Here is a 57,671-nt window from a genome sequence, read left to right on the forward strand (position 1 = left end):
TTCCACGCCCCCAATACATACGACATGCCGAAGCTATACGCGCGATTGTTCGCGAATCCGCCCGCCTGATTGGAGAAACCGTACAGCCCGCCGACCCTGAAACCCGCAATGTTCGGACTCAGATATTCGCGCGCTCAATTCGAGTAGGTGATGAACCAGACGGGGCTTTTGTGTCGAAGCCCAGCTTGCGTTGTAGTAGCGCGGCACCCCTGCGGCAGACGGAATCAGGCCGCACGATCTCCGTAAAGCGGTTGTGGCGGCATTTGCGTCACGTGGGCTTCGGGCGCCGCTCGCCGCACGACGGGCGTTTCCGGCGTCGGATATCCCGCTTCCTTGAACGTTTCGATGATGATGCGATTCGTGTCGAAGTAGACCTGCCAGTAGTTAGCCGTATTTGTGTACGGCCGTACGCATAGGAGCGGTCCTTCCGGAGTAAAGGACAGCACTTCGACGTCCGGCGCGGGCGTCTCCGCCACGTTTGGGATTCTGGGGACCGCGGCCTTCAACCGCGCGATGGCATCGAGCACATCGACGCCATTCGCGACTTTCGCAGTAAGTTCCACGCGCCGATGCGGCAACATGCTGAAGTTCCAGATCGTGTCGGAAAAGATCTTGTTGTTCCCGACGATTGCCGCAACGTTGTCGGGCGTCGTAATTGTCGTGCCGAAGAGACCCGTTTCCGTGACCGTACCGGTCACGCCGCCTGCGGTCACGAAGTCGCCCACTTTGAACGGCCGCAGCACTTGCATGAATACGCCCGCGGCGAAGTGTGCGAGCAGCCCGCCCCATGCCGTGCCGATGGCCAAACCTAAGCCCGCAAGCAACGCGGCAAACGACGTCGTCTGAACACCGAAGATCTGCAAAATCGCGAGAACCAGCAGCAGATTAAGAATGACGCCGAGGATCGATCCGAGGTAATGCGCGAGCGTCGGATCGACGCGGCCATTGCGCGCAAGGAGCTTGCGCATCGTGCTGGTGACGAGGTTGATGAGCCAGCGCCCCACGATCCACACTGCGATCGCGCCGAGAACCATAATCGCGAAGTCGACGCCCCGCGTCATGATGAAAACTCGTACGGTTTCGAGGTTCATGATCTTCTCGCTCCCGCTCAGATTCATTCAGCGAAATGGGTCCTTTGGAGTTATAGGCGTCACCCGGCAGACCCGCAAGCGTCTCATAGTCGAACGTCCGCAATCGCCACCGCTCCATTCCGCTTCCTGCCCATCCGCCATCGCCATCTACCCAAGAACCCCCGCCACCGGAACAACAAGAAGCTTTGATTCGCCAAACGACACACACCGCCGACGCTCCCGCAACCAGCACGCGAAATCGCGCGGCGCGAGCGGCCGCGAGAACAAAAACCCCTGATACAAATGACAGCCGTGCGTGTCCAGAAAGTCGCGCTGCGCACGCGTCTCCACGCCTTCTGCAGTCACGGTCAGTTTCAAAATCTTGCCGATGTGAATCAGCGATTGCGCCAGCGATTCCGCCTTCTCGTCGCTGCCGATGCTTTGCACGAAGCTCTTGTCGATTTTCAGTTCCTTCACCGCGAACCGGTGCAGATAACTCAGCGACGAGTAGCCCGTGCCGAAATCGTCGATAGACAGTGCGATGCCGAGCGCATGGATCGCATCGAGCGACTTGCGGATGTCGTCAGCCGATTCGTCGAACAGAACACGCTCGGTCAATTCGAGCGTGAGGTCGGCCGCGACCAGGCCGTGAGACTGAAGCACATCGGTGAGAAAGCCCGGGTAATCCGGACGCTTGAAATCAGCGGCGCAGACATTCACCGAGATGTTGGGAACATCGAGGCCGTCGGCTCGCCACTCGGCCAGCTGCCTGCACGCCTCGACCATCACCCACGCATCCATCTCCGAGATCAGGCCGCTTTCCTCCGCGATCGCGATGAACCGGTCCGGCGCAACGCTGTTCTCTCCCTCCTTGTTCCACCGCACGAGCGCTTCGACGCCACACAGCGCACCTTCGGCATCGACCTTGGGCTGGTAAGCCACGCTCAGCGCGTTCCCTCGCAATGCCCGCTGCAGCGCTATCTCCAGCTCGAGTTGCTCCCTCGCCTCGCGCTCGTACTCCGGAGCATAGAAGCGCACCTGGTTGCGTCCCGCGCTCTTCGCCTGATACATCGCCAGATCCGCGTTGCGAAGCAGGATGTCGGTCTCTTCGCCGTCGTGCGGAGAGAGCGCAATGCCTATGCTCGCGCTGATCGTGATGCGGGTGTCCTGCTGCGAATCAATGACGATGGGTTGATACACGGCGTGCAGAATGCGGCCCGCGACCTGTTTGGCTTTCAGCACGTCGCAATCGTCGAGGATAACGAGGAACTCATCTCCGCCAAGGCGACCGATCACATCGCCAATCTGAAGCAGGCGCTGCAGGCGCCGTGCGATTTCGGTCAGGACTTCGTCGCCGGCGGCGTGCCCCTGCGTGTCGTTCACACGCTTGAAACGGTCCAGATCGATGAACAGCACCGCGAGCGTCGAGCCGTGCCGGTTAGCGCCGGTGAGAATTCGCAGCGCTTCCTTGTGAAGCTTCGCGCGGTTGGGCACACCCGTGAGCGAATCGAACCACGCGAGTCGCTGCAAGCGGCGCTCCATCGAAAGTCTCTTGCTCAGTTGCTTGCTGAACATGAGTGACAACAGGATGAAGAGCGCATTGAGAATGGCGCTGACGACGCCAATGGCAATGGCCCGCTTGTGCCATCCCGCATAGATATCGTCTGTTGAAAAACCCACGACGACGATGATCGGATAGCCGCCGATACGCCGGAAGGCATAGAGCCGCTCGATGTGATCGAGCACGGCCATGCCGATATAGATGCCGTTGTCGGCTTGCACGAGAGGCGGGAACGCGCGGCCGCCCGCGAGCGACTGACCGATGTCCGCCTCATGAAACGGTTGCCGCATGAGCACGGTTCCGTCAGTTCGGAGCAGGGTGATCGTGTCGTGCCTACCGAGTATCGAGTCCTCGAAAAGCTGCCGGAAGTAGCTGAGCTTTACCGTCCCGGCGACGATGCCCGCGAAATCGCCGTTCTTGTCCTCGAGCCGCCGGCTCAGTGCGATCCGCGGCGTTGTGTGGTCGGAAACGTATGGCAGGAAAGGGGCGCTGATATAGAGATCGGCATCCTTCTGCCGCTGATGGACCTGGAAGTAATCGCGGTCTTTTACACTGACCTTGCGCGGATCGAGCGAACGTGAGTCGAGCACGAGGTTGCCTTCGGCATCCGTCGCGAACAGGACCCCGAGTTCCTTTGCATCGCGCAGCGAACCGAACGCGACGCGCTGCCGGACTTTCGGAGGAAGCTGCGCGATGTTGGCGGTCTGGACGCTCGCCGCGACGTCGCGCATGGCGAGCTGGTAGACGTCGAGGTTGTGCTCGATTTCCTTCTGCAACGAAATGACCAGGTTCTGCGCGGCATCGCGCGCCTGCGCCATTGCATCGAGCCTCATTTCGTAGAGCGAGAAGACCGTGACGCCCGTGGTCGCGAGCGTGATTCCGATGCCGGCGTAAATGAACAGCGCCGGCTTGGCAAGAAGCGAACTGACGATTCGAAACATGGTTTTTCGGAATGCACGCGAATGCCGCGTGTACGGTTCACAGGTGGTTGAGCGCCCCGGCACACTCAACCGACATCGACGTCAAGCTGATTCGCCGGCCGCGCTCCTTCGCGTCGTACATCGCCCGGTCCGCCGTATTCACCAGATCGAACGCGCGGTCGCCGGGCTGAAGCACCGCCACGCCGAGACTTGCGCTCACGCTGTAGTCGGCGCCCTGCACGTCGAAGGGTGCTTTCAGCGCGGACGTGATGCCGGCACCAATCCGCGATGCGGCTTCGCGCGCAGAATCGTCTTCGACGATGACGAGAAACTCGTCGCCGCCCAGCCGTCCGATTCGCGCGACGCCGCGCGTCGCATCGGTCAGACGCCGCGCGATCTCGCCAAGGATGACATCGCCGAGCTGATGCCCGAAGGTATCGTTCAGTTCCTTGAAGCGGTCGAGATCCACGAAGATAACGGCAACGCGCCCGGCGGCATGGGGCTTCGCAATGGCCGCTTCGAGCCGGTCCATGATGTGGCCGCGGTTCGGCAGGCCCGTGAGCCGGTCGGTGTGCGCGAGCCGCCGCAACGCTTCTTTTCCCTTGACCAGCTTGACGATGAGTGCGGTGATCCACGTCGACAACCCGACGAGAATCAGGGAGATGACGGCCGCCATCGTCACGTAGACGTTGCGCATCCGGATGTAGTCGTCGAGCGCTTCCGACACTGACAGGCCGGCTACCACCGTCAATCCGTACTGTCCGACCACGCGCGTCGCGACGATGCGCTCGACGTGGTCGATCGGATCGATGGATTCTTCGCTGTCAGTTCGGGCACCGATGTAGGCGTTCGGCAATGTATCGCCGGTGCGGCTGGGCGCATCGCCCGCGCGGCGCGACAGCATGAAGCCACGGTTCGACAGCACCGCGATCATGCCGCGCTGCCCGAGCGCAGTGCGCGTATAGAAGCCGTCGGTGAGCCACGCCGGGTCCTCCGACACGACCACGACGCCGCCGAAGCTGCCGTCCGGGCGGGTGATGCGCCGTGTCGCCTGTATCGACACCTGACGCGAGATCCGGCCGAGGACCGGTGGACTCAGATAAAGCCCGACATCCGCGCGCTCGCGATGCACGCGGAAGTGGCCGCGGTCGCTCAAGTCGACGTCACCGGAAAACGGCAGGGTCGATACGATCACGCGTCCGTCCGCGCCCGCGATCGTCACCTGCAACGCGGTGTCGGCCGTGACGAGTCCGTAGGCCTGATACTTTTTAAGGTCGAACGTGGCGGGCGATGTCTCGTACCCGTACTTCACGAACAAGGCGATTTCGTCGACGTCGTGGATCGTCTTCAGCGTATGCGTTTCCAGCGCCCTTGCTTCTATTCGCGCGGCGACGTGCGCATCGTGGATCGCGGCGGCTTTTTCTGCACGCAGTCTGTCCAGGATCGTCACCCACAGCATGGCAAGGATCAGCACGGTCAGCATGGGCAGCAGGATGAGCGCGCGATACGGCGCGCCGCTTCGGGCGGAGACGAATCGCCCGAGGCACCTTGAAATAGTCTGCAATCTACTCACGTCCGTTCCAATTCCTGTGCAAGCCTCATCAACTGCTGGCTGACGCTTGTAGCACCTCAATACGTCCTTGATGTGAAACAGGGTCGTCCCACGCTTTACTGCTCCGTTATAACGGCAGCCGCGTGTCAAAGTTGATGGTCTTCTGCTGGACAGCAGTGCCGCGCCGGGCGCAGGGCTGTAAGGAATTCTGATGTCTTGTTTCTGCGTGTGCGGACTACACGAGGCAACACAAGACGGACGGGCGCGATTGATTGTCGTTTAGACAAATCGCATCGAGCGATCAACAGTCGTTACGTCGTGGGGTCGGCACGCATCGATGACGACGCGTGCCTCAGACGTTTGAATCGCGGGATCGTGGCCGCGTCGGCTGGGGACGGTAGCCGAGCGGCGAGTGAAATACAACGGGCCAAGTGTCAGCCAAAAGACATGCGGGCAGTCGCCGCGTTGTCGCCGGAGGCGCTAATCGGCGTGCCCAATGCGGGCGTTCGTCGAAATAAACCGCTGCTCAACCAGTCACCGGACGCGAAGCATTGAGCGCCTGCCGCTTGCCCAGCAGCGCAAGCACGGCGCCGAAAATCAGCGCACCGGAGACGCAGTAGATGCCGGCGTTCGTGCTGTGCGTGACGTCCTTCAGCCAGCCGATGATCGATGCGCTCGCGAATCCCGCAAGATTGCCGATCGAGTTGATCATGCCGATCGCGGCGGCAGCGGAGCCTCCGGCGAGGATCGAGCTGGGATAAGTCCAGAAGACCGGCATGGTGGCAAGCATGCCGGCGGTGCCGACGGTGAGCGCGAGCATCGCAACGGCAACGTTGGTGTTCGCCTGCGTGCTGACGAAGAGCCCGATGCCCGCAAGCGCGGCAGGAATGGCGAAGTGCCAACGGCGCTCGCCTGTGCGGTCCGAACTGCGCGCAACGAACAACATGCTGGCGACAGCGCATGCGTAGGGAATAGCCGTGAGCAGGCCGACTTCGAGCGCACTCTGCACACCGGTCGCCTTGACGAGCGTCGGCAGATAGAAGCTGATGCCATAGAGGCCCATCATGCAGCAGAAGTAAATAACCGCCATCTTCCAGATGCGCAGATCCGAAAACACGGTGCTCACGGAATGTTGGTTCTTCCCTGCATCGTCGCGCTGGATGTTCGCTTCCAGCAAGCGCTTCTCTTCTTCACTGAGCCATTTGGCCGCCCCGATGCTGTCCGGCAGACAGATCAGCGTGACGACGCCGAGCAGAGCCGACGGAATCGCTTCGAGCACGAACAGCCATTGCCAGTTCGACCAGCCGCCCACGCCCTGAAACGCGGACATGATCCAGCCCGACAGCGGCCCGCCGACAACGCCGGCCACCGGAATGCCGATCATGAAAAGCGCGTTCATGCGCGAGCGCCGCACGGCGGGGAACCAGTAGGTCAGATACAGCACGATGCCCGGAAAGAAGCCGGCCTCGGCCACGCCCAGCAGAAAACGCATGATGTAGAACATCGTGGGCGTCTTCACGAAAAGCGACGCCGCCGAAATGACGGCCCACGTGATCATGATTCGCGCGATCCACAACCGTGCGCCGACGCGATGCATGATGATATTGCTCGGCACTTCGAACAAAAAATAGCCGATGAAAAAGATGCCCGCACCGAGTCCGTATACGGTGTCGCTGAATCCGAGGTCGCTGAGCATTTGCAGCTTCGCGAAGCCGACGTTCACGCGGTCGAGATACGCCGCGACGTAGCACAGGAACAGGAAGGGCAGAAGCCGCCAGGCGGCTTTCGAGTAAGCGCGGTCTTCGAGCGCCGCCCGGTCGCTCGCGGTTTTCTCAGGACGTCCGGTGTTTGTCATTGTCTCCAGTCTCTCGCTATGGTGGTCAATAAGGTGATTCGGCGTTCACGCGATGGCCTCGTCGACGATCTCGATCCAGTGACGTACCGCCGTGCGGCCCGCGCCGCCGAGATGCGTTTGACATCCGATGTTCGCGGTCGCGATGACATCGGGCTTGCCGCTTTCGAGCGCATCGAGCTTGTTGTCGCGAAGCTTGCGGGAAAGCTCGGGCTGCGTGAATGCATACGTCCCCGCCGATCCGCAGCACAAATGCGCGTCGGGCACGCCCGTGAGCGTGAATCCGAGCCGGGTGAGCAAGCCTTCGATGGAGCCGCCGAGTTTCTGAGCATGCTGCAGCGTGCATGGGCAGTGGAACGCGACGCGCTTGTCCGGTTTGACCGACAGACTTTCGATAGGCAAGCGCGCGAGTGCTTCGCCGATGTCGCACGCCAGCTCGCTCACGCGACGCGCCTTCTCCGCATAGGCAGGATCGTCGCGCAGCAAATGGCCATACTCCTTGACGAACGCGCCACAGCCGCTCGCGGTTTGAATGATGCCTTCCGCGCCGGCCGCGATCTTCGGCCACCACGCGTCGATGTTGCGCCGCGCGCGATCGAGGCCCGCGTTTTGCGCATCGAGGTGATAGTCGACGGCCCCGCAGCAACCCGCCTCCGACACGGCCTCGATGCTGACGCCCAGACGATCGAGCACGCGCGCGGTCGCCGCATTGGTGTTCGGCGAAAGCGAGCGCTGTGCGCAGCCTTCGAGTATCAGCATGCGGCGCTCGTGCCGCACGGGCGGGCGCGTCCCCGCGCTGATCACGTTATGCGGAATCTTGTCGGCGATGGTCGACGGCAATGCGCCGCGCAGAAGCTGACCCGCCTTGAGCATGGCGCCGAACGCGCGCGGGCGCGGAATGACCTTGCGCAGCCCGCTACGCATCACGCGTTGCGCCAGCGGCCGCTCGACGCTTCGGTCCAGCATGTCGCGGCCGATATCGAGCAGCGAGTGATACTTCACCCCGGACGGACACGTCGTTTCGCAGTTGCGGCACGTGAGGCAGCGATCGAGGTGCAGTTGCGTCTTGTCGCTGACGGGCTCGCCTTCGAGCATCTGCTTGATGAGATAGATGCGTCCGCGCGGACCATCCAGTTCGTTGCCGAGCAGTTGATACGTCGGACACGTCGCGTTGCAGAAGCCGCAATGCACACACGTGCGAAGAATGTCCTCCGCTTCTTTCGCGCGCGGGAGTGAGAGAGCCTGATTGCTGAGATTCGTTTGCATGGTGTGAAAGTCTCCGGCGCTCGATGTTCAATAGTCTGCGTACATCCGGCCCGGATTGAAGATGCCGTGCGGATCGAGGCGCGCTTTCAGTTGTCGATGCAGTTGCATCAATGGCGAAGGAATCGGATGGAACGGCTCGACGCCGCCATGCGGAGTGAAGCAGGTGGCATGACCGCCGGCCGCGCTTGCGATCGCGCGAATGTCGGCTGCGCTCGCATCGCTCTTGAGCCAGCGTTGCGCGCCGGCCCAGTCGAGCAGCACGGCGCCCGGCAGTTCCACGAGCGGCGTCGCGTTAGGCAGCGACACACGCCAAAGCGGACGGCGATCATCGAAGAACGCAAGCCGCTGATCGCGCAGGTCGTCCCAGAAGCGTGCATCGAGTTTCTTTCCGCCAATGCGATCGACGGCGGATCGAACCAGTCCCGTGCCGCCTTCGAGACGCACGTGCAGCGCATCGTCGATGAAGCACGCGCCGCTCAACGGCAACGCGGCGCGACGCCACGCCGACAGTTCGCGCATCGCATCGCTCGCTTCCATCGCAATGACGAGACTCGCGGATGCACGCGGCTTCGGCAGCACCTTCAACGAGACTTCAGTGAGGAGTCCGAGGCAACCGAAGCTGCCGCTGATGAGCCGCGAAACATCGAAGCCCGCGACGTTCTTCATGACCTGACCGCCGAAACGCAGATGCTTGCCTTCGCCTGTCACGACCCGGCATCCCAGCACGAAGTCGCGCACGGAGCCGGACCACGGGCGGCGCGGCCCGGAGAGACCTGCGGCGACCGCGCCGCCTACCGTCGCCTGGCCGCCATAGGTCGGCGGCTCGCAGGGCAGCATTTGATTGGCGTCGTCCAGTGCGGCGTTGAGTTCGGCGAGCGGCGTTCCCGCGCGCGCGGTAATCACCAGCTCGCTCGGGTCATAGCTGACGATGCCGCGATGCGAACGCGTGTCGATCTCTCGCGAGCGCGGCGCGGCCGGACGGCCGAGGAACGCCTTGCTCGATGCGCCGCGAATGAAGAGCGGCTCTTTCGAATCAATCGCGGCCTGCACTTCTTCGACGAGACGCGCGCTATCGTCGTGGGTGATGGAATCGCGCCGCATCAGAAACGCTCCAGTTCGGGAAAGGGCAGTGCGCCGTGATGGACATGCATCGAGCCGAATTCGGCGCAGCGATGCAGCGTCGGCACGTTCTTGCCGGGATTGAGCAGGCCGGCGGGATCGAACGCCGCCTTGACCGCGTGGAAGAAGGTCAGTTCGTCGGCGTTGAACTGCGCGCACATTTGATTGATCTTCTCGCGTCCGACGCCATGCTCGCCGGTGATGCTGCCGCCCACTTCGACGCAAAGTTCCAGGATGCGTGCGCCGATGGCTTCGGCGCGCTCGGTTTCGCCGGGCGCGTTGGCATCGAACAGAATCAGCGGATGCATGTTGCCGTCGCCCGCATGGAAGACGTTCGCCACGCGCAGACCGTGCTCTTGCGATAGCGCCGCGATGCCGCGCAACACGCGCGACAATTCGCGGCGCGGAATCGTGCCGTCCATGCAGTAGTAGTCCGGCGAAATGCGGCCCACGGCCGGGAACGCGTTCTTGCGGCCCGCCCAGAATCGCTGGCGTTCTGCTTCGTTCGCGGCGAGGCGGATATCGGTCGCGCCCGCGGCCCGCAGAAGCGCTTCGACGCGCTCGCAGTCTTCCTGCACGTCCGACTCCGCGCCGTCTACTTCGCACAGCAGGAGCGCTTCGGCATCGACCGGATAGCCTGCGTGAATGAAGTCCTCGGCCGCGCGGATGGCGAGGTTGTCCATCATTTCGAGGCCGCCCGGAATCACGCCCGCGCCGATGATCTGCGCCACGGCATCGCCGGCGCGCTCGACGTCGTCGAAACTCGCGAGCAGCACCTTGGCGCTCTGCGGCTTCGCGAGCAGCTTGACCGTGACCTCGACGACCACGCCGAGCATGCCTTCCGATCCGGTGATGAGCGCCAGCAGGTCGAATCCCGGTGAATCGAGCGCTTCGGAGCCGAGCGTCACGCGTTCACCGTCGATCGTCACGATGTCCACTTTCAGGATGTTGTGGACCGTGAGCCCGTATTTGAGGCAGTGGACGCCGCCCGCGTTCTCCGCGACATTGCCGCCGATCGAGCAGGCGATTTGCGACGACGGATCGGGCGCGTAATAAAGACCGTGCGGCGCCGCTGCCTGCGAGATCGCGAGATTGCGCACGCCGGGCTGTACCCGCGCGACGGACGCTTCGGGGTCGAGTTCGAGAATGCGGTTGAAGCGCGCCATCACGAGCAGAATGCCTTTTTCGAGCGGCAGCGCGCCGCCCGAAAGCCCGGTGCCCGCGCCGCGCGCCACGACCGGAATGCGATTCGCCGACGCATAGGCAAGCAGCGTCTGCACTTCATCGACCGTGCCGGGCAAGGCAACGAGCATCGGCGTGATGCGGTACGCGGACAGTCCGTCGCATTCGAACGGACGGAGGTCTTCTTTTTCGTGCAAGAGCTGAAGACCGGGCGCCAGCGATTGCAGCTCGCGGACGATCTTGGCTTTATCCTGATCGACGAGCGGGCCGTCGATACGTTCATCGTAAGCGTAGGTCATGCGGTGTCTCCTTGCGGACAGCGTAGCGATCCCTGTCCAAGCGCATATTGGCGAAGATTCTTACGGGTCCGTGACGGTTTGTCGACGCTTTTCCAGCTGGTAATACCAGTTTATCGGCGGTTCGCCCGAGGCAGATTCCTCGTCCGCGCGCTCTTTTGCGGTTCGGATGGCCGTTTCCGGCCGCGAGGCGTGATACGATCATGGCTGGTAATACCAGTCATGGAGCCAAGGCGATATGGAAGAGACGAAGCGGAATCTTGCCGATGTCGTGGTCGAACGCATCGAGCGATTGATTGTCGACGGCGTGCTGAAAGAGGGCCAGGCGCTTCCCTCCGAACGTCGCCTCACGGAAAAGCTCGGTGTCTCGCGCACGGCATTGCGCGAAGGCCTGAAGGTCCTGCGTGCGCGCGGACTGATCGAAACATCGCAGGGAAAGGGATCGATCGTGGCGAATCTGACCGTCGAGCCGGCCCAGACACCGATGATGCATCTGCTGAGTTCGCAGCCGCGCACGCTGTATGACCTGCTGGAGGTGCGCGAGATGATCGAAGCCGAGTCGGCCCGGCTGGCCGCATTGCGCGGCACGGCAGCCGATCACCTTCTGATCAAGCGCCGCTACGAAGCCATGCTCGCAGCGGATTCCGAAGACACCGACGCCTCAACCCATGCGCGGCTCGATCACGCCTTTCATCTGGCGATTTGCGAGGCATCGCATAATCCGGTGCTCGTTCATACGCTGTCCTTTCTCAACGACCTGATGTTGAGTTCCGTTTTCGCGTCCGTGAACAATCTCTATCACCGCGAGCCGCATAAACGGGTGATCGACAGGCAACACGCGCGGCTCTACAACGCGGTCACGGGTCAGTTGCCGGAGCAGGCGCGGCGCGCAGCCAGCCAGCATATTCGCAGCGTGCGCGACGGCTTTTCGGAGATCGAGCAGGAAGAGCAGCGGCTGGTGCGTTCGACACTGCGGCTCGAAGGATGGTCCTGATCGAAGGCTGGTTCACCCAGCCTTCGAGGTCAGACTTGCCCCGAAGGGCTTCGCTTCAGTGCTTTTGCTGCGTTCTGAACGCGTGCAGCAGAGGCTCGGTATAGCCGCTCGGCTGAGCGCGCCCGTCAACCACGAGGGCCCATGCAGCCTTGAACGCCAGTGACTTGTCGTAAGCGGGCGCCATCGGCTGATAGTGGGGGTCGCCTGCGTTCTGCTTGTCCACGACCTCGGCCATGCGCTCGAAGGTTTCGCGCACGAATTCCGGCGTCACGACTCCATGATGCAGCCAGTTCGCAATGTGCTGGCTGGAAATGCGCAGCGTGGCGCGGTCTTCCATGAGGCCGACGTTGTGGATATCGGGCACCTTCGAGCAGCCCACGCCCTGGTCGATCCAGCGCACCACGTAGCCGAGAATGCCCTGAGCGTTGTTCTCGACTTCGCTGCGAATCTCGTCTTGCGTCCACTCCGCACGCTCGACGACGGGAATCGTCAGCAGACCATCGAGCAGTTCGTCGCGCACGCCGGCGAGATCGGTGCTCTCCAGCGCCTTCTGCACGTCCTGCACGTCGACCTGATGATAGTGAAGCGCATGCAGCGTCGCAGCGGTCGGCGACGGAACCCACGCGGTATTCGCGCCCGCCTTCGGGTGAGCAATCTTCTGTTCGAGCATCGCGTGCATGAGGTCGGGCATGGCCCACATACCCTTGCCGATCTGCGCGCGACCGCGCAGGCCGGCGGCAAGACCGGTCAGCACATTGCTGCGCTCGTAGGCGGCGATCCACTTGCTCGACTTCATGTCGCCCTTGCGCATCATCGGGCCTGCTTCCATCGACGTATGCATCTCGTCGCCGGTCCGGTCGAGGAAACCCGTGTTGATGAACGCGACGCGCGCAGCGGCTGCGTCGATGCAAGCGGCGAGGTTCACGCTCGTGCGGCGCTCCTCATCCATGATGCCCATCTTGATGGTATTGCGCGGAAGGCCGAGCAAGTCCTCGATCCGCCCGAACAGCTCGCTCGCGAACGCCACTTCCGCGGGGCCGTGCATCTTCGGCTTCACGATATAGATGGAGCCGGTGCGCGAGTTCAGCTTGTGCGTGCGGTCGTGCAGGGCGCACAGCGTGGTGACGACGCCATCAAGCATGCCTTCGGGGATCTCGCGGCCTTCGGCGTCGAGCACCGATGGGTTTGTCATCAAGTGGCCGACGTTACGGATGAACAGCAGCGAGCGGCCATGCAACGTGACGGGCTTGCCGTCGGCGCCGGTATATTCGCGGTCGGCGTTCAGGCGGCGCGTGAACGTCTTGCCGCCCTTCGTCACTTCTTCGGTGAGCTTGCCGGTCATCAGGCCGAGCCAGTTGCGATACAACTGCACCTTGTCGTCGGCATCGACGGCGGCAACCGAATCTTCGCAGTCGATGATCGTGCTCACGGCGGCTTCCATGAGCACATCCTTCACATGCGCGGCGTCCGTTTTACCGATGACATCGTTCGCGTCGAACTGAATCTCGAAGTGCAGGCCGTTGTGTTTGAGCAGCACGGCGGACGGCGCGTTCGCTTCGCCCACGAAGCCGATGAACGCAGCCGGGTCCTTCAGGCCCGTAGTCCGCCCATTGACCGAGACGACCAGCTTACCGTTCTCGACCGTGTAGCTCGTCGCTTCTGCATGCGAGCCGTCAGCGAGCGGTGCCGCCTGATCCAGAAAGCGGCGCGCGAACGCAATGACGCGTGCGCCGCGCTTCGGGTTGTACTCGGCCGAGCGGGCGGCGCCGTCGGCGTCATCGATCGCGTCGGTGCCATACAGCGCGTCGTAGAGGCTGCCCCAGCGTGCGTTCGCGGCGTTGAGCGCATAGCGCTGGTTGGACAGCGGCACGACCAGTTGCGGGCCGGCTTGTTCGGCGATTTCCCGATCCACACCGGTCGTCGTTGCCTGCGACTTCGCCGGTGCCGGCACGATATAGCCGATGCTCTCCAGGAAGCTGCGATACGCGTTCAGATCGCGCACAGGGCCCGGATGCTCGCGGTGCCATGTGTCGAGTTCGGCCTGCAGCCGGTCGCGTTCGACGAGCAGCGCGCGATTCTTCGGTGCGAGGTCGTGAACGATGGCGGCGAATCCGCGCCAGAACTGCTCCACGTCGACACCGGTGCCGGGCAGCGCCTCGGTCTCGATGAAATGGGCGAGCTTCTCAGCGACGCGGAGACGGTCGCGCTGAGTCATTTCCGTCATGTACTGCTCCAAGGTGACTTGCAATTCGAGGCTGGTCGCTGCGAGCGCGCACGCTCGGCAGGACTCGATGCTCGGGGAGAAGGGATGCGCGTTAGGCGAGTGCTGCCGCGCCGGCCTTTGCGATCTGCGAATCTTCAGCGGGCTTCATTCCGGAGACGCCGATAGCGCCGACCACGTGACCGTCCGCAATGAGGGGCACGCCGCCTTCGAGCGCGGTGACGATCGGCGCGGTGGTGAAGGCAGTGCGTCCGCCGTTGACCATGTCTTCGTAAGCCTTCGATTCACGGCGTCCCACGGCTGCCGTGCGGGCCTTGCCGATCGAGATTTCGGCGCCGATCGGTGCGCATCCATCCAGACGCAACATGCCGAGCAAATGGCCTCCGTCGTCGACCACGGCGATCGCGACAGGCCAGTTCTGCTTGTTGGCCTCGGCCTGTGCAGCGGAAAGCACGCGGGTCACGTCGTCGATGGAAATCACAGGTTTCGTTTGCATAAGGAATCTCTCTTTCGATAACTAAAACAGCCGCGCGTCGAAAGCGCTCCGTGTATGAAGCGCCCTCGACGCGCGAAGAACAACCGGACCATGCAACGAAAGGCTTACCTCTCGATGGTCAATGCGGCAGCGCGGGAATCATCCAGCTCAGCACGTGCTGCTGCAGGAAGACCAGCACGCCGAGCAGGAGCGTGAGGAACACGCTATGCCAGAACGTGCGGGCGAATACGAGGCCTTCCTTGCCCTTCAGTTCGGTCGTCGATACACCGGTCGCGATGTTCTGCGGCGAAATCATCTTGCCCATCACGCCGCCCGACGAATTGGTGGCTGCCATCAGCACCGGATCGAGACCGACCTGGCGCGCCGCCACGACCTGCAGATTGCCGAAGAGCGCATTGCCCGATGTATCGCTGCCCGACAGAAACACCGCGATCCATCCGAGCGATGCCGAGACGAGCGGGAACAGTGCCCCCGTCGACGCGACGCCCATGCCGAGCGTGTAGCTCATGCCCGAGTAGTTCAGCAGGTAGGCGAGGCCCACGATCATCATGACCGTGAGAATGGCGATGCGCGTCTGACGCCACGTCTTCACGACGCACTCGAAGAAGGCGCCGACACCGGTACGCGTCCACACGGCCGTGATCAGCGCGGCAACCAGAATGGCCGTGCCCGTTCCCAGCGGCTGGAAGTCCCACACTGCGGCGTAAGGCTTGTTGTACAGCGTCACGAAAACAACGTTATGCAAGCCGGGCCACTGCACCTTGACGTCGCCAATGGACGCAACGTCGGCATGGACCCAGAAGATCACGACGACCGACACCACGATCCACGGTAGCCAGCCGCCAAAACCGACGGGCTTGCCCGGCTTTTCGGCGCTCGCGCTGCGCACGACTGCGAACTCGGGGTCCGGCTCGGGCCGCCACACTTTCAGGAAGCCGATGGTGACCACGAGCGACGTAAGGGACGAAAGCACGTCCGTCAACTGGTAACCAAGGAAGTTCGACGTGACGAACTGAGCGGCCGCGAAGCTCCCGCCCGACGCAAGAAGAGCCGGCCAGAGTTTGCGAATGGAGCGAAAGCCGCCGTAGACACCGACGACATAGAACGGCAGCAGCAACGCGAAGAAGGGGAGTTGTCGGCCGACCATCGCGGCGAGCGTCGGCGCCGGAAGCGACGAGACAGCGCCCAGCACGGTAATCGGCACACCGAGCGCGCCGAACGCGACAGGAGCGGTGTTGAAGATCAGCGTGTAGGTGAGGGCTTCCAGCGCCGGAAAGCCCAGCCCGACGAGCAGCGCGCTCGTGATCGCGATAGGCGTGCCGAAGCCCGAGATCCCTTCCAGCAGGCAGCCGAACGAAAAGGCGACGACGAGCAGCACGAGGCGTCGGTCATTGGGCAAATGATCGAGCATCCACTGTCGAAACTGATCGAAGCGCCCCGATTTCACCGCGATGTTATAGAGCAGAAGCGCGTTCACCACGATCCACATCACGGGAACAAGCGCGAGCGCCATGCCCGCGGCGACCGAATCGACCGCAATGCCGACGGGCATCTTCCAGACGCCTACCGCAATGGCGAGCCCGGCGATCAAGCCGGCCAACGAAGCCTGCCATGCAGGACGGCGCAGCAGGCCGAGCATGATCAGCGCCACCGCGATCGGCACGGCCGCGACGAGAAATGAAAGCAACAGGGAGTGCCCAACTGGCGTGAGCGGCTGCGAAAAAGCCGGAGCTGGAATTGCGGGTACCGCGGGTGTCATTGTGTCTCCTTGTGCGGACCCTGATTTCGCGAACCGGGTCTCGATTTATGTTCGTTAGGGCGGTCGCCGTTTCCAACGCTCGCCATTGAGCGGATGCAAAGCGCGCATCCAACGCCTGAACGCCGCGAATTCTTGCAGCAACCCGCTGCCACTGTCCATCTCACATCAGCTGGTCATACCAGTTTTTTTGGTACGCGAAGACACGCTCGAGGAGAAGAGACCGGGTAGCACGACTCGAAGCGCCATGCCGCGCGATGAAGCACGCGCGCCACGACGTGGTCATACCAGCGGCGCTTATGCGACGCGCGTACCGATCTTGATAGCTGTTTGTCAGAAAAGGGCGGCGTGCGCGACGGTACGCGCCGTTGCCATCGGCGACTGGCATTAAAATGAAATGCTCATACATGTGCCGCCCTACACGAAATCCATGCAAGTCGCTCCGTTGCCGCCGAACGAGACCGAACGTCTGCGCGTATTACACAGGCTCGCCATTCTCGATACTGCTCCAGAAGAAGCATTCGACCGCATCACGCGCGTGCTGGCGCATATGCTCGGTGTGCCGATCGCGCTCGTCTCGCTGATCGATGAACATCGGCAGTGGTTCAAGTCACGCGTGGGGCTGGAGGCCTGCCAGACGCCGCGCGGAATCGCTTTCTGCTCGCACGCGCTGCTTGAAAGCGACATGCTCGTCGTCGAAGACGCTCGCAACGATCCGCGGTTTTGCGATAACCCGCTCGTCACCGGACCGCTGTCGATCGTCTTTTATGCGGGCGTGCCGCTGCGTTCCGCCGAAGGCCACGCAATCGGTACGCTTTGCGCGATCGACACCGTGCCGCGCGTACTATCGACCGACGCCCGCGCCGCCATGCGCGATCTTGCGCGCACGGTCGAGCGCGAACTGGCAACACGCGAAACGGCTCACTCGGCGCGAGCGCTGCATCAAGCGGATGCGAACGCCATCCGTCTTTCTGAAGCGCGCTTTCGCACTATCTTCGAGCAGACGCCGACCGGCACCGCAGTCGTCGGGCTGGACGGGCGCTTTATCGAAGTGAACTCCCACCTGTGTCAGATGCTCGGCTACACCGCCGACGAGCTGTTATCGCTTACGTTCCAGCAGATCACCTTCGTGGAGGATCTGGAGCAGGACCTGCAGCATCTCCGTCAGTTGGTGGCGGGCGTTATCGCTACTTATACGATCGAGAAGCGTTATGTGCGCAGGGACGGTACTCACTTGTGGGTGCAGTTGCACGTCGCGCTCGTGCGAACGCATGACGGTGATCCTCTGCATGTCATCGCGGTGATCGAGGACATCGAGGCGCGCAAGGAGAACGAGCGGTTCCAGCGCGAGTATCGCGCCGCGCTCGAAGATCAAGTGGCGAGGCGCACCGCCGAGCTGCGCACGACGAACGTGCAACTGCGCGGCGAAGTCGCGCGCCGCGAGACATCCGAGGCGATGCTGCGTGCGCAGAACCATCACCTTCAGGCCGTGATCGACAATGCGCAAGATGCGTATGTCGCAATCGACGGCGACGGTTACATCACCGAATGGAACGACGCGGCAGAACACATGTTCGGCTGGGCGCGGCACGAGGCATTGGGCCGGCTCATGGCCGGGACGATCATTCCGCCAATGTGGCGCGACGCGCACGAAGCAGGCATGCGGCGCTTCCTGCACACGGGCGTCGCTGTCATTCTGTCCAAGGCTATCGAAGTCCTGGCGCTGCGCCGTTCAGGCGATACGTTCCCGGCGGAATTGCGTATTTCGACGGCGGCCACGCCGAGTGGCAAGACGCTCTTCGCGTTCATCACGGATGTGAGCGAGCGCAAGCGTGTCGAGGCCGAAATCATCGAGAGCCGCGAAGCGATTCAAAAGGTCACTGACAGCTTGCCGGTTCTGATCGCCTACGTCGATCGCGAACTGCGCTATCAATTCAACAACGAGGGCTACCGGCGGCTGCTGAACCGCGACATCGCCTCGATGCGCGGACAGGCAGTGGGCACGGTCATGCCGCGTGCGGTGTATCGGACGCTCCTGCCTTCGTTTCGCCGCGCGCTCGCGGGAGAGCGCGTTCAACACGACGATGTCGAGGACCGCGAAGTCGAAGGTCGCACGTGGAGCGTTTCGCTCGTGCCGGATACGCGTGGCCGCGAAGTGATCGGGTTCTACATGCTGGCGCAGGACGTCACCGCCCGTCGGCTCGCCGAACGCGAACTCAGGGTGCAAGCATTGCGCGATCCGCTCACTGGACTGCCGAACCGTCGTGCGTTGTTGGCGCATCTCGCGCAGCACATCGGGCTCGACGCGGCGAAACGACAAGCGCTTGCCGTGTTCTTCCTGGACCTCGACGGCTTCAAGCCGGTCAACGATGCATATGGTCACGAAACGGGCGACGAGCTGTTGCGCCTAGTCGGCCATCGCCTCAAGGAAACGGTGCGAAGTAGCGATTTCACGAGCCGCCTCGCGGGCGACGAATTCGTTATCGTCTGCCACGATGTCGCCGATCAGGCCACTGCGAGAAGCATCGCCGAATCGATCTGCATTGCGCTGAACAGCCCGTTCGAACTGTCCGAGCACGACGTCACGATAGCCACGAGCGTAGGCGTCGTACTGTGCGATGCAACGGTGCAAGCGACGCCGGCCGCGTTGTTGGCCGCCGCCGATATGGCCATGTACGAAGCCAAACGAAAGGGCAGAAACAACTATCACTTTGCGCCGCATCCAGCCGAGACACTTCCGGGCTGATGTTCAGCGCGCGTCGGCACGCACAACGCGATATAGTTCGGTGTCCGGATGAATAACTCACGCTCCGCGCGCGTTAGCGATATCGAAGAATGACACCGCCTGGCTCAATTGCCGTCCTTGTTCTTCGAGCGACGTGGCTGCTGCCGCCGCCTCTTCCACAAGTGCGGCGTTCTGCTGCGTGACTTCGTCCATTTGCGTGATCGCCTGATTGACCTGCTCGATGCCCCGGCTTTGTTCGGTCGATGCGGCGGCGATCTCGCCCATGATTTCCGTCACGCGCGCCACGGCCCGGGTGATATCGGTCATCGTTTCACCGGCTTCGCTCGCGAGCCTCGAGCCGTTGTGAATCTTGTCTACCGACGCATTGATCAGTTCCTTGATTTCCTTTGCCGCGCTCGACGAGCGTTGCGCGAGACTTCTCACTTCGCTCGCGACGACAGCGAATCCACGACCCTGTTCACCCGCGCGCGCGGCCTCCACCGCCGCGTTCAAAGCGAGGATGTTGGTCTGGAATGCAATGCCCTCGATGATGGCGGTGATCTCCGCGATCTTCGTCGAGCTTGCGCTGATGTCCGTCATTGTTTCGACCACTTGCCCGACGACAGCGCTGCCTTTTCGTGCAACGTCCGAAGCGTTGCCGGCCAGTACGTTGGCCTGCTGCGCGCTCTCCGCGTTCAGTCTTACGGCTGCGGTCAATTGCTCGATGCTCGACGCGGTCTCTTCCAGCGACGCAGCCTGCTCCTCCGTACGGGAGGACAAGTCCTGATTGCCCGCGGCGATCTGCGTCGTTGCGGTGCCGATGGTGTCCGCGCCGGTGCGCACCTGACCGACAACGGAGACGAGGCTATGGTTCATGTCGTGCAACGCTTGCAGCAGTTGACCGGTCTCGTCAGTCGACGTGACATGGATGCGGCGAGTGAGGTCGCCCCGAGCCACCGCTTGAGCCGCCATCACGGCGTCGCCGATCGGGCGTGTGATCGAGCGCGTCAACCAGAATGCGAAGCCGATTCCCGCGAGCATCGCGGCGAGTGCCGAGGCAATCGTCACGATTCGCGCGGAGTCGATTTCTTTCATGACTTTCGCGGCGCTCTCATCGGCGCGCTTTTGCTGCAACGCGGCGATCTGGCCTACGACCTGCTCGGTGTCCGCCGCGGCAGGCAGCGTTTGCGTGAGCATGAGTCTTATCGCATCGTCCTTGCTGTCTTGATCCAGCAGTTGCAGGACCTTGTTGCGTGATTCGATGTAGGCCGCATGCCGCTGCTTGTAGCTTGCAAGAAGAGTTTTTCCGTCCGGCGATTCGACGAGACCTTCGAGCGTCGCCTCGGCGGCAGCTATCTCTTCGTGATTACGCTTGAGGCGGTCGCGGATGCGCTGTACTGAGGTCGCATCGGTGTCTACGAGCAATTGTAAGGTGTCCTTTGCGTTGGACCGCGTCGCGGTATCGATCTTATGCGCGGCTTCCGCCTTGGTCCAGTCGAGTTCGATCACCTGCCTGGTGTCGTTGCCGATGCTGTTCAGGCGAATGAGTTCGGATCCGGCGACCAGGGCCAGTAGTACCAATACGAAGCCAAAGCCGGCTCCGATGCGAGCGCCGACTTTCATGTTTGCAAACTTCACTTACTTTCCTCTTCTCTTGGCTGGTGAGCCTACGCCCGCGCGCAACGCATTCGGATCGCTCATAGGCGTTAGTGCTAATTGTTCAATAGCTGGCCGCAGTGGTATCGGCGCGCGCAATACAGGCCATTAACGGTCCGCAAGACAATTTATTTACCCTGATCGACGATGAAATTCTCGAATCGGCCGCAGTCGATCAGTAAGAATGACTCTTCTTGAGAGACCTGTACGGAAATACTGTGCGCCCTCGCAATTTTTATAAGCTTCTCTTAAGGCTGGGTATGGCTGCGTTGGCGAACCGAAGCAAGTAGCAAGATCGTCGCGACGCAAAACCCTGCACCGACATAGAACGTCGCTGCGGGATTGACGCGATCCCAGATCGCTCCAGCGAGAATGCTGGACAACAACGTAACGCCCCCGCTGAACAGGTTGAAGAAACCGAACGCCGTTCCGCGGGCATCAGCCGGCGCAGCCTGCGCGACCATGGTTGCGAGCAGGCCTTGCGTCATGCCCATGTGCATGCCCCAAAGCGCGACGCCCACGACGACCAGGCCCCAATGCGTCCCGTGCGCGAGCGCCAAATCGGCGGCGATGAGAACGGCAAGGCCGCCGATTAGCAGCCGCGTATGGCTGACTCTGTCCGCGAGCTTACCGAACGGGTAAGCGCAGAGCGCGTACACGACATTCATCGCGACCATGACGAGTGGAACGAGCGCCGTGGGCACGCCGCTTTGCATCGCGCGGAGAACGAGAAACGCCTCGCTGAAGCGCGCAAGCGAGAACACCGCACCGATGGCGACAATCCACCAGTAGCCGCTGCCGAGTTCGATGAGCCCGCGCCAGCGAATCGGATTCGCGCGCTTCGTGCCTTCGGTATCGTGCGCGTGATTGGGCTCCTCGATGCCGATAGCGAGCAGCGCGACCGCGAGCAAGCCCGGTAACACAGCGATCCAGAATGCGAGGCGATAGTTGTCGGACCCGGCGAGCATGATGCCGACGGCGAGCAGCGGCCCGAGGAATGCGCCGACGGTGTCGAGAGACTGGCGCAATCCGTATGCGGCGCCGCGCAGGTGAGGCGGCGTGACGTCGGCCACGAGCGCATCGCGTGGCGCGCCCCGGATGCCTTTCCCGATGCGATCGATGACGCGCGCGGTCACGACGACGCCGATCGTCGGCGCCATTGCGAACAGCGGCTTGCTCAATGCCCCGAGCGCGTAGCCGGCGACGGCGAGCCATTTGCGATTGCGAAGGTAATCGCTCAGCGCGCCGGAAAACACCTTGACGACGGGCGCGGTGGCCTCCGCGATGCCTTCGATGAAGCCGATTGTCGTGGCGCTTGCGCCGAGGCTCGCGAACATGAACATCGGAAGAAGGCTATGGATGATCTCCGACGATACGTCCATGAGCAGGCTCACGCATCCGAGCACCCAGACGCTTCTTGGTATCTGACGAAGAACGCTTGTTCGCTGTTCGCTTTGCATCGTTGTCATGCGGTTGAGTTCGGCATGTTAGTATACCCCCCTACCTTATATGTCACCTCGTCATGCACACAGCAAAGGACAAAGCGCGTCTCATGGCGCGCATCCGCCGCATCAAAGGACAAGCCGAAGCATTGGAGCGCGCGCTCGAAAACGAAGTCGGTTGCGCGGAAGTGCTCATGCTCGTCGCATCGATGCGCGGGGCGGTGAACGGCCTGACCGCGGAAGTGATGGAAGACCATATTCGCCATCACATCGTCGATCCCGCCAATGACAACTCGAGTCAGGCACGCGGCGCGGCCGAGCTCATCGACGTCTTGCGCACCTACATCAAGTAACAGGCGATTCACCGTGATTTCGATTACCGATATGTTGCAGCAGGGTGCAACGCACTTCTGGCTGTTTATTCCGAGCGCCATCATGCTGGGCGCGCTGCATGGCCTTGAACCGGGTCATTCGAAGACGATGATGGCCGCGTTCATCATCGCCATTCGCGGAACGGTTCTGCAAGCGGTTCTTCTCGGATTGTGCGCAACGGTCTCGCATACGGCCGTCGTGTGGATCATCGCGTTAGGCGGGCAATATTTCGGCCGCAACTGGAGCAGCGAGGCGACGGAGCCGTATCTTCAACTGGCATCGGCTGCGCTGATTCTTGTCATCGCGCTATGGATGCTGTGGCGGACTTGGCGCGAGCGAAGGGCCGAGCATACGCATCATCATCATGATCATGACGATGAAGTGCGCCGGATAAATACGGGACATGGCGTGATCGCGCTGGAAGTTTTCGAAGACAACGTGCCGCCGCGCTTCCGTGTCCGCTTCGAGCATGCGGCGCGTGCGCCTCAAGATCAGTCGATCAGCATTCGCACGATTCGCCCGGACGGCACGCAGCAGCATTTCCTTTTGGCACACAAAGGCGACTATCTGGAGTCGGTCGAAGAGATTCCTGAGCCGCATGAATTCACGGCGCGCGTTTCGATTCGGCATCGAGATCACTCGCACGACTATGACGTCGCATTCAGCGAGCATCATCACGATCACAGCCACATGAATCTTGGCGACGAAGACGACGCGCACGCGCGCGCGCATGCCGACGATATCCGCCGACGCTTTCAAGGCCGGACCGTGACGACCGCGCAAATCATGTTGTTTGGTTTGACGGGCGGCCTCATTCCTTGTCCGGCTGCGATCACGGTTCTGCTTCTGTGCATTCAACTCAAGCAACTCTCGCTCGGCTTCCTGCTTGTGATGTGCTTCAGCATCGGACTTGCCGTGACGATGGTATCGGCGGGCGTGCTCGCGGCGCTCAGCTTGCGGCATGTCGAAAAGCGCTGGTCGGGATTCTCCGATCTGGCTCGTCGCGCGCCCTATGTCTCATCTGCGCTCATTCTTTGCGTCGGGTTTTATATGGCGTGGTCGGGCTGGCACGCGCTGCCGGTTCACGCTTAATTATCGATCGATGCGCCGGGCTGCTTGCCGACGGCGTGTGGATCGCAGATGACCGGTTCTACCGACCTATCGACGCGCATGTTCGCGAAAGAATCGCACCATCTCGGCACTGGCATCGGGGCCGGAAGGATCGGTATAGCTTCCGCTCGATGAGCCTCCTGCCCACGCATGAGGCGCGCCGTGGATGATCCATAGTTCGGCATCGACACCGGCCTGCGACCTCATGTGCCGGACCGTATGTTTTCTCGCGCGGCCATCACTGCTCGACGCGCGAACGGGTGTCGCTTCACTCGCGGAAAACTCGCGCAACAGTTCGTCGGCATTGGCGGGGTGCACGGTCGCATCGGCATCGCCGTGAAAAACGATGAGCGGGCATTGCGACGCCCGCGCGTTGTGCGTGTCCGCTCGGCCAGCCTTCTGCCCTCTGGATTTCACCTTGCCGCCGCGCATGGCCGCCAGCGCGGACGGCAGGTCGTGCGCGCAGCCGACGGGCAGGCCCGAATGAATCCCCGCTGCCGCGTAGAGATCGGGGTAACTCTGGGCCACGATCGCCGCCATCGCACCGCCGGCCGAAAGACCCGCCACGAAGACGCGTTTCGGATCGACGTTGTGATTCGCCATGACCTCCCGCGTGATGCCCGCGATCAACGACGGCTCGCCCTGATCGCGCCGCTGATCGGCGGGTTTGAACCAGTTCCAGCACTTCGATGTGTTCGCGCCTTGCGGCTGGATCGGATAAACGACGATGAAGCCGTGCGTCTCGGCGAGCGCGTTCATTCGCGTGCCGGCTGCGAAATCGTCGGCGTCTTGCGTGCAGCCGTGCAGCATGACGATCAGAGGCAGCGGTTCACTGCGGTATTGAGCGGGAACGTAGACCTTGTAATCGCGCTGACCAGCGGCGTTCGCGTAGCGTCGCGTGCTGAAGTGTCCGCGATCCTGCACGTCCGCTTCCGTTTGCGTCGTATGAACGGGACGCCGGGGTTGCAAGAGATCGGCGAAGCGCGTGGTGGTCGTGTCGTCATGCGGAGTTGCATGCGCTGTGCTCACGTCATTCGGTTCGCCACGCATGGCGCGCTTGACGATTTCCGCGGCCGCAGCGGGATCGTTGTTGCGAAAGAGGGCGAATGCCTCTTTCATCGAGTCGAGAAATCCTTCGTTGAGTTTCATGTGTCTTCCGGTAGCGGGAAAGGAGTCAGGCGCGTTAGCGGATTCGATCCGCCAACGCGGCCTTGACCGCCGGTGATGCATGGAGCGCGCCTCGAACGAGAATCGAGTCGATCGCTGCCAGCGCGAGTTCGGGTGAGACGTCCGTGGCAATGCTCGCCAATCCCAGCACCTGAATCTTCAGGCGCTGATTGGCCGCGCACGCCGCCTCGAGGTCTTGCTTCGAAAAATGCTGAAGGCCCAGGACGAATTCACGCCGCGTCACGGTGTCCTTGACGGCCGGAGCATGAATCGACAACTGATTGCGAATCGCCGTCCGGATCAAATCCGTGCGGTTCGAATAAAAGCCCTCTTCGACGAGCAGGTCGATCTGGCCCAGGTCGATTGGACCGAGATTGATCGTGATTTTCTCGGTTTCGCTGCCTCGTGAGCGATCCGCCACTTCTTTTGCCATCTGTCGATATCCTCCTCGTACCATCCATGTGGATGGTTATAGGATGATTTCAAGAGGGCGTCAACGCGGTTTTTTCAGAAACGGCCGTCGACTGATGCCGATCGCTAGTCAACGCGAAGCCAGCGACCCGATTCCGGGCACACCGATGCTCGTGAGCCGTTCAAACAGACCTGTTCGTCATCGATTTGCAGCGACGTCGACCGGTCGATATCGAAAACGATCTTCAGCGCGTTCGAGATGCCCGTGTCTTCGATGGGCAATTCCCACGTCAGGAAGATTTGAGTGAAGTCCTGGTCCGGGGCGAAGTCGGCCGCAGAAAAATTGTCCCTGCCGCGAAGAACGACTCCGTGGGGCTGAACGGGATCGAAGACCAGGGCTGTTCCCCGCTTGAGAGCAATGCGTTGACCCGTTGAGGGAAAGAGCAAGTCGAGACCCTTGTCTTCGCTGAGGAAGAGATTGCAAAAGGCCGCGCCGCCGTATTGCTCGCCGTCATGGTGATATCTCGCGCCACGACAGGCCATCAGCGCCATGTGGCTATCTTCGAGCGCCGCGGACAGTCCCAAGGCGCGTAGCCAGTCGGACACAGCCTGCATGCAGCGCTTGTAGTCCGGCCAGCGCACTTGCGTGCGCGGCAGGTGCATGGCCTCGACGTCCCCGGGTTCGAGGGCGAGCCGCGTCGCCGTTTCTGTTTGCCAGTCCGCAAGCACGGCCGCAGAAGGCGCGGGCACGTCGAGCGTGCCGGATAGAACGATGTCGCTGATGCGTCGGCTGCGGATGGCGTCGCCGCTTCGGAAGAAGGAAGTCAGCATGTCTCGCATTCGATGCTGTTGATGGGAACTCGTCGAGAGATTGTAGCGGCCACCTTCGGCCATTCGTCACGGCGATCAAACCGCCGCCCAGTCCATTCAACCGGTGCGCATCACGTCGAGAGCGCGTGCTTATTCACGCCGGTCTTCAGCCAGCCGACTTCCGCAAAGATCGAGCCCCGCTCGTGGATGCTCTGGCGCGGCGTTGTGCAACGGCAACCCGCGCAGTCATCGCGATGAATTAATCGCGCAACTCGTTCGCTGATTTCTAGCTGTTTCATCTGCACCGCCGGGTAAACGCGCAGAGAAACTATTGCTCCGAGCATGCCGTGAGGCGGTAGACATGTCTGCTGGCGAATGTTGTCTGAAGAAACGGAGGCGCCTATCCGGTTTGATCGAGTCGTTTGGCATTCCATAGAAATTGCTACGACCGTTCGAGTTTAATCCGGCAATATGTACGGCGTCGGAACCCGATATCCATTAAAACTGATAAAACAGTTACCGACATAGGGTTATATCTCAAAATAATAAGTTCAATCTTTGCGAAAAAGCAAACGATTGCGGGCGCTTTTTCTACTTACGGTATGAGAAAAAGGCCGCCTCTTCTATTTTCATTGTGTTACATCCAGAAACGTTTGCGGTCGTTTTAGGACCCTATACTTCGGCCTCCTTCAGCAAACGTGAATAATTTTCTGTGTCTTCGAATCCTCTTACCAAAACGCAGGACAAAAATTCCCTGTTTAGCGTCACTAACAAAATCAACGCACCTCTGACGCGTAGAAACTTCTTGTCATACATGATGGCTGGCGCGGGAAGCGCCGCCTTGGCCGCCTGCGGCGGCGGCAGCGAAGTGGGCAGCGACGCGGCCAGCACGGCTGCCGTGGCAAAAGCCGCCTCATCGAGCGGAACGGTTATTCCGCCGGCGGCGTCGATCACGGATAGCTCGGGCGCCATCTGGACGCTCGTCGGCGGCCACGCGACGCGCAACGGCTCGGCGGTGGGAACGGGTTCCCCCCTCGCGTACACGACGCTCCTGTATTTCAACGGCGCGGTCTATGGCAAGAACTCGGCCGGCAACTGGTTCAAGAGCGGCACCTCGCCGTGGCAGAGTCTCGGCACTGCGGACCCGCGCGGCACTGCGGCAAGCGGCTCGCAAGGCACCAGCAACACCAGCACGAGCGGCGTGCTGCAAGACAAGTCGTTCGGCGTGAAGGGCGATGGCACGACCAACGATCGCGCGGCGCTTCAGGCTGCCATCGACGGCTCGGTCGGCCAGATTCTTCTCATCACGGGCAAGAGCCGCATCGACGCGACCGGGCTCACGCTGCGCTCGAACACGCATATCCGCTTCGCGCCGGGCGCGTCGATCAAGCTGTTGCCGCACAACACCGGCTCGTATCAGATGCTGCGCGTGTGGGACGTGAGCAACGTGAACATCGAAGCACCGTACCTCGACGGCAGCAAGGAACTGAACTCCGCCGGCTCGGGCGAGTGGGGCATGGGCATCTCGATCAACGGCGCCACCGGCGTCACGATCTCGAACCCGACGACGATCAACTGCTGGGGCGACGGCGTCTACATCGGCAATAGCCAGAGCGGCTCGAACAAGCCGAGCTCGAACGTGTCGATCAGCGGCCACCACGCGAACGGCTGCCGTCGTCAAGGCGCGACGATCACGTCCGGCAGCGGGATCACGTTCACGAATCCGCTCTGGGAAAACATTGCGGGCACTGCGCCGGCGTGCGGTCTCGACATCGAGCCGAACGACAACAACGCCGTGCTCCAGGCCATCAAGATCGTCAGCCCGACGACTCAGGGTTGCGCCGGCGGCGGCATCCTGGTCTACCTCGGCGCGTTCCCCGGACCGGTCCCGAAGAACGTCGACATCCAGATCACGAACCATACCGACAACTGCACCACCGATTCATTCGACGTCCAGGGTCTTCAGCTGAATGGCTGCGTCGTGACGGGCGCGATCACCAGCACGAACCCGGTGTGGAAGAAGAACTGGTATTTCGCTCAGTGGGACAGCAATGGCCCGAAGGTGTCGGTCGTGAATCCGAAGGTGGGCTAAGCTCGCAGATGTGGCGCTCGCGTTCGCCGACCAGCCAGGTAGCGGACCGCTCTGGGAATCAGACGGTTCGTCACCGTTCGTGAAGGCGGGTCGGCGGGTGCGCCGAGATGACACATCGCATCGATTTTCTTTTGCGACCGCGACGGTCGACAAGCTGCTCCGCTCCTGACGCTGAACGCAACCGGCCTCGATGTCCGCCCAGGCCGATCCTTCCTTTCCATCGCACGCCGATACCCGTCCCTGCCAACCCCAAATGCAACGTGATACGCTGCGATGTCCTCGCGGCGTAGGCGCAAGTGCTTTTTCGTGCGTCTTGCGAGGGCCTTCACGCACGCGCGCAGCAGTTCTACGACGCGCTCCACGCCCACGCGTACCGAGCGCACGCACGACAAGGACAATCACGCTTTGATCAAGGCAATTCTGTGGGACATGGACGGCACGCTCATCGAGAGCGAGTCGCTGCATCTGGCCACGCTCGTCGAGGCGCTCGCGCATCACGGCGTGCAAGCCGGCGATGAAATGCATCCGCTCGTCTTCGGCAAGACCGGGCGCGAAGTGCATGCGCTCGTGCGCGATCGATTCGGGCTGGCCGTCGATTTCAGCGAATGGTCGGCGTTTCGTGCGCGCGCGTATCTGAACGGCGCGCCCAGGCTCGTGCCGCGTCCCGGCGCGCTCGAGGTGTATCGCGCGGCGAAGGCGGCGGGCATCACGCAGGCGATCGTATCCAACGCGTCGCGCATGTTGCTCGAAGCGAATCTGCGCGCGCTGGGCATCGAAGAGCCTTCACTCATCTCGGTCAGCGTCAACGACGTGCGTCACGGCAAGCCGAGTCCGGAGCCGTACGAGCGCGCAGCGTGGCTCCTGCGTCTCGCGCCGGACGAGGTCGTTGCGGTCGAAGACAGTCCGACCGGCGCGGGCGGTGCCATCGCCGCGAACATGGGGGTGATCGGCTGGCCCGTCGATGATGAAGCCGCCGCGCTTTTTCCTTCCGAAGCGCAGATCGTGCGGTCGCCCGATGAACTGGCTGCGAAGCTCGGGCTGGAGACTTTCTCGCTGTCCAAGCTAGGCTGACGCGTTCGCCGGTCCGCGCTTCAGTGCGCGTGCCCTTGGCAAAGGTTTTGCATCAGAGGCTGACACCTCCGTTCGCTCATGATCCTCTCAGCGTCTTCCGAACCGAAACTCCTCGCGGGAGCGAGGCCATGCGCGAGGTGCAGAAGCGTATCGGGCGCGACAATATCGGCGCAGGGCTATGGCACGCGCAATCGATACGGCACCGCGCTTCAGGCGACTACATTCTGCTCGCCGGGCAACGTGATGACGCTCTACGAGCGCAACGCGTCGATGCCCTGAACGAGCACCATCGGACAGCCATGAACCCCCGCTACGCACTGGAAGGACTGAACTTCTTCATGGCCGATGTGCAGGCGGGCATCGGGCCGTTCCTCGGCGTCTTCCTTCAGGCGCACGGCTGGCATCCCGACGCGATCGGCACGGTCATGACGCTCGGCGGAATCGCGGGCATGCTCGCGACTTCTCCGGCGGGCGCGCTAGTCGATGCCACGCATCACAAGCGCGGCATCATCGTGATCGCGGGAATCATGACGACGCTCGCGTCGCTCGTGCTATGGGTGTCGCACAGTTACTGGATGGTGGCGGCGTCGCAGATCTTCACTGGCGTGACGGGGGCCGCGCTCGGTCCGGCCGTGGCCGGCGTGACGCTGGGTATCGTGCGTGAAAAGGGCTTCGACCGGCAATTCGGCCGCAATCAGGTGGCGAATCACGCGGGCAACGTGGTGGCCGCGGCGCTCTCGGGCTGGCTCGGATGGCGATACGGTTTCGGCGCGGTGTTCGTGCTGGCCGGACTATTCGGCATCCTGACGGTAATTTCGACGCTGCTCATCCGGCGCGACGCCATCGATCACGACAGCGCGCGCGGTATCGCGACTTCGACATCGGGCGAGCCGGACGCCGGGCATGAGCATGCGAGCGGCTTTCGCGTCTTGTTGACGTGCCGGCCATTGCTGCTGCTGGCCGCGTCGCTCGCAATGTTCCATCTCGGCAATGCGGCGATGCTGCCGCTCTATGGCCTCGCGGTCGTCGCCGCGCATCAGGGCGATCCGAATGCCTTCACCGCGCAGACCATCGTGGTCGCGCAGCTCGTGATGGTCGTCGCGGCATGCTTTGCGAACCGCCTGATTCAGCGAATCGGCTACTGGGGCGTGATCCTGATCACGTTCCTCGCGCTGCCGGTTCGTGGACTGGTTGCCGCGATGTTCATCACCGCGTGGGGCGTGTGGCCGGTTCAGGCGCTCGACGGCATCGGCGCGGGGTTGCAGAGCGTCGCGGTGCCCGCGCTGGTGGTGCGGCTGCTCCAGGGCACGGGACGGGTGAATGTCGGGCAGGGCGTCGTGATGACCGTGCAAGGAATCGGCGCGGCGCTGAGTCCTGCGCTGGGCGGCGTGCTCGCTCAGCATTTCGGTTACGCGAGCGCGTTTCTCGTGCTGGGCGCCGTATCGACGGGATCGCTTGCGCTCTGGCTCTTCTTCGGCACGGCGCTCAAGAAAGCGTGCGGCCTTCATCGCGACGTCACTCGCGACGCCCCGCTCTCAACATGAATCCGCGCGAGGCCTTTCGATAACCCGAAGCGGTCTCAGACTCGCGTCATTCGATACAGCGCGAAGGTCCGCCGCTCTTCGAAGCCGAGCCGGCGATAAAGCCCGATGGCCGTCGCGTTATCGGCGCGAACGTGGAGGAACGGCACATCTCCGCGCTCGCGGATGTCGGCGCGCAGGATGTTCATCAGACGGGCCGCGATGCCCTTGCCGCGAAAGTCATCGTCCACACAGACCGCGCTGATTTCGACGAAGCCTTCCGGCCGCATGCGTTCTCCGGCCATCGCGATGAGCCGTCCTTTGTCGCGTACGCCGATGTACTGGCCCGTCTCGATCGTGCGTCGCGCGAAGGGCCCCGGATTGGTCCTGACGGCCAGCGCGACCATATCTTCCGCGTCCGCCGCGCTCAGACGATGTACATCGCTCGTGTCGCCGGGTTCGATGGCGCGCTCGTCGGTCATCTGCAGAACATCGAAGATTTTTTCCGCGCGCAGTCCCGCCGCAGTTGCCGTGGAAGGCACGTCGGTCAGCGTCTGAAGCAGTACGGATTCGCCCGGCGCGAGCAGCTTGGCGAGCCGTTCCAGCGCCTCTTCAGTCAGGCGTTCCACTCCGGCGAAAGGCGCTATCGACGGATGGAAACGGCGCGCAAGGCCGTCGCCCTCGGCGATGCGCGCTTGCTTCGTGGTGAGTGCTTCCCACGCGGGATTGTCGAGTCTGTCTGCATCGATTCTCTTCATGGCTCTTCTCTCGTGAGGACGCCGTCAGGCGACTGCGCGGGCTCCCCGTGAGTCCGGCGCGATGAAGCGATTCTAGGCATCGCGCGGCATCGGAGCTATAGTCACAAATGACAATATTCGGTTCATTTGTGACATGAAGATCGGCATACTTGTGCTGGATGGCGTGTTCGACACCGGCCTCACGACGCTGCTCGACACCTTTTCGACCGCCAACGAACTCGCGCTGGCGGGCGGCGCGGCTCGCGCGCCGTTCGATGTCGAAGTCGTGGGCTTCACGCGGCAGATTCGCACGGCCATGAGTTTGCGGATCGCGGCTGCGCCCGCGCGCGGCGTCGGCAAGCCGGACTGGATCGTGGTGCCGGCGCTCAATGCGAAGACACGCGACGCGCTGCTCGCCGCGCTCGGGCGGCGCGATGTCGGCGAGGCGAAGAAGCGGCTACGCGCGTGGCGGGAAGAAGGGATCGGTATCGCGGCGGCGTGCATCGGCACGTTCCTGCTCGCCGACAGCGGACTGCTGGACGGCGAAGACGCGACGACCACGTGGTCACTCGCACCGCTGTTTCGCGAGCGTTATCCGACGGTCCGGCTGGACGATTCACGCATGGTCGTGAGTTCGAACGGCATCGTCACGGCGGGCGCGGCGATGGGGCATCTCGATCTCGCGCTCTGGTTCGTGCGGCAGGTGAGCCCGGAGCTGGCCACGCTGGTCGCGCGTTTTCTGCTGATCGACAACCGCACGTCGCAGGCGCAATACATTATTCCGGACTATCTGGCGCATGCCGATCCGCTGGTCGAACGTTTCGAACGATGGGCACGCGACAATCTCTCGAACGGTTTCTCGCTACAGGATGCGGCGAATGCGCTCCACGTTCACACGCGCACGTTGCAGCGCCGGACGGAATTCGTGCTGGGCAAGTCGCCGCTGGCGTTCTTCCAGGACCTGCGCGTTCAGCGTGCGTGCCAGCTCGTTCAGGATGGATGCGATCTCGACACCGTGGCCGAGCGCGTCGGCTATGCCGATGCCTCGACATTGAGGAATCTGCTTCGCCGAAAACTCGGTCGCGGCGTGCGTGAATTGCGAGCGAACGGCTGATGGCAAGCGGGCCGTCAAGCGCCTGCCGGACGCGAACCGCTTCCAGTTAAGCCGCTTGCATCGAGCGCGCCAGATCCGGCGCTTCGAGTCCCACGAGCAGATCGACTTCACCGCTGGAAAGCGCCTGCGTCGCCGGCACGCCCGCTGCCTTGAGCGCGTTGTCATCGAGCCGCGACGCATCGCCGAGTGCGACGCGCAAGCGCGTGGTCGCCAGCGGTTCGAGCTTCACGATGTTGCTCGCGCCGCCCAGCGCCGCGCGAATCTTCTCGGCGCGCGCCTTGTATTGCGCCGTGTCCTGCGCGGTCGCCACGACAGCCGCGGACGCCGCGTCAGGCGCTGCAGCGGCGGTCACGCCCGCCGCCGGCAGGTCCGCGTCGCTGCCCGCGGTCTTCAGATACTCCTGCATGTCGGTCTTCATGTTCTCCGAAAGCGGCCCGAATATCGCCTGCACGCCGTTGCCCACGCGCACGACGCCCGCCGCGCCGAGCGCTTTCAGCCGCGCATCGTTGACGAGCGCCGGATCGTTCACCGTGATGCGCAATCGCGTGATGCACGCATCGAGACTCTTGATGTTCGACCGTCCGCCGAAGGCCAGCACGAGATCGCGCGACCTTCCGCCTTCAGCGCTGGTGCTGACCGGAGCGGTGTCCACGGTATCGTCTTCGCGGCCCGGCGTCTTGAGATTGAAGCGCGTAATGACGAAGCGGAACACGCAGTAGTAGATCGCCGCATAGATCGGCCCGAGGATGAACACGTACCACGCGTGCGTCGCCTTGTTGCCGATCAGGTTGAACATCAGAAAGTCGATCCCGCCCTGCGAGAACGTGAAGCCCATGTGCATGTTCAGCGTATTGGCGACGAATTGCGCCGATGCCGCGAGACACGCATGAATGAAATACAGCACCGGCGCGACGAACAGGAACGCGAACTCGATCGGCTCGGTGATGCCGGTGAGGAAGGAAGTCAGTGCCGCCGACACCATCATGCCGCCGACCGCGTTCTTCTTTTCGGGCTTCGCGCAATGCCAGATCGCGATCGCGGCGGCGGGCAGGCCGAACATCTTGAACATGAACGCGCCCGCGAGAATGCCGGCGGTGGGATCGCCCGCGAAGAATCGGTTGATGTCGCCGTGCACGACCTTGCCGGTCGTCGGATCGAGGAAGCTGCCCGCCTCGAAGAAGAACGGCACGTTCCAGATGTGATGGAGGCCGAACGGAATCAGAAGACGTTCGACGAAGCCGTACACGGTCGCCGCCGTGCGCGGATCGGATACGGCGGCCCATTGCGAAAACGCCTTGATCGCACTTCCGATAGGCGGCCACACGACGGAAAGGATCGCGCCGAGCACGATGGATCCGATGGCCGTCACGATCGGCACGAAGCGCTTGCCCGCGAAAAAGCCGAGATAGGGCGGCAGCGTGATCTTGTAATAGCGGTTGAACATCCACGCCGCGAGGCCGCCCGCGAGGATGCCGCCGAACACGCCGGTCTGAATCGACGGAATGCCCATGATCATGTCCGGCTCGACGCCTTCCACCTTCGCGATCACGCCGAGCGTCGCCGTCATCACGAGATAGCCGATGGTCGCGGCAATGCCCGATACGCCATCGTTTTCGGTGAAGCCGAGCGCAACGCCGATCGCGAAGATGAGCGGCAGGTTGCCGAAGATCACGTCGCCCGCGTTCTTCATCAGCGCGAGCACGATAGCGGGCACGTAGCCATGGAAATCGGTCGCGCCGAGGCCGAGCAGCAGGCCCGCGACGGGCAGCACCGCGACCGGCAGCATCAGCGATTTGCCGACCTTCTGTACCACGCCGAATGCGTTCTTGAACATGTCGTTCTCCGATCACTCCGCGTACGGCGCGAGCAGCGCGCGCACTTCGGCGGCCGTGCCGAGCGCGATGACTTTCGACGCGAGCGCGCGGGCTTCGTCCATCGTGAAACGCGCGAGCTGCGCCTTGATCGAACCGACGGCAGGGACGCTGACCGACAGTTCATCGACGCCTAAGCCCACGAGCACCGGCACCGCCATCGCATCCGATGCAATGCCGCCGCACACGCCTACCCACTTGCCGTGCCGGTGCGCGCCATCGACCGTCATGCCGATGAGCCGAAGGACCGCCGGATGAAGCGCATCGGCCTGCTTGGCGAGCTTCGGATGCCCGCGATCCATCGCGAGCGCGTACTGCGTCAGATCGTTGGTGCCGATCGAGAAGAAATCGACTTCGCGCGCGAGCGGTTCGGCGATGAGCGCGGCGGACGGCACCTCGATCATCACGCCAATCTTCACGCTGCCGATTCGATCGCCCGCTTCTTCCTGAAGCATCCGTCTTGCCGCGCGCACTTCCTCGATGGACGCGACCATCGGGAACATGACGTGCAGATTGCCGATGGGCGCCGCCCGCAGAATCGCGCGCAACTGCACGCGGAAGAAGTCGGGACGATCGAGGCTCACGCGCACGCCGCGCAGTCCGAGGAACGGGTTATCTTCTTTCGGCAGCGGCAGGTAGGACAGCGGCTTGTCGCCGCCGACATCGAGCGTGCGCACGACGAGCGGCCTTTCGCGGCCGAGCGCTTCGGCGACCGCGCAATATTCGGCGGCCTGTTCGTCTTCGGATGGCGCGGTGTCGCGGTTATCGAAGAGAAACTCCGAGCGCAAGAGGCCGACGCCTTCGGCGCCCGCCGCGACCGCATCGCGCGCTTCCTTTGCATTGCGGATGTTCGCCACCACTTCGACGCGATGTCCGTCGGCGGTGAGCGCCTGTTTGCTCGCGGCGATCTTTTCTTCCTCGCGCTTTTTCGTCTGCCGAGCGATGCGCTCGCGTGCCTTCGCGAGATCGTCCGCGCCGGGGTTGCGCCGCAGCGTGCCGTTCGAGCCGTCGAGCACGACGAGCGCGCCATCGGGCAATTGCAGCGCGGCTTCGTCGATGCCGCAAATCGCCGGAATGCCGAGCGAGCGCGCGAGAATCGCGACGTGACTCGTCGCGCCGCCCGTCGTCGTGCAGAAGCCGAGCACCTTGGCGCGATCCAGCGAGGCGGTATCGGAAGGCGACAGTTCTTCGGCAATCAGAATGGATTCCTCGGGCACGTCGATATGCGCCTCTTTCACGCCCACGAGCAACGCGAGCACGCGCCGGCCGACATCGCGGATATCGCTCGCGCGTTCGCGCAGGAGTGCGTTGTCGAGACGCTCCAGATTGCTCGCGTGCGTTTCGAAGGCGGCGCGCCACGCGAAGCCCGCGCTCTTGCCCTCGCTGATGCCGGCAATGGATGCGTCGTTGAGATCGGGGTCGTCGAGCAGTTCGAGATGCGCGTCGAGAATCTGCGCTTTCGACGGATCGGTCAGTTTCGCCTTCAACGCCTCGATTTGCTGACGCGCTTCGTGATGCGCGGCGTCGAGCCGGGCGCGCTCGCGTTGTGGCGATTCCCCGGCCTCGGCCACGTCGATGACCTCGCGGCGAAACTGCAGGATCTTGCCGACCGCGAGCCCCGGCGACGCCGAGACGCCGATGAATTCGTTCGCATCCGCGGGCGCGGCGCGCTTCGGGGCGATTGCGTCCGCTGCGGAAGCGACGGAAGCGGCGGGCGCAGGCGCATCGCCCGGCTTCTCGCCCGAACCCGATGCGAGCAGTCGTGCGAGCGCGGCGGCCGCTTCGCCGGCATCGGGACCGGCCGCCTCGATGCGCAGCTTGTCGCCGAACGTCGTCGCCAGCGCCATCAGCGCAACGAGGGATTTCGCGTTGGCGCTATCGTCGCCGCGCAAGACGCGGATATCGGATTTGTACTTCTTGGCTTCGGCGGCGAACACGGCGGCGGGGCGCGCGTGCAGCCCTTGCGGATTCGGCAGCGTGACTTCGTCGGACACGGTTACATCGGCCGCGCTGCCGTTGGCATCGGCACTTTTGCCGCCGACGAATTCGACCGACAGTGCGACGTCCTTGCCCGCCGTGACGAGGCCGGTCGCGGGCATGTAGCGCGTGACGAGTTCGCCATTGGCGATGACCATCTCGGTGAGCAGGCTGACGGCCCTTGCACCGACGATGACCGGATCGAAGCGGATCAGCGGCTGGCCTGTCGTGACGGTATCGCCTTCCTTGACGAGCGGCGTGAAGCCTTCGCCGCGCAGCATGACCGTATCGAGACCGATGTGGATCAGCACCTGCAGGCCGCTTGCGCCGGTGATCGTCGCTGCATGCGTTGCGCGATGCAACTGCGTGACCGTGCCGGAAAGCGGCGCGAGCAGTTCGTCGGAAGTGGGATCGATGGAGACGCCGTCGCCGGCCATCTTCTGCGCAAAGACCGGATCGGGCACGGATTCGAGTTGCACCATCACGCCCGATACCGGCGCCATCAACTCGATCCGCTCCAAACGTCGCGGAGCTTTCATGTGAACGACTCCTTGTCCCTTGACGGTTCGAGGCCGATATCCAGGACGTTCGACCACGCGTTGCACGGACGCGAATGACCTAACGTAGATCATAGGCAAAGCAACGCCGATTCGCCGATGTATGTTTCCACTTCCAGTTCGTTTTCGATCGTTTGATTTCGCTAAAGAGCCAGATCAGTGAGTCTGTATGGTTCTCTCATTTAAAACGTGCTCGGCCTCTTCATCGCATCCTTTTTATTGCAATAAGGAATGTCTACACTCCTATGCATCTATTGCAGCGAAGACGCATGCCTTCCCTGCGCTGGCGAATCGCGTTCAAGGTGACCGCTATGGAATTCGTCCTGTTGCTCGCGATCTTTCTGACTTCGAGTGGCTACCTCATCAAAGGATCGGTGTCGCAAGCTCCTCCAGCGGCGACTGCGCCGACATCACCCACCGAGAATGGACCGGCGGCTGATTCCGTCCGCGAGAAACAAATAGCGGTATTGTGAACACGCGTGTATATCGACGTAACGCGCGATCAGCCCCCCAGCGCGATGATGACGGAAAGCAGGGCGACGCCTATCGCCGACAACGCGAGACCGTACACCCAGGGTCTGCCGCCGGCGTAGCGCCCGAGCATCGCGCCGCCTATATATAACGTCGCGATCGCCAGCAAGTTCGAGACACGCAGCGCCAAGGCGATCTTCGGTATGAAGATGAACGGCACGACGACCGGGAAGGTTGCGAGAACCACGAGAAGAAAGATTCCAACTGCAGCCGAGTAATCCCTGAATACGAGTCGATGAGGCGGCTCGTGCACCGCTAGCAGGGATTGATGAAGCGCCTGTAACGCTGGAGGGCGAATGACATCGGCAATGAGTTGCGGCAGCGCATCCTGTATCAGGCGGTGTGCTTCGGGCTCAGTCTCGGTATTCCTGAGTCGTACGAGAAGCGCTTTCTTCCTGCGCCGGTCGGTGGCCGTGCGAAGAAGGTACATCACGGCATCCACGAGTCCCCACGCAAGGTTGCAACCGAGCGCAGTGAACAGCAAGGTGCGGATTTCCTGTCGCCCGGCGGTTGAAACGCTGAGTGCGCCCGTGAACGAAAGCGCCATGAGGACACCGAAGACGATCTCGGACACTCTGTCGATTGGATCGAGAACCGGACCCGGCTCGCTTTGCGACATGGTGTGCTCCCGCTCGCGTCTGACTGGTTTTAACGCGCTCGCCGTTTCTGCAAATCGAGCCACGCGGCAACGGCCTGTTCGAGATTGAGAAACATGCGCTCGCGCCCCAAGGTTTTCCCGAGTGGCGACTTCTGTACCACGCCATAAACCGCCGGGCTGAGTCCGACCAGCCATAAACTGACTCCGCTCTCGCGATACTTCTTCTCGCCTTCGGTCAGCATCTTCAAGGCCGAATATTCCAGGTCGAAAACCGACCGCATATCCAGCACGACCACTTCGGGACGCGTTTGCTCGATGAGCGGAGTGATCTTCTGCCCGACGTTGGACGCATTCACGAAGAAGATCCTTCCCTCGGGCCGCAAAAGCAGCAGGCCGGGATACTGTTCGTCGTCGGGATGCTCATCCGAGACAGGGCGAAACACGTTGGTTCCACGTTTGCGCCGCAGAACGTGAACGGGCGGGTCGGAGACCTGATGCGCAAGTGCGACGAGCGAAACGACAATTGCAATGAGAATGCCTTTCAGCGTGCCGAGCAATACCACGCCCACGAGCGCCACGATCGCCCAGACGAACTCGGTGCGTCTGACGGCGAGAATCGCGCGAAAATCCGCCGGCTTGAAAAGCCCGATCGAATAGACGATGACCACCGCAGCGAGCGTCGCATGCGGCATGAGACCGATCAGCGGTGCGAGCAGAATCATGGTGCCGAGCGTGACGCAGGCGGTCACCAGTTCCGCGAGTTGCGAATGCGCGCCCACCTGCCGGTTGACTGCCGTCTGACTCGTCCCGCCGCCCGCCGGCATGGAGCCGAACAGGGCGCCGGCCATGTTGCTCAAGCCCGTCGCCAGCAACTCACGGTTGGGCGACGGCAACGGCTCGCCGCTTTGCACGAACGCGCGTCCGCATGCGATGGTTTCGGTAAAGCTCATGAGCGCGATGCCCGCTGCCGCAGGCCATAGCGCTTCGATCAGCGAGAGGTCCGGCTTCACGAGCGGCGGCAGCCCGGTCGGAATATGCCCCACGATTTCGACGCCGTGCGCCTGCAAGCCGAGCGCGGCGACTGCACCGATGCCGCATCCGACCGCGATCAGCGGCGCCGGCGACTTCGGATAGAAATGTTCGAGCGCAATCAAAATCGCGATCGTCGCGAAGCCCACGGCGACCGTGTTGATCGACGCATGCGGAAGGGCCGCGACGAGCGCCCAGACGTTGTGAAAGAAGCTGCCTTTCGCGAAGTGGACGCCGAACAGCTTGGGCAACTGGTCGAGCACGATGACCACGGCGATGCCGCCTTTGAAGCCCGTCAGTACGGGGTCCGATATGAAGTTGGCGACGAACCCGAGTCGCAAGAGCGACGCAAGCGCGAGAATAATGCCGACCAGAAGCGTGAGCGTCGCGGTCGCGGTCAGCAGCGCCGTGGTCCCGCCGCCAGGCGACACCTCGCCGATCGCAGCGGCAGTCAGGATTGCGAGCGTCGCGCTCGTACTGACGCTCAGCGGCCGTGACGATCCGAACAGCGCGTAGATCACCATCGGAACGAAGGCCGTGTAAAGCCCGACCTCGACGGGAAGGCCGGCCACCGTGGCGTAGGCCATCGCTTTGGGAAGGACGACCGCCGCGGCGGTGATGCCCGCGACGATGTCCGGCTTGAGCCACGCGCTCCGGTAGTCGCGAACCCATTCGAGCACTGGAATGTGGAAGCGGGCGCGCGCGTGTACGGGTGAATCGGTCGACATGATCGCACGCCCTCCGCAAGACGGATCAGTGGGCGACAGGCCGTTTATCGTCGATCGGCGGGTCCGCTTCTGGCTGGTCTCTCACCCAGCGCCAGAACAGCTTGTAGGCCACGGCGAGCATGACAGGACCGATGAACAGCCCGATGACGCCGCCCGTCACCATGCCGCCGAGCGCGCCGATCAGCACGACCGGCATCGGGACCGCGACGCCGCGCCCGAGCAACAGCGGCTTGAGCACGTTATCGGCGAGACCCGCGACGAAGACATAGATCGCGAAGAGGATCGCCGCCGTGCTGACGCCTCGCGTGAGGAACACGAAGGCGATGACGGGCAAGGTAATCAACGTCGCCGGCAGTTGCATGATTCCGATGAGCAATATCGCGAGTGCGAGCAGGCCCGCGCCGGGAATTCCCATGACGATGAATGCGACGCCGATCAATAGCATCTGGATGAATGCAATGCCGACCACGCCCTGCGCGACGGCGCGAATGGTGGCCGTGCACAGGTCGGCGATCTGCTGGCCGTTTCCCGGTCCGGAGATTCGCGAGGCAATCTGCACGGCGCTCTGATAGCCCTTCTCTCCGTGCGCCATGAACACGCCCGCGACGACGAGCGCGACGAAGAACACGAGCAGGCCCGCGCCGAGACCGGTGACCGTGCCGAGCACCGCGAGACCGGCTTCCTTCAGTTGCGGGGCGAACTTCTGCGCGAGTCCCGTCATGTCGGTGGATGCCTGCGTCCAGAAGTCGTACACCCGTTGTCCGACGAGCGGCCACGCGGCCACCGAATCGGCTGGCGGAGGAATGCGGAAACTGCCGCTCCTGAAGACGGCCATTGCACGTTCGATCGAGTTGGCCACCGCGACGCCGAGCAGATAAGTCGGCGCGAGGATGATGACGAACGCAGCGACGACGATCAGCGTGGCGATCAATCCTTCCCGGCCCGCGAACGGACCGCGCAGCCGCGCCTGCAGCGGATAGAGCGTGACCGCGAGAATCAACGCCCACACCATCAGATTGAGAAACGGGACGAACACGCGAAAGCAGAAAACGGCGAGCACGGCAACGAGTCCCGCGCGGATCAGCACGTCGAGCAGTTCTCTCGATGCGGTGCGTTCAGTGATCGGCGACAGCATTTCGTCCCTCCGTCGATTCACTGGAGCGCGCGGTCGGGGCCGCCGATGCATTGCATCGAATGGTGGAGCCGCTTACACCATCGACGTTCTTGAGCGTCACGATCAGCCGGCTGCCGGTGGTCGCCGTGATGATGTGCCCGTAACTGACCGTCGGTATGAATTTGATATCGGGCGCCACCGACACGGGCGGCGTCTGTCCACCGTCGACAGTGAGATCGAGCTGCACGGTCACTGAATCGACGGCAACGCCGTAGTTCTGCTGGCCGTCCGCCTGCGCTTTCTTGAAACGACACAGCCCATCGAGTACGTTTTCGAGTGCGGTCGGTATATCGACTGACTTGCCGGGCGGAATCGGCGGCGTGTTGCAGCCCGCCATGAGAACAGCAAGCATCAGCACGGACAGCGGGACGTGAGCATTCATTGAGTCCTCCGGTCCTTCACTAAACAACCGCTTACCGCCTGTGTGGCCGAACCTTTATAGCGTAGTACATCATCGACGGACGTTGACCGTCATCGCATCGATCGCGGAACTCACTCCGTCACGACTGCTTGGCGTCCGACCATCGGTGCGCTACATTTTTGCCATGCAATGGCCGTTCAATATCGAACCGGGCTCCGTGCGTGCGAAATCCGACCTTCTCATCGTGGCGGCTGCGTATCGTCAGATTGCTCGTGCTGCTCGCCGCCGTCGCGTGGGACACCGCGATGGCGCAAGGCGCGCCCGAGCGGACCGTCGTCGGCACCAACGTCAAGCGCTATGCGGACGCCGTGCTCGCGGTCATGTCCTACACCGCGGTGCCGGATGTCACCACGAGCTCGCTCTCGATCAACAGCGGCACGACCGGCAATCCGGGCTTCGGCCAGACGCAACTGGGCGGCGGCTTCACGCTCAGCCGGTCCTTTCCGCTCTATCTGGAAGGCACTGTTGCATATAGCCGCTACGATCCGACCTTCGTTGCAAGTGACGGCGGACAGGCACGCCCCGTACCGGCCAAATGGAACACGGCAAGCACCACTGTCGGCATAGGCTGGGACTTTCCGATCACGAGCGAACTGCGCTTCAGGCCGATCATCAATGGCATGCTGGGCCGCGTCGCGAGCGATCTGCGCATTGCGCAGACGGTCTTCAATCACGTCGCCGACGCGAACCTCCAGTTTCTCGAGGATGGTGCGCTCAACGCGTACGGCGTCGGCGGCTCGCTCATGCTCGATCTCGAGCATTATCGCGAGCACTATGAGATCGACCTCGAACTTCGCGCGACTGATATCTATTTACGCAGTTTCGGTGGATCGTCTTCGGCGGTCGAAGGCTCGGCGACCGCGCAGCAGTTCAGCCTGTGGGCGCGGTGGCGCGCGCCGACGGGCCTCTCCGCACTGGACCGTCCTGTGCGCTATGTCCTCGAAACCGCGTACTCGCATTACTTCGGCGACAGCGCGGGCGTGTTGGGCTTCAATGATCTGACATCGCTCGGCGTGGGTCTCGAACTCGACAGCAGCCGGTATCCGGTCGTCATCACGCGCACGCGGGCGATGGTGCGCTATGTGTTCGGCCACAACGTGCATGGCGTGTCGTTCGGTTTCGCCGTCAGCTTCTGACTCGCGACGTTGCGCCTCTCTCTAAAGTCGGCTTGAACTGACGGGTGTTTCATCTACAACTCAAATAATGCATGAGTGCTGTCGAAGCGGCCCGAACCACTCGACACTGACAGACAATGAAACGACCAACGCGTTGCATCGCGGCGATTGCCGGTGCATTGTTGCTCGCGCTGTCGAGTTCGCACGCGAGCGGCCGTGCAACGGGATCGGAAACGCTCGCGCAGGTCAAGGGCCGAGGCGTCTTGCGATGCGGCGTCAGTGAAGGCATCGCCGGTTTCTCCGAGCTCGATGCATCCGGGCATTGGTCCGGCATCGATGCCGATTTCTGCCGCGCGGTCGCGGCCGCGACGCTCGGCGACGGCAACAAGGTCGCCTTCGTTCCGCTCAGGACGTCCGCGCGTTTTCCTGCGCTGAGAACGGGCCGCATCGATCTGCTCGCGCGCAATACCACGTGGACGCTGCTGCGCGAAGCCACGGTCGGCGTGCAGTTCGCGGGCGTGCTCTTTTACGACGCACAGGCTTTCATGGTGTCGACGAAAAGCGGCGTTCGCACGCTCTCGTCGCTCAAGGGAGCAGCGGTCTGCGTGCAGCGCGATACATCGAGCGAAACGAATCTCGTCAGTTATTCGAATGCGAGGGGACTCGATCTGAAGCCTTTGCGCGTCGCCTCCGTCAACGAACTCACTCAGCGTTTCAACACTGGCCGATGCAGCGCCATGACGGCCGATGCGTCTCTCCTGGCGACGCTCAAGAGTCGCGCACCCGATGGTCCCGCGTCGATGACGATTCTCTCTGAGCGCATCTCCAGGCAGCCTCATGCGCCGGCCGTGCGCAACGACGATATCGCGTGGCTCGTCATCGTGCGTTGGGTGCTCTATACGCTGATCGGCGCCGAGGAACTGGCCGTGACGCGCCAGAACGTATCGGAGCGGATACGCGATCCCAACGTCGCGCGTGCGCTCGTTCCGGACGAGACGGTCACGGCGTCGCTTGGCATCGATGCCGGATGGACGCTTCGTGCGCTGAAAAGCGCGGGCAATTACGGAGAAATGTACGACAGGAATCTGGGCGCGGGCAGTGCGCTGAAGATCGAGCGCGGATTCAACGACCTCTACACGCGCGGCGGCCTGATGTACGCACCGCCGATGCAATAGCGACGGCGCTTGGGCCATGAGCGACTGGCAGATCTATCTCGTCATCGGCGTGTTCTCGGCGGTCATCATCGTGATCGCGCTGGATCTGATCGACATGGCCGTCGCGGCGCTCGTGGGCGCGAGCTTGCTGATCGCGCTCGGCATCATCGACGACACGGACCTGATCGCCACCGCGCGCACCGCGGCGGGTCCCATCAGCCTGCTGTTCGGCGGCATGGTCGTCGCGAGAATCCTCGCGACCACAGGATTGTTCGATCTCGTCGGCGACCTCTTTCTGCGAGCGACGGCGGGAAGCGGGAAACGCTTTCTGCTTCTGTTGATCGTGATCGTCGCGCCGCTGTGCGCATTGCTGCCCAACGCAACGACGGTGATCCTGCTCGCGCCCATCATCATTCGCGTTGCCCGTGCGCTTCGAATCGATATCGTCCCGCCGATGATTCTGACCGCCGTGGTCAGCAATGCGGCCGGCCTGTTGACGCTCGTCGGCGATCCGGCGACGTTTCTCGTCGGCAGTTCCATCGGCATGACGTTCGGGGAGTACTTGCGGCGCGCCAGTCTCGGCGGCGTGCTTGCCATCGCGGTCGTGATTCCGCTTTTGCCGCTGCTGATGCGGAACATATGGCGAAGCGCCACGCCGCTCGCGCCACGCAGCGCGCATGCGAAGCTCAAGCGTCCGATCTATGCCGCGCTGGCTTTGGCCGTGCTCGTGCTGATGATGATGCTCTTCGTCTTCGGCGAGGAGCTTCCCACGCGAATCGTGCCGCCGGTCGTCGCGGTCATTGCGAGCGCGCTTGCGCTGCTTGTCGCGTATGCGTTCAGGGTCGAGCCGACCGAACGTGTGCTGCGCGACATCGACTGGAAGACGCTGCTGTTCCTGAGCTGCATCTTCTGTCTCGTGCAGGGCATGACGAAGACGGGCCTGCTGCAGCTCATGTCGCTCAGGCTTTATGAACTGTTCGGCACGCACGTCACGCTGATCTCACTCGCGATGATCTGCGGAATCGGTCTTCTGTCTTCATTGCTGGCCAACGTGCCCGTCGCCGCCGCGTCCATCGTGATGGTGAAGGGTTATCTCGTCATGGCCGAGTTCGTCCCCGAGTCCGCGTTGTCCGAGCAGTTCACGCAATGGCCGGAGCACGTCATCCCCGTCTTCATCGCGATGATGTACGGCGCGACGCTCGGCGGCAACGCCACGCTCGTCGGCTCGGCAGCCAATATCGTCGCGGCGGGCATCTGCGCGCAGGAAGGCGTGCCCGTCAGTTTCGGCCGCTTCTTTCGATACGGGCTGCCATTCACGGCCTGCCAATTGACGGTCACGGCGATCTACGTGCTCGCGCTCGCGCACTTTCTCCGTTGACCGCCACGGGACAGTCGAATGGACTGTCCCGTGGCGACGATACCGCATGGCCCCGCAAACTCACTCGCTCAGTTTCGATACCTTCGTGCCTTGTAGCGAGGCATCGGCCATCAGCCCCGCATTCGTCAGCACGATCGCCGTGACGGGCTTCGTCGCGGTGGTCGTGTCGATCTTGCCGTTCGCGCCCATCTTGAGCAGCGCGACGGAAGCGTCCGCACCGGCCGACCACCCGCTGGACTGGCGGAATTTCTCGAGCGCGTCCTGCGTCATGAACAGGAAGATCAGCGCCTTCGATTGCGCGCCCGCCTGCAGTCCGAACGATCCCGAGGTCGTGCTGTAGTAGCCGACGGTGCTGCCGCCAACGCGCAGCGAACCCTTGCCATACTCGGCGCCTACGACGAAGCCTGCCTGAAGCACCGACGGGAAGACGAGAACACCGCGCGACTTGGCGACCAGTTCGCGGGAACCGGGAACCGTCGAATAGAGGCGCTGGATCGTGCTGTCGACGTCCGCGTCTATGGAACGCCGCTGGTCGGCGGAGCCTGCGGCTTGCTCGGCGCCTGCGTTCCTGTTGGTGGTGCAACCGGCGAGCACGAGGCAGCCGAATGCGAGAGCGGCGGTTGACTTCATGATGAAGTTTCGTCTTTGCATCATTCTTCTCCACTGTTACGCTTAAGTCACCAACCCGGTTTTAGCGAGCGGCGCTCTGATAGTTACTGGGACAGCAACGTCTTCTTCCAACTCACAGTCGATATCACGCACTGACGCCTAATTCAAGAGCAAGACGCGCATTACAACGTTCGGGCGCCCTACACTTTCTACATCAAGATAGGCGCTAGACCGGCTGTTGTGAACGTCCCATTTCGCTGACGTTTGCTCATCGAGCGTCTGCTGCTTAACCTAGAATCAAATCAATCGCGAATCACATTCCAATTGGAACGGGCGTGCAACCAGTCGCTGTTTGCGTCCTGAATCGACAGTCATCAAATCGAAACAATCGGCCGGATCATGCCGGCCTTTCGAAGGAGACGAACGTGAGAGCGTCCGACATCATGACCACCAAGATCATTACCGCAGAACCGGATATGTCGATACAGCACGCGGCGGGCATGATGGTGTTCGCGGGTATCAGCGGCATGCCCGTGGTGGACGAGTCCGGCAAGCTGCTCGGCATGATCACGGAAGGCGATCTCATGCATCGCGCCGAGATCGGGACCGGCGTCAGGCAACGGGCGTGGTGGCTCGAAATGGTGGCATCGACGGCGGAACTGGCCAGCCAGTACGTGAGGGAGCATGCGAGGAAGGTCAAGGACGTGATGAGCACGAACGTGACCACGGTGACGGAATCGTGTCCGGTCGGCGACATCGCGGAGATTCTCGAACGTCGGAAGATCAAGCGCGTTCCGGTGATGCGCGACGGCAAGATCGTCGGTGTCGTCAGCCGCTCGAACCTGATTCGCGCGCTCGTGACGATGGCGCCGGAGGTGCCTTCGTCGGCTGAGAACGGCGATCACGCGATTCGCGAAGACGTGCTCGCAAGCATGAAAGGCCAGCCTTGGGCAATGGCGCGCGAGAACGTCATTGTCGAGAACGGCGTGGTCCATCTTTGGGGACCGGTCGTCGGAGCGGAAGAAGGTCACGCCATTCGCGTCGCAGCGGAGAATACGCCGGGCGTGAAGGACGTCATCGTGCACTTCGGGCAAGCGCCGACCGAATGAGACGATTGCATGCATCCGCTAAGCGACATGCATGCCTTGAAATCGCGATGGCGTTTGCATATCTTCGAAGTGCATTGCGCCGCCCGACATAAAAAAGCCACACGCCTCATACGAGAGAGAATTCGACGAAGCGAATACATAACGCGCCGCGACGCCGCGATGCATGCAGACGCAGCATTGCGGCACGGCGCAATCGACGCGGGCCCGCCAGGGCGACGTTCGCGAGTTGAGAACAATGCGTGACATCATCAGCGTGTTCATCGTCGTATGTGCGCTCGTCGGCAATGCGGGCGCGTACGCTCAGGCTCCGGCCGCGAGCGGCGCGTCGCCGGCCGCATTGACTTCCGCGCAAGTGGACAAGCTCGTCGGCCCCATCGCGCTGTATCCCGACGACCTCATCGCGATCATTCTTCCTGCGTCCACGTATCCGATCGAAGTCGTGCAGGCGGACCGCTTCATCGACCGCAGAAAGACGGACACGAGCCTGCCCGTCAACGAAGCGTGGCATGACTCCGTGAAGGCGCTCGTCAATTATCCCGAAGTGGTGAAGAAGATGAGCGGCGATCTGGACTGGACCGTCGCGCTCGGCGAAGCGGTGGTCGCCGATCAAAGCGCCGTGCTCGAAGGCGTGCAGCGCTTCAGGCGGCAGACGCAATCGGTCGGCAATCTCAAGACCGACGACAAGCAGACGGTCGTGGTCGAGAAAGAAGTGATCAAGATCGTGCCGTCGAATCCCGAAGTGATCTACGTGCCGCAGTACAACCCGTCGACGGTCGTGGTCAGCAGCCCGACACCGGTCTATTCATATGCGCCCGCGCCCTATCCGGTGTACTACTACCCGTATGCGCCCGGCGCCGCGTTCGCAACGGGCCTCGTCTGGGGCGCCGCGATCACCGCCGCCTGGCATGGCGGCCACTACGAAACCAACTACAGCGGCGGCAACAACACGATCAACATCAATCGCGAGCAGAACATCAATCGCAGCGAAGTGCAGAACAACATCAACAATCGCCAAACCGAGCGGCAGGCGAATCGCGGAACGAACACAGCGCAGTCGAGCGCGTGGCGTTCGGAGAAGAAGCCGGGGCAGGTATCGGGCGGGACGACGCGGGCATCGACGCAACGCGTGGGCGATGCGCCGTCGCGCACGGCGGGCGGCAACGCAGCCGGGGCAGGCGGCGCGCAGCGTGTCGGCGCGCGCACGCCGTCGAACACATCGGGCACGCCGCGCGCGGCGAACACCGGCAATGTGCAGAGCCGCGGCGGCGATGCGTTCAGCGGCTACGGCTCGGCACAAACGGCGCGCGCGGACAGTGCGCGCGGCGCGGCAAGCCGGCAGTCCATGTCGAGCGCGGGGCAAGGCGGCCGCGACTTCTCGGGCGGTCAACGCAATTTCTCGGGTGGCGGCAACTTCTCGGGTGGCGGCGGCGGGCGCAGCTTCGGCGGCGGGCGCGGCGGCGGCGGACGACGCTAGGAGACGCGCGATGCACGGTCACATCATCGTCGGCGCTTTACGCGAATCGCAGCGCGTCTTCGCGGCCATCGCGCTCTGTCTTGCGACGCTGGTCCCGCTGCACGCCGTCGCGGCAGCCGCGCAAAGAACGTTCGCGACGCCCGACGACGCCGTGAGCGCGCTCGAACAGGCGCTCGAGTCGAACGATGACGACGCGCTCATCGCCATCTTCGGCGAAGCGCACAAGCAGCTCGTCGTGACGCCGGACGAAGCGGAGAACCGCGAGCTGCGCGAGAACGCGCTGAAGGAAATGAGGACGTTCCATACGCTCGTGGAGACGGCGCCGGACCGGCGCAACTTGCGTATCGGCGACGAAGCGTGGCCCATGCCGATCCCGCTCGTTCGCGAGCACGGCGCATGGCGTTTCGCGACAGAAGAGGGCGTGCAAGAGGTGCTCGACCGGCGTATCGGCGCGAACGAACGCGAGGCCATCAAGGTGCTGCACGCTTATCTCGATGCGCAGCGCGAATACGCGACGCGCGACCGCATGGGCGACGGCGTGCTGCAATACGCGCGCAAGCTCGGCAGTTCGCCCGGCAAGCAGGACGGTCTCTATTGGCCCGCCGATACCGCCAATGGCGAAGAGCCAAGCCCGTTCGGGCCGCTGATCGCCGCGAGTTCGCGTCACTTCGAAAGCCACAAGCCGGGCGATGCCTATCACGGCTACTACTTCCGCATTCTCACGAAGCAGGGCAAGCACGCACCGGGCGGCGCGTTCAGCTATCTCATCAACGGGCGCATGCTGGCGGGCTTCGCGATGGCCGCTTATCCCGCGCAATACGGCAAAAGCGGCGTCATGACGTTCATCGTCAATAACAACGGCGTGGTGTATCAGAAGAACCGGGGCGCATCCGCGCCGCCCTTGACGGAGTTCGACCCGGATTCATCGTGGACGCGCGTTTCGGGGCCATGATTCGCGATGTCCACGTGAACGGACGTGTGATGAAAGGACAGACAATGAAAGCACGCCTTGTCTTGCGATGCATCGTGGCCGGCGCGAGCGCGCTGTCGTGCGCGGGCGCGTTCGCGAACAACCTGAACTTCCTGAAGGACACGCCGATCGCCTACATGAAGCCGGCCGATCGCCAGGCGTTGAATCGGGCGGCGCAGAAGGCGCTCGAAACGAAGAAGGACGGCGAGACGATGCGCTGGAGCAACGAAGGCACGGGCAATCCTGTGCATATCGAAGGCACCGTGACGCCGCGCGATACGACATCGAGCGGCGGCGACAAGTGCCGTCGCGTGACGCTCGTCGCCGTGGCGAAGGGACAGACGCAGACCTGGACGCCGATCGCGTGCAAGACGGCCAGCGGTGAGTGGCGCATCAAGAAGCAGTGAGTTTTGAAGAGGTTCGGTGAGACGATTCAAGCCCTCGACGCGCATTCACACGCGCGATACCAACAACCGGATGCCCGCGGCGCCGAACACGATGGCGAGACATGCATCGAAATAACGCTGGACGCGCGCATAGATGCGCCGTGCCGATGCCATCGAGAACAGCACCGCGTAGCCGCCGAACACGCTCAGGCCAATGCAAAGACAGCCCGCGACGACGGTCAGCATGTGCATCGGTCCCTGACTTGCCGATGAGCCGAGCGCGGCCACGGACATCCACACGAGAATGGCTTTCGGATTGGTCAGATGCAGCAGCGCGCCGCGTGCATAGAGCCGCCGCACCCCGTGCTCAGCCGCATTTGCCGACGATGCGCGCGCTCGCGGACGCCATGCCGAGCGCCCCGATTTGAACGCGAGCCACAAGAGATAGACGCCGCCGCAGATCTTCACCGCGACGAGAAAGCCCGAATACGCGGTGAGTGCGGCGGAAAGGCCGAGCGCGGCGAGCATCGCCCAGAAGAAGGAGCCGGACATCACGCCCGCCGCGAACGATAACGCCGCGCGCCGTCCCGATGTGCTCGCGATAGCCATGATCGCCAGATTGCTCGGGCCGGGGCTCGCCGTGCCGACGAAGTAGGCCGACCAGGCGAGCAGAAGGTTGGCGTTGGTGAAGGCGTGTGCGGTCATGGTGTTTTTCTTCGATCTCGATAACGCATTCGAGTATCGGGCAGCAACGACGCTCGCGAACAGGGACGATTCTTCATCGCGCGTGCAGGCCAGTTCGGTTCGGATCGGCCTCGCAAGTCGTTGCGCCGTTTTCATAACGACGTTATGATTTCCGAAAGCACGGCGCGATCATGCAGACTAGCAGCGCGGACCACGAATGCATATCGATGTCCTGCCTCTGACGGCATGCGTGCATCGGAGAGGCAGGCAATGAAAGCGGAACAGATAAAGCATCCGCCGGCGCAGCCGGTTCCCAAAACGTTGCGGCGATACTTGTCGCTCGATGACTTCGAGATCGCCGCGCGGCGGCATCTTCCGCGTCCCATCTTCGGGTACATCTCAGGCGCGGCCGAGCGCAACGCATCGCTGGACGACAACGAGCGGGCGTATTCGGAGTATCGCTTCGTGACGCGTGTGCTTCGCGACGTCTCCCGGCGCACGCAAGCGACGACACTGCTCGGCAAGACCTATCGCGCGCCGTTCGGTATCGCGCCGATGGGCATTTCCGCGTTGTCCGCTTATCGCGGCGACCTCGTGCAGGCACAAGCCGCTCGCGAAGCCGGAATCCCGATGATCATGAGCGGCTCGTCGCTCATTCCCCTCGAGACAGTGGCGAAAGAAGCTTCAGGCACGTGGTTTCAGGCCTATCTTCCCGGTGAACCGGAGAAGATTCGTGCGCTGATCGAGCGCGTCGAGCGGGCGGGCTACGACACGCTCGTCCTCACCGTGGACACGGCCGTGCTGGCCAATCGCGAGAACAATATCCGCACGGGTTTTTCGACGCCGCTAAAGCCGGGCATGCGGCTCGCGTGGGATGGCGTCACGCGGCCTCGATGGCTCTTCGGCACCGCGCTCAGAACGCTGGTCAAGCACGGCATGCCGCATTTCGAGAACTCGTATGCGACGAGAGGCGCGCCCATCTTCTCGGGCCGCGTGGTGCGGGATTTCGGCGCGAAGGATCATCTGAACTGGAGTCATGTGCTTCAGATTCGGGAGCAATGGAAGGGAAAGCTCGTGATCAAGGGCATCATGGCCGCAGAAGATGCAGTCGCCGCGCGAGATCATGGCGCGGACGGAATCATCATCTCGAATCATGGCGGACGTCAGCTGGACGGCACCGCCGCGCCGCTTCGCGTGCTGCCTCGAATCGCGGAGGCAGTCGGTCACGACATCGCCGTGATGATCGACGGAGGCATCCGCCGGGGCACCGATGTATTGAAGGCGCTCGCGCTCGGCGCGGATTTCGTCTTCGTCGGCCGGCCGTTCAACTATGCCGCGTCGGTGGCCGGCAAGGCGGGCGTCGCGCACGCGATCGGCATTCTGTACGCGGAAGTGCAGCGCAACCTCGGCTTGCTGGGCGTCAACGGCATCGACGAATTGACTCCGCATGTGCTCATCAAGTTGCCGGAAGACTCGGCTGCAAATAAAAGGCACGGGCGATGAAATCTAGCAATAAGGATGACGAACTAATCGACCGGTCCGTCGCCGCCGTCGACAGGACGCTCTCGTTGCTCGAAGCGTTTCTGGGCGAGCCGGGCGGGCGGTCGCTGTCGGACCTGGAGGAGCAAACCGGTCTCTTCAAAAGCGTGATCCTGCGATACATGCTTTCGCTCGAAGCGCGCGGCTTCGTGCATAAGGAACCGAGCGGCGCGTACCGGCTGGGCGTCAAGGCCGCGCAACTTGGCCGCGCATTCGAAAGCGGCGTGGATCTGGTGTCGACATTGCGGCCGGTCGTCGATCGGCTCAGCGAGCAAACCGGCAGCAGCGCGTCCGTCTACGTGCGCGACGGCGAGTGGCGCGTCTGTCTGCTGCGCGCGGAGCCGGAGCGTGATGTGCGCGTCGCGATTCGTGCCGGCACACGCCGTCCGATGGACAAGTCGGCATCAAGCCTCGCTTTCAAGCGCTTCGAGCGCAAGACCGTGCAGGCGTTCGAGGCGGCGGGCGTGGCGGGCATCGCTTCATCGGCGGGCGTCGGCGACCCGCTGCTCGCGTCGATGGCCGCGCCGCTCTTCGGCATGGGCGATGCGTTCGTCGGCGTGTTGACGCTGTCCGGCGTGATCGGCCATTTTCATATCGACGATGAAAACGTGCGCTCGCTCCTGTTCGATGAAGCACTCTCCGCGAGCGCATTGCTCGGCGCCGCGTCATAAAACGCCTAGCGTCGCTCGCCCGGACCGTACATGCGCTCGCAGAAGGCCACGCTCGCACCGAGCCGCCGAGAGAGGTCGGACGCGGCCTGCAGTTGCGGGGCAATGAGTTCGCCCGTTTCGCGCGCCACGCTCAGGCGCGAGGCCGGACCGGACAGCGTCAGCGCGGCTTTGAATTCCTCGTCAGGGCCGAACACGGGCGTGGCGAATGCCGCCGTGTGCACATCGCGCGCGCCCGAGGTAAAAAGCGGAATCTGCGGCGGCTCGGAGAAGATCGGCTCGCGAAGTGCCCAATAGCGGATGACTTGCCCGATGGCGGTGTCGTCGAGCGGAAGCGATGTTCCCGCGAGCCGCGTTTCGCGCAGCCCTTCGGACGGTTCCGCGCGGAACAGGCATAGGCGCTTGCCGCTGTCGAGCACGTAGTACGAGGCGCTTTCCTTCGTCGCGGCGGCGAGCGAGAACAGCACCGGCTCCACGACAGACGACAGATGGAACGACTGCTCGTAGAGCTTGCCGAGATAGAGCACGCGAGCGCCGAGCCCGTACATGCCGTCGTCGGACCGCACGACATAGCCCATGCGCTCGAGCGAGTTCATGAGCCGGTACACGGTCGTCTTGTGCATGCCCGAAGCGGTTGCGAGCGCCGCAAGCGAGAGTTTCTCCTTGCCGAGCCTGAAGCAGTCGAGCAGGCCGAGCGCCCGTTCAACCGCGACCACACCGTCGTTTCCCATCTCGTCTCCTCGTCCACGTTCTTTCGATGATTGTACACAGTAAAACACCGATGCACACAGTAAAAGGGTTAACGCTAGTGGCATCGTTCAGGCTCGTCGCGATAAAGTGATTTCACTTCGTACACCACCGTTGTACACAATACAACTTTGTCCAGAGGGTTAGTCCATGAGCACCGACACGAATCAACCGATCATCCGAGACATCGAGCGCGTATCGCCGCAACTCGTCGACGCCGCAGCGAAGTTCCAGGCCGCCATCCTCGCCGATGTCGCCGGACGGCGCGGCACGCTGCATGGCCGCGTGAAGCCGCTGTCGCCGAAGATGAAGGTCGCGGGGCCGGCCATCACGGTCGAAGTGCGTCAGGGCGACAACCTCGCGATCCATGCGGCGCTGGCCGTGGCCAAGCCGGGCGATGTGATCGTCGTGGACGGCAAGGGCGACGTGAGCTGCGCGTTGCTCGGCGAGATCATGGCGACGCAGGCGAAGGTGAGCGGCATCGCGGGCATCATCATCGACGCGGCGGTGCGCGACGCGCACGAGCTCGCGAACGGCGACTATCCGATCTTCTCCGCCGGCCTGAATCCGTGCGGCCCGACGAAGAGCGTGGCCGGTCTTGTCAACCACCCGATCTCCGCCGGCGGCACGGCGGTCAAGCCCGGCGATCTCGTCGTGGGCGATGCCGATGGCGTCGTCGTGATTCCGCGTGCGGATGTCGCGCGCATCGTCGAACTCGCGCAGAAGAAGCTCGATACCGAAACGGCGCGCATCGCCGGGATCCACAAGGGCGACGTGCGCCCGGGCTGGCTCGACAAGGAACTGCGCGCGGCCGGCATGCTGGCCGAAGGCGAGGCGCTGTAATGGACACGAACGCCCGAAAGCCCGTCGTGCTGGTGACGGCAGCCGATCTCGCGCCGCAAGCGCTCGACATGCTCGAGGCGTTCGAAGTCGTGTTCGCCGGCAAGCAGCCGAGCGAAGACGACATCGTCGCCCTGTGCGAGAAGACGAAGCCGGTCGCGATCATCGTTCGTTACGGCAGGATCAACGCCCGCATCATGGATGCAGCGGAAAACCTGCAGGTCATTTCGAAGCACGGCAGCGGCATCGACGTGATCGATCAGGAAGCCGCCGCTGCGCGCGGCATCGCGGTGCGCGCGGCAGTCGGCGCGAACGCCGCGGCGGTCGCCGAGCACGCGTGGGCGCTCATTCTCGCGTGCGCGAAGTCGGTGCCGCAGCTCGACGTCCGCATGCGCGCCGGCCACTGGGACAAGTCGACGCACAAGTCCTTCGAACTCGACGGCCGCACGCTCGGCGTCGTGGGTCTCGGTTCGATCGGGCGGCGTGTTGCGGCCATCGGCGTCGCGTTCGGCATGAACGTGCTCGCCTTCGATCCGTTCGCGAAGGAAGCGCCGCAGGGCGTGACGCTCGCGTCGATGGACGAGATCTACGCCGGGTCCGACGTGCTCTCGCTCAACTGTCCGCTGACGGACGAGAACCGCAACATGATTGATCGCGACGCGCTGAGCCGCATGAAGCAGGGCGCGATTGTCGTCAACACGGCGCGCGGCGGGCTGATCGATGAACCCGCGCTCGTCGAGGCGCTCGCGAGCGGTCAGTTGCGCTCGGCCGGCGTCGATAGCTTCGCGGTCGAACCGATGGTGCATCCGCATCCGTTCCAGTCCGTGCCGAACCTGATTCTGTCGCCGCACGTCGGCGGCGTCAGCGAAGCGGCCTACGTGAACATGGGCAAGGGTGCGGTGGCCAACGTGCTCGCGGTCATCGAGGAAAACGCCCGAAAGGTGGCGTGACGTTCGCAGGATTACTCAGCATGTTCTATCTCACATCGCCCGAAGTGCGCGAAGCGCAGGTGTTCACGCGCATGCCGGAGAAATACCGGAAGCCGGATGCACGGACCGATTGGGCACGCGCCAATCGCGGCGGCATGACCACCGATTCGTTTCTCGAAGGTCCTGTCTGGGATCCGCGCGGCCATCTGTACGTGACCGACATTCCCTATGGCCGCATCTTTCGCATTTCGCCTTCGGGCGAGTGGGATCTCGTCGCGCAGTACGACGGCGAGCCCAACGGGATGAAGCTGTTCGACGACGCGCACTTGCTCATCACCGACTATCGCAACGGCCTGATGCTGCTCGACATCGAGCGCGGGGAAGTGAAGCCCTATCTGGAGCGCCGCAACTCGGAGCGCTTCAAGGGCGTGAACGACCTGACCTTCGATTCGCACGGGAACCTGTATTTCACGGATCAGGGTCAGTCGGGCCTGCACGATCCGACCGGCCGTGTGTATCGGCTGTCGCCCGACGGCAAGCTCGACATGCTGCTCGGCAATTGCCCGAGCCCGAACGGACTCGTGCTGTCGCCGGACGAAAAAGTGCTCTACGTCGGCATGACGCGCGGCAACTGCGTGTGGCGCGTGCCGCTGCAGGCGGACGGTTCGGTGAGCAAGGTCGGCCAGTTCTTCACGTCCTACGGCCCGAGCGGTCCGGACGGTCTCACGATCGATTCCGAAGGCCGGCTGTTCATCGCGAATCCGGGGCTTGGCCGCGTGTGGGTGCTCAATCGCCGCGCCGAGCCGGTCGAGATTCTGACCGCGCAGGAAGGCGTGTCGCTCACCAATCTCTGTTTCGGCGGCGCGGACATGAAGACGCTCTTCATGACTGAATCGACGAACGGCCTGGTGTTGAAGGCCGACATGACCGTTCCCGGACCGCTTCCCAAGCAAGCGAAGAAAAACTAAGGCTTTCCCGTCGATGGGCCATGCAGGCCCGCACGACGAGAAGTCGAGACATTGCGCCCAAGCAGCGCGATGGAGGAGCCAGGCATGCAACTCTCGCAAACCATCGATGAAACCCGCGTCGCGCGCTCGAACAACGCGACGAGCGGCACACTGCTCGCCAGCGAAGACTTCGCCGCCAGCGAACGCACGCTCGCGAAGGCGTTCCGGCGCATTCTTCCGTTCATCTTCCTCTGCTACGTCGTCAGCTATCTCGACAGAACGAATGTCGGCTTCGCGGCGCTGACGATGAACAAGGACCTCGGTCTCACAGGCGAACAATTCGGCCTCGCTGCCGGACTGTTTTCGATCGGCTACTTCCTGTTCGAGATTCCGAGCAACCTCATCATGCAGAAGGTCGGTGCTCGGGTGTGGATCGCGCGCATCATGATCACGTGGGGCGTGTGCTCGATGCTGACGGCGTTCGTCGTCGGGCCGAAGAGCTTCGCCGGCGCGCGGTTTCTGCTCGGCATCGCTGAAGCCGGATTCACGCCCGGCATTTATCTGTATTTCACGCACTGGTTTCCCGGCAAATGGCGCGCCAAGGTGACGGCCGCGTTCCTCGTCGGCATTCCCGTCGCGAACATGATCGGCTCGCCGATCTCCGGCGCGCTGCTTCAACTGGGCGGCTTGCACGGCCTGAAAAGCTGGCAATGGCTGCTGCTGATCGAAGGCCTGCCCGCCGTGCTGCTCGGCGTGGCGTGCCTGTTCATCCTCGCCGATCGTCCCGAGAAGGCCACGTGGCTGAGCGATGACGAGAAGGCCACGCTCGCGCGACGCCTCGTCGCCGAGCAAAGCGACATCGGCAGCAAGCACGGCAGCACATTGCGCGACGCCATGACCAACTGGCGCGTGTTCGTGCTCGCGTTCATCAACTTCTGCGGGATCGTCGGCTCGGTCGGCGTCGGCTTGTGGATGCCGCAGATCATCAAGCAATTCGGCGTCACGCACTCGGTCGTCGGCTGGCTGACGGCCATTCCCTACCTGATCGGCGCGTTCGTCATGCTGTGGTGGGCGCGCGTGGCGAACAAGGCGCACAAGCGCGTTCCGTACGTTGCCGGCGCTTTGCTGGTCGCCGCCGCCGCGCTCGCGTGCAGCGCGCTGACCGACGTGCCGCTCCTGAAGCTCATCGCCCTGTGTTTCACCGTCAGCGGAATTCTCGCGTTCCAGGCGACGTACTGGGCGATTCCCTCTAGCTTTCTCACCGGCCGCGCCGCCGCTGGCGGACTCGCGCTCATCGTGTCCGTCGGCAATCTCGGCGGCTTCGCGGGACCGTCGATGATCGGCGCGCTCAAGCAGATGTCCGGCGGCTTCACGCTGCCGCTGCTGGCCGTGTCGGCCGTGCTGCTGATCGGCGCGCTGACCATCGCATGGCTCGGCGACCCCGGTGCAAATGCCGGCGAAGCGAGCGCCGCGCGCAAGTCCTGAAACCCTGCATCAACCCAATCTATCACTCTGTTTGGAGACGAAATGTCCGTGAAGAAGGCTCACAAGAAAGCCAACCTTAAAACCAGTCTGGCGCTTGGGACGGTCGCAGTCGCAAGCATCACGTTCGCGTCCGGTGCGGCGCGGGCGCAAAGCAGCGTGACGCTGTACGGCATCGCCGATGTCGGCGTCGAGTACCTCAACAACACCAGCGCCGGCGGTTCCCAGGTGCGCGAGGTGTC

The 57,671-nt window shown here is 63.0% G+C and carries 48 protein-coding genes and 1 pseudogene (1 of these 49 running past the window's edge); 22 read left to right on the plus strand and 27 right to left on the minus strand.

Annotation, left to right across the window (positions count from 1 at the left end):
- The 8 genes and pseudogenes from AWB72_RS29530 to glcD form a co-directional block, all read right to left on the minus strand.
- Positions 1 to 128 (minus strand): annotated as a pseudogene (locus tag AWB72_RS29530) (porin); the annotation flags it as partial.
- A 96-nt stretch (positions 129 to 224) separates the two neighbouring features.
- Positions 225 to 1,091 carry a mechanosensitive ion channel family protein gene (locus AWB72_RS22525; RefSeq protein WP_052450187.1) on the minus strand — a complete coding sequence of 289 codons (867 nt, stop codon included), beginning with the start codon at positions 1,089 to 1,091 and terminating at the stop codon, positions 225 to 227.
- Between the two features lie 147 nt (positions 1,092 to 1,238).
- Positions 1,239 to 3,449: a bifunctional diguanylate cyclase/phosphodiesterase gene (locus tag AWB72_RS22530; protein ID WP_159459393.1), complete on the minus strand. Its 2,211-nt coding sequence runs from the start codon at positions 3,447 to 3,449 to the stop codon at positions 1,239 to 1,241.
- Between the two features lie 160 nt (positions 3,450 to 3,609).
- A complete protein-coding gene (locus tag AWB72_RS22535) occupies positions 3,610 to 5,124 on the minus strand; it encodes a sensor domain-containing diguanylate cyclase (RefSeq protein ID WP_052450170.1) in 1,515 nt (504 codons plus the stop codon).
- Positions 5,125 to 5,629: 505 nt separating this feature from the next.
- Positions 5,630 to 6,958: an MFS transporter gene (locus AWB72_RS22540; RefSeq protein WP_040053594.1), complete on the minus strand. Its 1,329-nt coding sequence runs from the start codon at positions 6,956 to 6,958 to the stop codon at positions 5,630 to 5,632.
- 45 nt (positions 6,959 to 7,003) lie between these two features.
- Positions 7,004 to 8,221 carry a glycolate oxidase subunit GlcF gene (gene glcF / locus AWB72_RS22545; protein WP_040053595.1) on the minus strand — a complete coding sequence of 406 codons (1,218 nt, stop codon included), beginning with the start codon at positions 8,219 to 8,221 and terminating at the stop codon, positions 7,004 to 7,006.
- A gap of 27 nt (positions 8,222 to 8,248) precedes the next feature.
- The gene (gene glcE, locus AWB72_RS22550; RefSeq protein ID WP_040053596.1) at positions 8,249 to 9,322 is read right to left on the minus strand and encodes a glycolate oxidase subunit GlcE; all 1,074 of its coding nucleotides are present in this window, start codon (positions 9,320 to 9,322) and stop codon (positions 8,249 to 8,251) included.
- Entirely contained in the window at positions 9,322 to 10,821 is a 1,500-nt protein-coding gene (gene glcD, locus AWB72_RS22555) for a glycolate oxidase subunit GlcD (protein ID WP_040053597.1), read from the minus strand. The genes glcE and glcD overlap by 1 nt, the downstream gene beginning before the upstream one ends.
- Positions 10,822 to 11,056: 235 nt before the next feature.
- Between glcD and glcC the strand changes: the two genes are divergently transcribed.
- Complete coding sequence (gene glcC, locus AWB72_RS22560; RefSeq protein WP_040053598.1) at positions 11,057 to 11,812, plus strand: transcriptional regulator GlcC; 756 nt, start codon at positions 11,057 to 11,059, stop codon at positions 11,810 to 11,812.
- 55 nt (positions 11,813 to 11,867) lie between these two features.
- On the opposite strand, the gene AWB72_RS22565 is transcribed toward glcC, so the two are convergent.
- From AWB72_RS22565 to AWB72_RS22575, 3 genes are all read right to left on the minus strand, one after another.
- Complete coding sequence (locus AWB72_RS22565) at positions 11,868 to 14,036, minus strand: malate synthase G (RefSeq protein ID WP_040053599.1); 2,169 nt, start codon at positions 14,034 to 14,036, stop codon at positions 11,868 to 11,870.
- A 91-nt stretch (positions 14,037 to 14,127) separates the two neighbouring features.
- Positions 14,128 to 14,529, minus strand: coding sequence for a heme-binding protein (locus AWB72_RS22570; protein ID WP_040053600.1), 402 nt, complete (start codon positions 14,527 to 14,529; stop codon positions 14,128 to 14,130).
- Positions 14,530 to 14,647: 118 nt separating this feature from the next.
- On the minus strand, positions 14,648 to 16,288 hold the full coding sequence (locus tag AWB72_RS22575; RefSeq protein ID WP_040053601.1) for an L-lactate permease: 1,641 nt from the start codon (positions 16,286 to 16,288) through the stop codon (positions 14,648 to 14,650).
- 427 nt (positions 16,289 to 16,715) lie between these two features.
- On the opposite strand from AWB72_RS22575, the gene AWB72_RS22580 reads away from it, so the two are divergent.
- On the plus strand, positions 16,716 to 19,031 hold the full coding sequence (locus AWB72_RS22580) for a PAS domain S-box protein (RefSeq protein WP_159459394.1): 2,316 nt from the start codon (positions 16,716 to 16,718) through the stop codon (positions 19,029 to 19,031).
- A 57-nt stretch (positions 19,032 to 19,088) separates the two neighbouring features.
- Here AWB72_RS22580 and AWB72_RS29700 read toward each other — a convergent pair whose 3' ends face one another.
- Together AWB72_RS29700 and AWB72_RS22590 are read right to left on the minus strand one after the other, a co-directional pair.
- On the minus strand, positions 19,089 to 20,633 hold the full coding sequence (locus tag AWB72_RS29700; protein WP_159459395.1) for a methyl-accepting chemotaxis protein: 1,545 nt from the start codon (positions 20,631 to 20,633) through the stop codon (positions 19,089 to 19,091).
- Positions 20,634 to 20,914: 281 nt separating this feature from the next.
- Complete coding sequence (locus tag AWB72_RS22590; protein ID WP_040053603.1) at positions 20,915 to 22,126, minus strand: MFS transporter; 1,212 nt, start codon at positions 22,124 to 22,126, stop codon at positions 20,915 to 20,917.
- Positions 22,127 to 22,188: 62 nt separating this feature from the next.
- Between AWB72_RS22590 and AWB72_RS22595 the strand changes: the two genes are divergently transcribed.
- Positions 22,189 to 22,461, plus strand: coding sequence for a metal/formaldehyde-sensitive transcriptional repressor (locus tag AWB72_RS22595; RefSeq protein ID WP_040053604.1), 273 nt, complete (start codon positions 22,189 to 22,191; stop codon positions 22,459 to 22,461).
- 13 nt (positions 22,462 to 22,474) lie between these two features.
- Positions 22,475 to 23,572 carry a nickel/cobalt efflux transporter gene (locus AWB72_RS22600; RefSeq protein WP_084593146.1) on the plus strand — a complete coding sequence of 366 codons (1,098 nt, stop codon included), beginning with the start codon at positions 22,475 to 22,477 and terminating at the stop codon, positions 23,570 to 23,572.
- Between the two features lie 66 nt (positions 23,573 to 23,638).
- Here the strand turns inward: AWB72_RS22600 and AWB72_RS22605 are convergent, their stop codons facing one another.
- The 4 genes from AWB72_RS22605 to AWB72_RS28965 form a co-directional block, all read right to left on the minus strand.
- Positions 23,639 to 24,739, minus strand: a complete 1,101-nt coding sequence (locus AWB72_RS22605; protein ID WP_040053605.1) for an extracellular catalytic domain type 1 short-chain-length polyhydroxyalkanoate depolymerase — start codon at positions 24,737 to 24,739, stop codon at positions 23,639 to 23,641.
- A gap of 34 nt (positions 24,740 to 24,773) precedes the next feature.
- Positions 24,774 to 25,190 (minus strand): ribbon-helix-helix domain-containing protein, encoded by a 417-nt coding sequence (locus AWB72_RS22610; protein ID WP_040053606.1) that lies wholly within the window; start codon positions 25,188 to 25,190, stop codon positions 24,774 to 24,776.
- Positions 25,191 to 25,294: 104 nt separating this feature from the next.
- Positions 25,295 to 25,999: a hypothetical protein gene (locus AWB72_RS22615; RefSeq protein WP_087128750.1), complete on the minus strand. Its 705-nt coding sequence runs from the start codon at positions 25,997 to 25,999 to the stop codon at positions 25,295 to 25,297.
- Between the two features lie 110 nt (positions 26,000 to 26,109).
- Entirely contained in the window at positions 26,110 to 26,277 is a 168-nt protein-coding gene (locus tag AWB72_RS28965) for a hypothetical protein (protein ID WP_159459396.1), read from the minus strand.
- Positions 26,278 to 26,792: 515 nt separating this feature from the next.
- Here AWB72_RS28965 and AWB72_RS22625 point away from each other — a divergent pair.
- The 3 genes from AWB72_RS22625 (at position 26,793) to AWB72_RS22640 (ending at position 30,685) form a co-directional block, all read left to right on the plus strand.
- On the plus strand, positions 26,793 to 28,070 hold the full coding sequence (locus AWB72_RS22625; protein WP_084593147.1) for a right-handed parallel beta-helix repeat-containing protein: 1,278 nt from the start codon (positions 26,793 to 26,795) through the stop codon (positions 28,068 to 28,070).
- 405 nt (positions 28,071 to 28,475) lie between these two features.
- Positions 28,476 to 29,141 (plus strand): HAD family hydrolase, encoded by a 666-nt coding sequence (locus AWB72_RS22630; protein WP_052450188.1) that lies wholly within the window; start codon positions 28,476 to 28,478, stop codon positions 29,139 to 29,141.
- Positions 29,142 to 29,440: 299 nt separating this feature from the next.
- Positions 29,441 to 30,685: an MFS transporter gene (locus AWB72_RS22640; RefSeq protein ID WP_040053609.1), complete on the plus strand. Its 1,245-nt coding sequence runs from the start codon at positions 29,441 to 29,443 to the stop codon at positions 30,683 to 30,685.
- Between the two features lie 35 nt (positions 30,686 to 30,720).
- Here the strand turns inward: AWB72_RS22640 and AWB72_RS22645 are convergent, their stop codons facing one another.
- Entirely contained in the window at positions 30,721 to 31,419 is a 699-nt protein-coding gene (locus AWB72_RS22645) for a GNAT family N-acetyltransferase (RefSeq protein ID WP_040053610.1), read from the minus strand.
- Positions 31,420 to 31,552: 133 nt separating this feature from the next.
- Between AWB72_RS22645 and AWB72_RS22650 the strand changes: the two genes are divergently transcribed.
- Positions 31,553 to 32,512 (plus strand): GlxA family transcriptional regulator, encoded by a 960-nt coding sequence (locus AWB72_RS22650; RefSeq protein WP_040053611.1) that lies wholly within the window; start codon positions 31,553 to 31,555, stop codon positions 32,510 to 32,512.
- 46 nt (positions 32,513 to 32,558) lie between these two features.
- Here the strand turns inward: AWB72_RS22650 and ptsG are convergent, their stop codons facing one another.
- The 6 genes from ptsG to AWB72_RS22680 form a co-directional block, all read right to left on the minus strand.
- Positions 32,559 to 34,346 (minus strand): PTS glucose transporter subunit IIBC, encoded by a 1,788-nt coding sequence (ptsG, locus tag AWB72_RS22655; RefSeq protein ID WP_087128722.1) that lies wholly within the window; start codon positions 34,344 to 34,346, stop codon positions 32,559 to 32,561.
- A 12-nt stretch (positions 34,347 to 34,358) separates the two neighbouring features.
- Positions 34,359 to 36,899 carry a phosphoenolpyruvate--protein phosphotransferase gene (ptsP, locus tag AWB72_RS22660; RefSeq protein ID WP_087128724.1) on the minus strand — a complete coding sequence of 847 codons (2,541 nt, stop codon included), beginning with the start codon at positions 36,897 to 36,899 and terminating at the stop codon, positions 34,359 to 34,361.
- Between the two features lie 520 nt (positions 36,900 to 37,419).
- Positions 37,420 to 38,067, minus strand: a complete 648-nt coding sequence (locus AWB72_RS22665; protein ID WP_040053614.1) for a VIT1/CCC1 transporter family protein — start codon at positions 38,065 to 38,067, stop codon at positions 37,420 to 37,422.
- Between the two features lie 29 nt (positions 38,068 to 38,096).
- Entirely contained in the window at positions 38,097 to 39,803 is a 1,707-nt protein-coding gene (locus AWB72_RS22670) for a SulP family inorganic anion transporter (RefSeq protein ID WP_040053615.1), read from the minus strand.
- 25 nt (positions 39,804 to 39,828) lie between these two features.
- Positions 39,829 to 40,938, minus strand: a complete 1,110-nt coding sequence (locus AWB72_RS22675) for an AI-2E family transporter (RefSeq protein ID WP_040053616.1) — start codon at positions 40,936 to 40,938, stop codon at positions 39,829 to 39,831.
- Positions 40,919 to 41,359 (minus strand): hypothetical protein, encoded by a 441-nt coding sequence (locus AWB72_RS22680; RefSeq protein ID WP_052450174.1) that lies wholly within the window; start codon positions 41,357 to 41,359, stop codon positions 40,919 to 40,921. The genes AWB72_RS22675 and AWB72_RS22680 overlap by 20 nt, the downstream gene beginning before the upstream one ends.
- Positions 41,360 to 41,643: 284 nt before the next feature.
- Between AWB72_RS22680 and AWB72_RS22685 the strand changes: the two genes are divergently transcribed.
- The 3 genes from AWB72_RS22685 to AWB72_RS22695 all read left to right on the plus strand — a co-directional run bounded on the left by AWB72_RS22685 (position 41,644) and on the right by AWB72_RS22695 (position 45,045).
- Positions 41,644 to 42,534, plus strand: a complete 891-nt coding sequence (locus AWB72_RS22685) for a hypothetical protein (RefSeq protein ID WP_087128752.1) — start codon at positions 41,644 to 41,646, stop codon at positions 42,532 to 42,534.
- Between the two features lie 116 nt (positions 42,535 to 42,650).
- Entirely contained in the window at positions 42,651 to 43,688 is a 1,038-nt protein-coding gene (locus AWB72_RS22690) for an amino acid ABC transporter substrate-binding protein (RefSeq protein WP_040053618.1), read from the plus strand.
- A gap of 16 nt (positions 43,689 to 43,704) precedes the next feature.
- Entirely contained in the window at positions 43,705 to 45,045 is a 1,341-nt protein-coding gene (locus tag AWB72_RS22695) for an ArsB/NhaD family transporter (RefSeq protein ID WP_040053619.1), read from the plus strand.
- A 60-nt stretch (positions 45,046 to 45,105) separates the two neighbouring features.
- Here AWB72_RS22695 and AWB72_RS22700 read toward each other — a convergent pair whose 3' ends face one another.
- On the minus strand, positions 45,106 to 45,696 hold the full coding sequence (locus AWB72_RS22700; RefSeq protein WP_040053719.1) for a BPSL1445 family SYLF domain-containing lipoprotein: 591 nt from the start codon (positions 45,694 to 45,696) through the stop codon (positions 45,106 to 45,108).
- Positions 45,697 to 46,079: 383 nt separating this feature from the next.
- Between AWB72_RS22700 and AWB72_RS22705 the strand changes: the two genes are divergently transcribed.
- From AWB72_RS22705 to AWB72_RS22720, 4 genes are all read left to right on the plus strand, one after another.
- Complete coding sequence (locus AWB72_RS22705; protein WP_040053620.1) at positions 46,080 to 46,763, plus strand: CBS domain-containing protein; 684 nt, start codon at positions 46,080 to 46,082, stop codon at positions 46,761 to 46,763.
- Between the two features lie 235 nt (positions 46,764 to 46,998).
- Positions 46,999 to 48,237 carry a DUF3300 domain-containing protein gene (locus AWB72_RS22710; RefSeq protein WP_244285712.1) on the plus strand — a complete coding sequence of 413 codons (1,239 nt, stop codon included), beginning with the start codon at positions 46,999 to 47,001 and terminating at the stop codon, positions 48,235 to 48,237.
- A gap of 10 nt (positions 48,238 to 48,247) precedes the next feature.
- Positions 48,248 to 49,189 carry a DUF2950 domain-containing protein gene (locus AWB72_RS22715; RefSeq protein WP_084593155.1) on the plus strand — a complete coding sequence of 314 codons (942 nt, stop codon included), beginning with the start codon at positions 48,248 to 48,250 and terminating at the stop codon, positions 49,187 to 49,189.
- A gap of 44 nt (positions 49,190 to 49,233) precedes the next feature.
- On the plus strand, positions 49,234 to 49,614 hold the full coding sequence (locus AWB72_RS22720) for an RT0821/Lpp0805 family surface protein (RefSeq protein ID WP_052450190.1): 381 nt from the start codon (positions 49,234 to 49,236) through the stop codon (positions 49,612 to 49,614).
- A 45-nt stretch (positions 49,615 to 49,659) separates the two neighbouring features.
- On the opposite strand, the gene AWB72_RS22725 is transcribed toward AWB72_RS22720, so the two are convergent.
- On the minus strand, positions 49,660 to 50,298 hold the full coding sequence (locus AWB72_RS22725; RefSeq protein WP_040053723.1) for a LysE family translocator: 639 nt from the start codon (positions 50,296 to 50,298) through the stop codon (positions 49,660 to 49,662).
- Positions 50,299 to 50,547: 249 nt separating this feature from the next.
- On the opposite strand from AWB72_RS22725, the gene AWB72_RS22730 reads away from it, so the two are divergent.
- On the plus strand, positions 50,548 to 51,780 hold the full coding sequence (locus tag AWB72_RS22730; RefSeq protein WP_040053724.1) for an alpha-hydroxy acid oxidase: 1,233 nt from the start codon (positions 50,548 to 50,550) through the stop codon (positions 51,778 to 51,780).
- Positions 51,777 to 52,487, plus strand: a complete 711-nt coding sequence (locus tag AWB72_RS22735; RefSeq protein WP_040053621.1) for an IclR family transcriptional regulator — start codon at positions 51,777 to 51,779, stop codon at positions 52,485 to 52,487. The genes AWB72_RS22730 and AWB72_RS22735 overlap by 4 nt, the downstream gene beginning before the upstream one ends.
- 5 nt (positions 52,488 to 52,492) lie before the next feature.
- On the opposite strand, the gene AWB72_RS22740 is transcribed toward AWB72_RS22735, so the two are convergent.
- Positions 52,493 to 53,215 carry an IclR family transcriptional regulator gene (locus AWB72_RS22740; protein ID WP_040053622.1) on the minus strand — a complete coding sequence of 241 codons (723 nt, stop codon included), beginning with the start codon at positions 53,213 to 53,215 and terminating at the stop codon, positions 52,493 to 52,495.
- Positions 53,216 to 53,381: 166 nt separating this feature from the next.
- On the opposite strand from AWB72_RS22740, the gene AWB72_RS22745 reads away from it, so the two are divergent.
- The 5 genes from AWB72_RS22745 to AWB72_RS22765 all read left to right on the plus strand — a co-directional run.
- On the plus strand, positions 53,382 to 54,074 hold the full coding sequence (locus AWB72_RS22745) for an RraA family protein (RefSeq protein ID WP_040053623.1): 693 nt from the start codon (positions 53,382 to 53,384) through the stop codon (positions 54,072 to 54,074).
- Positions 54,074 to 55,021 carry a hydroxyacid dehydrogenase gene (locus AWB72_RS22750; RefSeq protein WP_040053624.1) on the plus strand — a complete coding sequence of 316 codons (948 nt, stop codon included), beginning with the start codon at positions 54,074 to 54,076 and terminating at the stop codon, positions 55,019 to 55,021. Before AWB72_RS22745 ends, AWB72_RS22750 begins: the two co-directional genes overlap by 1 nt.
- Before the next feature lie 20 nt (positions 55,022 to 55,041).
- On the plus strand, positions 55,042 to 55,968 hold the full coding sequence (locus AWB72_RS22755) for an SMP-30/gluconolactonase/LRE family protein (protein ID WP_040053725.1): 927 nt from the start codon (positions 55,042 to 55,044) through the stop codon (positions 55,966 to 55,968).
- An 84-nt stretch (positions 55,969 to 56,052) separates the two neighbouring features.
- Positions 56,053 to 57,432, plus strand: coding sequence for an MFS transporter (locus tag AWB72_RS22760; protein ID WP_040053625.1), 1,380 nt, complete (start codon positions 56,053 to 56,055; stop codon positions 57,430 to 57,432).
- A 42-nt stretch (positions 57,433 to 57,474) separates the two neighbouring features.
- A protein-coding gene (locus tag AWB72_RS22765) for a porin (RefSeq protein ID WP_040053626.1) crosses the window boundary here: on the plus strand, positions 57,475 to 57,671 show its 5' end (the start). 955 nt of this gene lie beyond the right edge of the window; only the first 197 of its 1,152 coding nucleotides appear in the window; the start codon lies at positions 57,475 to 57,477; its stop codon lies beyond the right edge, outside the window.

The sequence above is a fragment of the Caballeronia concitans genome, from assembly GCF_001544615.1.
Classification (GTDB): Bacteria; Pseudomonadota; Gammaproteobacteria; order Burkholderiales; family Burkholderiaceae; genus Caballeronia; species Caballeronia concitans.

Coding starts and splice junctions, on each gene's coding strand:
- AWB72_RS22525 (WP_052450187.1), bottom strand. CDS start 1,091: ATGAACCTCGAAACCGTACGAGTTTTCATCATGACGCGGGGCGTCGAC.
- AWB72_RS22530 (WP_159459393.1), bottom strand. CDS start 3,449: ATGGCGCAGGCGCGCGATGCCGCGCAGAACCTGGTCATTTCGTTGCAG.
- AWB72_RS22540 (WP_040053594.1), bottom strand. CDS start 6,958: ATGACAAACACCGGACGTCCTGAGAAAACCGCGAGCGACCGGGCGGCG.
- glcF (WP_040053595.1), bottom strand. CDS start 8,221: ATGCAAACGAATCTCAGCAATCAGGCTCTCTCACTCCCGCGCGCGAAA.
- glcE (WP_040053596.1), bottom strand. CDS start 9,322: ATGCGGCGCGATTCCATCACCCACGACGATAGCGCGCGTCTCGTCGAA.
- glcD (WP_040053597.1), bottom strand. CDS start 10,821: ATGACCTACGCTTACGATGAACGTATCGACGGCCCGCTCGTCGATCAG.
- glcC (WP_040053598.1), top strand. CDS start 11,057: ATGGAAGAGACGAAGCGGAATCTTGCCGATGTCGTGGTCGAACGCATC.
- AWB72_RS22565 (WP_040053599.1), bottom strand. CDS start 14,036: ATGACGGAAATGACTCAGCGCGACCGTCTCCGCGTCGCTGAGAAGCTC.
- AWB72_RS22570 (WP_040053600.1), bottom strand. CDS start 14,529: ATGCAAACGAAACCTGTGATTTCCATCGACGACGTGACCCGCGTGCTT.
- AWB72_RS22575 (WP_040053601.1), bottom strand. CDS start 16,288: ATGACACCCGCGGTACCCGCAATTCCAGCTCCGGCTTTTTCGCAGCCG.
- AWB72_RS22580 (WP_159459394.1), top strand. CDS start 16,716: ATGCAAGTCGCTCCGTTGCCGCCGAACGAGACCGAACGTCTGCGCGTA.
- AWB72_RS29700 (WP_159459395.1), bottom strand. CDS start 20,633: ATGAAAGTCGGCGCTCGCATCGGAGCCGGCTTTGGCTTCGTATTGGTA.
- AWB72_RS22590 (WP_040053603.1), bottom strand. CDS start 22,126: ATGCAAAGCGAACAGCGAACAAGCGTTCTTCGTCAGATACCAAGAAGC.
- AWB72_RS22595 (WP_040053604.1), top strand. CDS start 22,189: ATGCACACAGCAAAGGACAAAGCGCGTCTCATGGCGCGCATCCGCCGC.
- AWB72_RS22605 (WP_040053605.1), bottom strand. CDS start 24,739: ATGAAACTCAACGAAGGATTTCTCGACTCGATGAAAGAGGCATTCGCC.
- AWB72_RS22610 (WP_040053606.1), bottom strand. CDS start 25,190: ATGGCAAAAGAAGTGGCGGATCGCTCACGAGGCAGCGAAACCGAGAAA.
- AWB72_RS22615 (WP_087128750.1), bottom strand. CDS start 25,999: ATGCTGACTTCCTTCTTCCGAAGCGGCGACGCCATCCGCAGCCGACGC.
- AWB72_RS28965 (WP_159459396.1), bottom strand. CDS start 26,277: ATGAAACAGCTAGAAATCAGCGAACGAGTTGCGCGATTAATTCATCGC.
- AWB72_RS22625 (WP_084593147.1), top strand. CDS start 26,793: ATGATGGCTGGCGCGGGAAGCGCCGCCTTGGCCGCCTGCGGCGGCGGC.
- AWB72_RS22640 (WP_040053609.1), top strand. CDS start 29,441: ATGAACCCCCGCTACGCACTGGAAGGACTGAACTTCTTCATGGCCGAT.
- AWB72_RS22645 (WP_040053610.1), bottom strand. CDS start 31,419: ATGAAGAGAATCGATGCAGACAGACTCGACAATCCCGCGTGGGAAGCA.
- AWB72_RS22650 (WP_040053611.1), top strand. CDS start 31,553: ATGAAGATCGGCATACTTGTGCTGGATGGCGTGTTCGACACCGGCCTC.
- ptsG (WP_087128722.1), bottom strand. CDS start 34,346: ATGTTCAAGAACGCATTCGGCGTGGTACAGAAGGTCGGCAAATCGCTG.
- ptsP (WP_087128724.1), bottom strand. CDS start 36,899: ATGAAAGCTCCGCGACGTTTGGAGCGGATCGAGTTGATGGCGCCGGTA.
- AWB72_RS22665 (WP_040053614.1), bottom strand. CDS start 38,067: ATGTCGCAAAGCGAGCCGGGTCCGGTTCTCGATCCAATCGACAGAGTG.
- AWB72_RS22670 (WP_040053615.1), bottom strand. CDS start 39,803: ATGTCGACCGATTCACCCGTACACGCGCGCGCCCGCTTCCACATTCCA.
- AWB72_RS22675 (WP_040053616.1), bottom strand. CDS start 40,938: ATGCTGTCGCCGATCACTGAACGCACCGCATCGAGAGAACTGCTCGAC.
- AWB72_RS22680 (WP_052450174.1), bottom strand. CDS start 41,359: ATGAATGCTCACGTCCCGCTGTCCGTGCTGATGCTTGCTGTTCTCATG.
- AWB72_RS22685 (WP_087128752.1), top strand. CDS start 41,644: ATGGCGCAAGGCGCGCCCGAGCGGACCGTCGTCGGCACCAACGTCAAG.
- AWB72_RS22690 (WP_040053618.1), top strand. CDS start 42,651: ATGAAACGACCAACGCGTTGCATCGCGGCGATTGCCGGTGCATTGTTG.
- AWB72_RS22695 (WP_040053619.1), top strand. CDS start 43,705: ATGAGCGACTGGCAGATCTATCTCGTCATCGGCGTGTTCTCGGCGGTC.
- AWB72_RS22700 (WP_040053719.1), bottom strand. CDS start 45,696: ATGCAAAGACGAAACTTCATCATGAAGTCAACCGCCGCTCTCGCATTC.
- AWB72_RS22710 (WP_244285712.1), top strand. CDS start 46,999: ATGCGTGACATCATCAGCGTGTTCATCGTCGTATGTGCGCTCGTCGGC.
- AWB72_RS22715 (WP_084593155.1), top strand. CDS start 48,248: ATGCACGGTCACATCATCGTCGGCGCTTTACGCGAATCGCAGCGCGTC.
- AWB72_RS22720 (WP_052450190.1), top strand. CDS start 49,234: ATGAAAGCACGCCTTGTCTTGCGATGCATCGTGGCCGGCGCGAGCGCG.
- AWB72_RS22725 (WP_040053723.1), bottom strand. CDS start 50,298: ATGACCGCACACGCCTTCACCAACGCCAACCTTCTGCTCGCCTGGTCG.
- AWB72_RS22730 (WP_040053724.1), top strand. CDS start 50,548: ATGAAAGCGGAACAGATAAAGCATCCGCCGGCGCAGCCGGTTCCCAAA.
- AWB72_RS22735 (WP_040053621.1), top strand. CDS start 51,777: ATGAAATCTAGCAATAAGGATGACGAACTAATCGACCGGTCCGTCGCC.
- AWB72_RS22740 (WP_040053622.1), bottom strand. CDS start 53,215: ATGGGAAACGACGGTGTGGTCGCGGTTGAACGGGCGCTCGGCCTGCTC.
- AWB72_RS22745 (WP_040053623.1), top strand. CDS start 53,382: ATGAGCACCGACACGAATCAACCGATCATCCGAGACATCGAGCGCGTA.
- AWB72_RS22750 (WP_040053624.1), top strand. CDS start 54,074: ATGGACACGAACGCCCGAAAGCCCGTCGTGCTGGTGACGGCAGCCGAT.
- AWB72_RS22755 (WP_040053725.1), top strand. CDS start 55,042: ATGTTCTATCTCACATCGCCCGAAGTGCGCGAAGCGCAGGTGTTCACG.
- AWB72_RS22760 (WP_040053625.1), top strand. CDS start 56,053: ATGCAACTCTCGCAAACCATCGATGAAACCCGCGTCGCGCGCTCGAAC.